This window comes from Rathayibacter sp. AY1E3 (assembly GCF_002932235.1).
Taxonomy (GTDB): Bacteria; Actinomycetota; Actinomycetes; order Actinomycetales; family Microbacteriaceae; genus Rathayibacter.
In genome coordinates this window covers 64,030-119,864 of the sequence record NZ_PSVN01000010.1, presented here as the reverse complement: position 1 = coordinate 119,864, position 55,835 = coordinate 64,030, and the positions used below count along the sequence as shown (strand labels likewise).

Below are 55,835 nucleotides of genomic sequence, written 5' to 3'. Positions count from 1 at the left end.
GGGGCGAGTTCCGGCGGCAGGAGACCCAGCGGCTGACCGGCCGCGACCGCGAGATCCGCGCGGCGGCGCTGACGCACGCCGACGGCGATCCCGTCGAGCGGCACTTCTTCCCGAGCGCGACGCCCTCCTCCTGAGAGAGGGAGCGGCGGCGAGCCGTCCCCGTGGTCGTCGAGACGCCGGCGTGCGAGCGGTGTCTCGGCGGATGTCTCGCCCCGCGTCCCGGGCGCGAGGGCGGAGGTGCGCCGCGGTCAGCCGCCGACGGTGGAGCCGAAGCCGGACTTGCCGGAGGAGCCGAAGCCGCCGGAGAGGGTCGCCTTCGAGCCGACGGTCGAGCCGGCCGGCGCGCGCTGCACGACGTCGGGCTGGGTCGCTCCGCGGGCCGCGAAGCCGCCGGACGCGACGGGCGCCCAGCTGGTCGCCCGCGTCGAGTTCCAGCGCGAGGACGCGAAGATCAGCGGGCCGAGCCAGAAGCCGCCGGCGTAGTGCCCGCGGTACTCGTCGGTGGCCTCGCACAGCTGCTCGGGGTCGTCGCCGACCTCCTCGCCCTGCGCCTGGAGCTGGGCGATCTGCTCCCGCACGTCGGCGAGGCAGTCCTCGCGGCTCGCATAGACGGGGCGCTCGGCGTTCTCGGGGATGACGTAGTCCTGGCCGTCGGCTCCCGTGGCGACGACGCCGTCGGTCGAGGGGCCGCCGTTCGCGAGGGCGACGGCGAGGCCGACCGCGCCGACCGCGACCGCGCCGCCGATGAGCAGGCCGCGACGGTTCTTCGCGATGCCGCTGATGCCGACGCTCCGGGAGCGGTGGGGAGCGGTGCGGGTGGAGCCGTCGCCGCGGCCGGTGCCGCCGCTCGAGCCGCCGCTCGGCGTGCCGGAGCCCGCCGCAGGCTCGCGGCTGCCCCAGTCGTTCCCGGAGCTCGGCGTCCCGGAATCGCCGGGGGTGCGGTCGTCGTCCGTCATCGGGTCTCCTCGTCCTGCGGGCGGGCCGCGCGGGTGTCCTGCGGCCGGTCGTGCTCGGGGGCGCCGTACTCGGGCGCGGGGGTGCCGGGCGCGGGAGCGCCGTAGGCGGGGGTGGCGCCGTGCTCGGGGCGGGAGGCGGCCGACGCGGCGTCCGCGTCCGTCGCGGCCCCGTCGCTCCGTCCGCCCTCGATGTAGTGGGGGACGAACTCCGCCAGGTCGCCGGTGATCAGGCCGCTCGTCTCGCGCACGTCGATGCCGGCCGGGGTCTCGCCGACGATCCAGCTGCCGATGACGACGGTCTTCCCGTCGACCCGGGCCAGCTCGGCGCGCTCCTGGTGGATGAAGCCCTCGGCGCCGTAGCTCCCGCCGTTCTCGGCGACGACCAAGCCGTCGGCGTCGAGGACCGTCACGTTGGCGCCCTCCCGGCCCAGGCGCGGCTTGCGCACCTGGGCGGTGCCGGGCAGCGGATGCACGGAGGCGGGCAGCAGGTTCGGGTGGCCGCGGAACATCTCCCACAGCACCACCAGCAGCTGCTTGTTGCTGAGCAGGAGCTTCCACGCCGGCTCGACCCAGCGGGTGCGCTCGCGCCGGTCGAGGAGGAGGCCGCCGAACTGCTCGCCGAGCATCCACTCCCACGGGTACAGCTTGAAGACGTGGCGGATCGGCTCGCCGTCGCCGTCGAGGAAGCCGGCGCCGTCGAGCTCGTAGCGGATGTCCTCGACGAAGATCAGCTTGGGGTCGAAGCCGGCCTGCGCCGCGGTCTCGGCCATGTAGGCGACGGTGTCGGCGTCCTCGACGATCAGCTCGCCGTCTCCGGAGTCGTGCAGCGACGCGAGGTGCAGCCGGGCGCCCTCGTCGAGGCTCCAGCGCTCGAGGCGGAGGTGGCGCCACTGCTCGACGAGCTGCTCGTGCAGGCTGTTGAACTGGTCGGCGTCGGGACCCTTCGTCTCGACGAGCCACTGCCACTGGGCCGCGGCGGTCTCGACCAGCGAGGTCGGGGTGTCGGCGTTGAACTCGAGCAGCTTCACTGCGCCCGCGCCGTCGTAGGCGAGATCGAAGCGGCCGTAGACCGTGGGGTCGTCCTCGTCCCACGAGGTGCGCACCAGCTCGTGGAAGCGGGGCGGGATGCCGAACTCGGCGAAGCGGCCCTTCCGCACCACGAGCTCGCACGCCTCCATGCAGAGGTCGAACAGCTCCGAGGTCGTGCGCTCGAGCAGGTCGATCTCGGCGGGCTCGAAGGAGTAGGCCGCGGACTCGTTCCAGTAGGGGCGGCCGCCCTCGGAGGGGAGGTCGTAGAAGCTGAAGCCGATCTCGTCGCAGCGGGCTCGCCAGTCCGGTCGCGGAGTGAGGGTGTGTCTGCGCATGATGTCCGGCAAGTGTAGGTCGGGCGTCCGCGTGAGGGCAGGGGGTGGCGCCGTCCTCCGCGCTAGCCTCGACGGGAGCGAAAGGCCGTGCCATGACCGCACCCCTCCCGCTCGCGGGCGTCCGCGTCCTCGAGCTCGGCAACTTCATCGCGGCGCCCACGGCTGGCCGGCTGCTCGCCGACTTCGGCGCCGAGGTGATCAAGGTGGAGCGGCCCGGCACGGGGGACGAGCTGCGCCGCTGGCGGCTGCACGAGGGGTCCGAGACCTCGCTCCTCTTCCACACGATCAACCGCAACAAGCGCTCGATCGCGCTCGACCTGCGCACGGACGAGGGGCGCGACGCCGTCCGCCGCCTGGTCGCCGAGTGCGACGTGGTGCTCGAGAACTTCCGGCCCGGCACGCTCGAGCGCTGGGGGATCGGGCCGGACGTGCTCGACGAGGCCCGGCCCGGCATCGTGATCGGCCGCATCTCCGCGTTCGGGCAGACCGGCCCGCTGTCGGCCCGGCCCGGGTTCGCGGCGGTCGCGGAGGCGATGGGCGGGTTCCGCGAGCTGGTCGGCGACCCGGACCGGCCGCCCGTGCGCGTCGGCGTCTCGATCGGCGACTCGATCGCCGGGCTGTACGCGGGCTACGGAGTGATGATGGCGCTGTTCCAGCGCGAGACCCGCCGCTCCGCGGGGCTGGATCCGGCACCGCTGGCGGAGCGGGTCGTCGACGTGGCGCTGCACGAGGCGATGTTCTCGATGACGGAGTCGCTGATCCCCGACTTCCAGGCGCACGGCATCGTCCGGGAGCGCGTAGGCGGGCGGATGGAGGGCATCGCCCCGACCAACGCCTACACCTGCGCCGACGGGGCGAGCATCGTGATCGCGGGGAACGCGGACGCGATCTTCCAGCGGCTGATGGCGGTGATCGGCCGCGCCGACCTGGGCGAGGACCCGGCGCTCGCCTCGAACGAGCAGCGCTGGGCCCGGCGCGACGAGCTGGACGCGGTGATCGGCGCGTGGACGGCGGGCCGCACCGCCGCCGAGGCGCTCGCGGTCCTCGACGACGAGGGCGTCCCCTCCGGCCCGATCTACACGGCCGCCGACATCAGCGCGAGCGAGCAGTACGCGGCGCGCGACATGATCCAGGCCTTCGACGTCGAGGACGCCGGCGGCACTCTGCGCGGCGTGGGCTTCCCGGGGATCGTGCCGGTGCTCGGCGGCCGCTCCCTCCCCATCCGCTCGCTCGCGCCCGACCTGGGCCAGGACACCGAGGAGGTGCTGGGGATGCTCCGGCGCACCGGTCCCGCTGCTCCCTCCGCCGGCGGGGCTCCTGCCGCTCCCTCCGCCGCCGCTGCCGAGGAGGCCGGCCGGTGACCGCGCTCGCCTCCGCGCGCCTGCGAGACGTCACCCTCCGCGACGGCCTGCAGCTCACCGGCAAGCTCCTGACGACCGAGCGCAAGGTCGACCTCGCGCGCACGCTGCTCGCCGCGGGAGTGCCCGAGCTCGAGATCGGCTCGCTCGCGCGCGGCGACCTCGTCCCTCCGATGGCCGACACCCTCGACGTGATCGCCGCGCTCACTCCCGAGGAGCTGGAGCGGTGCTGGGTGTGGGTCGCGACTCCGCGCCACGTCGAGCGTGCGGCCGCCGCGGGGGCGCGCCGCTTCCAGTACTGCTTCTCGGCGTCCGACTCGCACAACCTCGCCAACGTCGGCAGGCCGACCGAGGCGAGCCTGGCCGCGATGCCGGAGGCGGTCGCGCTCGCCGAGAGCGTCGGCGGGCGGATCCAGCTGTGCATCGCCACCTCGTTCACCTGCCCGTTCGAGGGCCCGGTCGACCCGGAGCGCGTGCTCGCGATCGCGCGTGACCCGCGGGCGGAGGGAGCGGCCGACGTGGTCGTCTGCGACACGCTCGGTCAGGCGCACGCCGGCCAGGTGGCGTCGCTCGTCTCGCGCGTGGCCGCGGAGACCCCGCCCCGCGAGATCGTGTTCCACGGGCACGACACCTGGGGCTCGGGCGTCGCGAACGCGATCGCCGCCGTGCAGGCCGGGGCCGCGGTGGTCGACGGCGCGCTCGGCGGCCTCGGCGGCTGCCCCTTCGCACCGGGCGCCAGCGGCAACACGGCGACCGAGGACCTCCTGTTCGCCCTGCGCCCCGACTGGTTCACGCCCGGCGCGCTCGCGGTCCTCGTCGGCGAGTCGGAGGCGCTGCTCGCCGAGCTCGGCGAGCCCGGCCGCTCGAAGGCCGCGCAGGGCGCCCGCTCGAACGCCCCCGCCTTCCCCTGGGCGCTCTGAGCGGATCGTCCCCCGCTCGTCGGTCCGAAGCGTCACGAACGGCCGCCTCCCGCCGCGGAGGACGACCGTTCGCGACGCCTCGACAGCGTCGTGCGGGTCAGCGCGCGAGCAGCGCGCCGAGGCGTGTGCGCTCGGCGCGGAGGACGTCGACCAGGAGGGACCCCTCTGGCGCGGCGAGCCAGCGCTCCAGGGCGAGGTCGAAGAGGGCGGAGGCCGCGAGGGCGGCGAGGGCCGCGTCCTCCGGCGCGACTCCGGCGTCGACGAGAGCGGCGCGCATGCTCTCGGCGAGGGCGGCCGACTTCAGGAGCTCGCGCTCGCGCAGCTGCGGCTCGGAGCGCACGACGGCACGGCGGGCGGCGATCGGAGCGCGCCAGGTCTGGAGGTCGCCCGAGGCGGCCGCCTCGAGGCCGTGCATCACGAGGTCCATCGGCGCGAGGCCGGCGGGGGCGCCGGCGAGCAGGCGGCCGACGATCTCGGGGAACTCGCGCTCGCGGAGGAAGAGGACGTCGCGCTTGTCGGCGAAGTGGCGGAAGAAGGTGCGGGTGGTGAGCCCGGCGCGCTCCGCGATCGCGGGGACGGTGGTGCCCGCGTAGCCGTGGTCGGCGAAGAGCTCCATCGCCGCCTGCTCGAGGCGGAGGGCGGCGTCGGGGGCCCAGCGTGACATCCGCCCAGGATAGCTGACGACACGACGTGTCATCAGGAGTAGTGTGACGACACGTCCTGCCATCACTTCCGACTGGAGCCGCCCGTGCCCGAGAACGCCGCCGCCCTGCTGACCGCCCCGCGGGCCGACCTCGTCGTCCGCCCCGCTCCGATGCCCGTCCCCGGTCCGGGGGAGATCCTGCTGCGGAACCGCGCCCTGGCCGTGAATCCGGTCGACGAGATGAAGCAGTGGACGGGCGATCTGATGTTCCGGTGGGTGCCGTACCCGGCGGTGCTCGGGGAGGACGTGGCGGGAGTGGTCGAGGCGGTCGGCCCTGGAGCGACGCGCTTCGCCGTCGGCGACCGGGTCGTCGCGTACGCGGTCGGGATGGAGCGCGGGCGGCGGAACCGCGACGAGGGCGCCTTCCAGGAGTACACGGTCGTGCGCGAGGACCTGGCGGCGCCGATCCCCGACCGGCTGGGCTTCGAGGAGGCGGCGGTGCTGCCGCTCGCGGTCTCGACGGCGGCGACGGCGCTGTTCCAGCGGGACCACCTCGCCCTGCCGCACCCGAGCGTGCCGGTCCGGCCGACGGGCAGGACGGTCGTGGTCTGGGGTGGGACGACGAGCGTGGGGAGCAACGCGATCCAGCTCGCCGTCGCCTCCGGGCACCGCGTCGCGACGACCGCGTCGCCTCGCAACCACGATCGGATGCGCGAGCTGGGCGCCGAGATCGTGCTCGACTACCGCAGCCCCTCCGTCGTCGCCGACCTGGTGGCGGCGCTCGCGGGCCACGAGGTCGCGGGGGTGCTCGCGATCGGGACGGGTTCCGGTGCCCCGTCGGTGGCGGTGGCCGCGGGCACCGGAGCGCGACGGGTCGCCCTGGCCAGCCCCTCCGTCTCGTTCGGCTCGCTCCCGCGCCGGCGCGGTGTCAGCGCCGCCTTCGTGCGGACGATGCTGCGCGTGGTCGGCGGCACCGCGGCGCTGCAGATCGCGGCCCGGCGCCGCGGCATCCGCGCCCGCTTCGTCTGGGGCGGCTCGCTGATGACGAACGAGGTGGGGCCGATGCTGTGGCGCGACCACCTGCCCGCGGCGCTCGCCGAAGGCCGTCACGTCTGCGCCCCGGCGCCCGAGGTGGTGGGTGAGGGGCTCGCCGCGCTGCAGCCCGCCCTCGACCGGCTGCACGAGGGTGTGTCGGCGGTGAAGCTGGTCGTCCGGCTCTGAGGGGCGGGTCGCCGCCGCCTGCCCCGCCGGGCCGCGGATCGGCCGCTCCGCCCGCAGCTGCTCCGCCCGAGCCGCGCCGCCGAGTGGCCGTAGCGCCGGAGCCTCGGTATCGTGGCGCGCTCCGACGCGACCCGAGGAGACCCCGTGATCCGCCGCACCGCCCCCGGAGCCGCCGCGCTCCTCCTGCTCGCCCTAGCCGGCTGCTCCGCCGGGTCGTCGCCCGCGGCGTCCCCGGCCTCCACTCCGGAGCCGGTCGGCGGCCTGGGGGTCGCCGTCTCGGCGCTCTGCGAGGCCGGCTCCGATCCGCAGTGCGTCCCGGTCGGCGGGCAGGAGGTCCTCGTCGATCCCGAGGACTTCACCCGCGCGGGCGTCGCCGCGGTCGAGGCCGATCCGAGCACGGGGGTCGTCGACGTCCGGTTCGACGAGGCGGGCGCCGCCCTCCTGCGCCGCGGCTCGCAGGCGGCCATCGACGAGGGGGCCGACGCCCGGCTCCTCCTCCGCGTGGGCGACCGGGTCGAGTCTGCGCTCTCCGTCATGCAGCCGATCGAGGGCGACACCGTGCAGATCGTTCCCGCGGAGGGCGACGCGCAGGGGCTGGTCGACCGGATCCTCGCCGGCTGACGCCCGCCTAGGATCGGCGCATGGCGAAGGGTTTCCGCACGGAGCGCACGCAGGCGCTCCTCCTCGCGCAGCCCTGGGCGCTCTCGCTGGTGAGCGCCGTCTTCGTGGCGGGGATGCTCTGGCTGGCGGCGGACGCGGGCTGGGATCTCGGCGCGGTCGTCGGCGGCGGACGCCGGCACGCGCCGCTGTGGCTGGTGCTCCTGCTCGGCCTGCCGCTGTTCGGCGCCGGAGTGGTGCTCGGCGCGGTCCGGCAGGTGCGGCTCCTGCGGCGGCCGGCGGCGCCGCCCGTCCCGAGTCCGGAGGCGGAGCGGCTGCGGCGCGAGGGCCCGGGCTGGCTCAGCCGGCGCGAGGACGAGCGAGCGGCGCAGGGCGGGACCGGGAGCGCGCAGGGCGGCACCGGCGGCACACCGGACGTGATCGGCAGCGCTCCCGGCGGCACGGACGACCCGCGCGACGAGGCCCGCTGACCGCGACTCAGAGGTGCAGCATCCCCCAGTCGATGATCACGGCCAGCGCCGTGTAGGCCGCGGCCACTGCTCCGACCGCCTTGCCCGCGCGGTCGAGGTCGGCCTGCGGGTCCGGACCGGCGTCGGCGACGACCCGGAGCAGCGCTCCGACCAGCGCGATCAGCGTGATCGCCAGGATCCAGACCTTCAGCGACGCGTGCGGGTCGACGTGCGCGAGCGTCAGCGCGACGACCGGCACCGCCACCACGAGCACCGACGCCAGCACCAGGAGGCAGCCGCGCCGGGTGAGGCCGGTCGGCCCGAAGGAGCCGCCGCGCATCCAGGCGCGCACGCGCTGCCTCCGCGAGGCGGGCGGACCGCCGGCGGAGTCCGCGTCGGTCGAGGGCCCCCAGTCCTGCGCGGTCGTCATCGCGCGGTGCCGGAGCGGTCGGGAGTCGGGCTGGGCCGCATCGGGTCCTCCAGGAGACGAGGGGGCACGTCGGACGGTGGTGCCGACCCCTCAGTCTCGGGAGCGCCTCCGGCAGCGGCAAGCGCCTCTTCCGGACATGTCCGGAAGAGGACGCTCAGGCCCGTCCCTGCAGGATCAGATTCCAGTACACCCACGGCAGGACGCGGCGGTCGGCGAGGTAGGTGAGGCGCCGCTCCTTCGCCAGGCCCGTCCAGAAGGGGACGGTCGGCTTCGGGCGGTAGCGGTCGTCGAACTCGGCGAACACCACGCTCGACCGCGAGACCACGAAGGGGCAGACGGAGTAGCCGTTGTAGACGCGGGGGAGCGGGCGGCCCTTCTGCGCGGCGACGAGGTTCTTCGCGAGCGTGGTGGTCTGCTGGCGCAGCGCTCCTCCGGACTTCGAGTTGACCGTGGCCGCCGCGTCGCCGAGCCCCCAGACGTCGGGGAACCGCGGGTGCCGCAGGGTCAGCGGGTCGACCTCGACGAAGCCGCCCTCGTCGCCCTCGGCGGCCAGTCCGGTGCCGGCCAGCCAGTCGGGGGCCGACTGCGGGGGCACGGCGTGCAGCACGTCGTACGACAGCGTCTCGCGCGGGCCGTCGGTCGAGCGCCGCGCGCGGTCGGGGCCGGGGAGGGCGGTCGCGCGCTCGTCGACGGCGAGGACGACCCTCCGCTCGGCCGCGTCGACCTCGACCAGCTCGCGGCCGTAGCGGACCTCGATCCCGTACTCCGCCACCTTCCGCTCGAGCTCGGAGTCGATCAGCGGCATCCCGAACAGGGTGGGGGTCGGCACGACGAGCACGACGCGGATGCGGTCGAGGACGCCGGTCGCGCGCCAGTAGTCGCAGGCGAGGTACATCGGCTTCTGCGAGGCGCCGGAGCAGGTGCCGGGGCCGCCGGGCTGCGTGAAGACGACGGTGCCGGAGCGGACCTCGCGGAGCACCTGCGACGCCTTGCGGGCGTACTCGTACTCGTAGTTGGACACTCCGAACGGCGAGTCCATCGCCTCCTGGAGCCCGGGGACCGCGGCCCAGTCCTTCTGGATCCCGGGGCAGACGACGAGCTGCCCGTAGCCGACGGTGCGGCCGGAGAGGAGGGTGACCGTGTGCGCGACCGGGTCGATCGTCTCGACGCGGTCCTGGATCCAGACGACCCCCTTCGGCGTCACCGAGCCCTGGGGCCGGGTCGCCGCGGAGGCGGGTGCGGTGCCGCCCGCGACGTGGGAGAGCATCGGCTGGTAGACGTGGGTCGACCGGGGCTCGATCACCGCGACGTCGTTCACTCCGGAGCGCCGCAGCCGTCCCGCGGTCGAGAGTCCGGCGTTGCCGCCGCCGATGATGAGGACGTCGTGGCGGGCCGCGCCGGGATCGGTCATGGCCTCACCCTAGGGGCGCGCCGGGGCGAGCGGACGGGCTTGCGCAGACCCGCGGAAGGGGGTGCGCTCGGAGCGCCCGGGACGGTGATCCCGCACGGCCGCCCGGCTCGCGTCAGGCCGCCTCGAGCGCCTGGATCGCGGTCCTCGCGGTCGCGCAGGGGTAGGAGTCGTACCCGTCGTGGGCGTCGAAGGCGCGGCACTCGGCGCAGCGCAGCCGCACTCCGGCGCCGCCCTCGAGGACGCGCTCCGGGCGGTGCCCGTGCAGGATGACGGCGAGGCTCGCGACGAGGGGGTCGCTGCTCACCAGCGCGCTCCGCAGCGCCTCCGACCGGCGGCGGAGGTAGTCGTCCGCCACGGCGTCGATCGACTGCTCGGGGAGGTCCGGCTCGGGCCAGGAGGCGGGCCGCTCGACGGGCAGGTCGAGCTCGTCGAAGCCCATCGACCAGTCCGGGAACCGGCGCTGCTCGTGCACGCTGGTCCAGACGGTGACCACGCCCTCGTGCCGCGGGTCGGCGAGGATCCGCGCGTAGAGCGAGCGCACGTCCGACTCCTCGCCCTCGAGCAGCTGCATCACGCGGCGGCCGCGGAAGACGAGCATCCCCGAGACGCCGTGCTCGACGTTGTTGCGGCGGCTCGTCTCGAGCAGCCGGCGGATCTCCCCCGAGCCCAGGTCGCGGTCGAGCGTGCTGACGTAGACGACGGTGAAGACGAGGGAGTCGCGCCGCGGCGAGTGCTCGACGAGGTGGAGCGTCGCGGGGGAGTGGGCGCCGGCTTCGGGGTCCATCAGGGCCGCGACCTCCGGGAACTCGAGCCAGATCAGGTCCTCCGGAGCGCTCGGCTCCACGGCGGTGACCGCCGGGACCGCGTCCAGCCACTGCGTCCGCTGGCGGAGGTCGGCGGCGACGGCCTTCTCGTCGAGCCCGGGCAGGAGGCCTGCAGCGCCGGAGACGAAGAGGCTCGTCGCGGAGTTGAGCAGCAGCGTCACGACCGTCGCGTGGCCGTCGCCGCCGAGCACGGGGAGCTCGACACTGTCGGTGCGGCCGTGGGCGGCGAGCCCGGAGGCGTAGGAGACGAGTGCGTCGGCGACCGCGTCCCCCACCTGGAAGGTCGCGCCGGCGTACTGGATCTGCTTCACAGCCCTACGATGCGCCTGCGGCGGATCCACGGGTAGGGGTACCGGTGCCGGGTGGAGCGTGCAGGGGTCGCGGCTGCTCCCGTCCGAGGAGCACGGAGCGGCGGGACCGCGCCCAGTCGGCCGTCGAGCGGGCCGGCGTCCCCGTGATCCGCTCGACCTCGTCGGTGAGCACGTCGACGCCGTCCAGGCCGCGGCGGGCGACGACTCCGAACTGCCGACGGAGCCCCTCCGCCTGCCACGCGGACATGCCGGCGAGGCGCAGGACCCCGGCGAACACGCGGCTGGGCAGGTGCAGGTAGCGGACGCGCCGCCCCAGGCCCGCGGTCAGCTCGCGGGCGGCGCCGGGTCCGTCGAGCAGGGCCGGTCCGGTGAGGACGGGCTCGGCGCCGGTGTGCCCTCCCGCCTCGAGGACGTGCGCGGCGACCCGGGCGATGTCGGCGGTGTCGATCCACGGGATGACGCCGCGCCCCATCGTCTGCGGGAGCAGACCGCGCGAGATCGCGGGCGCCGAGGGCTCGAGGTTCGTCAGGAAGCCCGAGGCGTGGAGGATCGTCGCGGGCAGCCCGGAGGCGCGCACCCGCTCGTCGGTCCGCCAGATCGCGCGGCCCCAGGGGAGCGGCGAGTGCTCGGCCGCGTCGCCGCCGGAGAGCTGCACGAGCGCGCGGACGCCCGCCTCCTGGGCGGCGCGGACGGCGGTGGCGCCGTGCTCGGCCTGGCGCGGGGTGGCGGCGGTGACCAGGAAGAGCTGGTCGGCGCCCCGGAGGGCGGCGGTCAGCGCGGCCCCGTCGCCGAGGTCGGCGATCCGTGCGTCGAGGCCGCGGGCCGCGAGGGCCGCCGCCTGCTCGGGCCGGCGGACGATCGCGCGGACGGGCGCGCCGGCCGCCACGAGCCGCTCGAAGGTCTTGCCGCCGACGTCGCCGGTGACTCCGGTGATCGCGATCACATCGCTCATGATTCCTCCTAGGTATCAACTAACTGATACTCGAAGACTACGCCGCTACGCTCGGTCCATGTCCTCGGAGTTCTCCCTGACCCGCGACGACGTCGACGCGATCGCCGCCTGGACGGTCATCCGCGCCGCCCGCGACCTGGCGAGGCGGGTCGGCGACGCGCTCGCGCCGGTCGGGCTCAGCCCGGTCGAGTTCGGCGTGCTGGCACAGCTCTCGGCGGCCGACGGGCTGACGCAGGCCGACCTCGCCCGCGCCGTCGGCGTCCGCCCGCAGAGCATGACCGCCCTGGTCGCCGGGCTGGCGGAGCGGGGCCTGCTCGACCGGGGCGCCGAGCGCGGCCGCGGCCGTCACTCCCGGATCGCCCTGACCCCGGCGGGGCGCGACCTCCTCGAGGCCGCCTACCCGCTCGTCCGGGCGGGCAACGCCTGGTTCGGCGGCGAGGAGCGCGCGGACGCCGTCGCGACCGCGCTGCGCCCGCTGCTCGGCGGGCAGGCGGGCCGGGGGCACGAGGTCCCCTGAGTGGAGCGGGCGAGGTGGCTCGGCGGCGGGAGGGGCGGCTCCTCCTCCGAGCGCTCGTGCACACCCGGCCCCCTCGCGGGTGCCACCGGTACCCTGGTGCGGTGCCCCTGACCCTCCCTCCGCTGAGCCGCGCCCGCGCGCGCGCCGCCGCGGCGTACCCGACCCGGCAGCTGCTGACCAAGCGCGCCTCGGGCACGAATGGATGGCTCAGCTCGTGGGGGACGAACGCGCACGGCGAGATCGCCGGCTGCCCGCCGCCGCGCGGCTGACCCGCGACCGCCCCTCCTCCGGAGCCCGCGGCCGCGTCCCCGCGCACGCCCACCCCTCCGGACGGAACCCCTCATGCCGCACCAGCCCCTGCCCGCCGATCAGGCCCCCCACTCGATCTGGCGGGGACTCCGCCAGACCCTCCAGAAGGACACGGTCGGCGGAGCGTTCCTGCTCACCGCGACCCTCCTCGCCCTGATCGTCGCCAACAGCCCCGCGTCCGCGCTCTACAGCGCGGTCCGCGACTTCCGCTTCGGCCCCGAGGCCCTGCACCTCGAGCTGAGCGTCGGGTCGTGGGCGGCCGACGGCCTGCTCGCGATCTTCTTCTTCGTCGTCGGGCTCGAGCTCAAGGAGGAGTTCGTCGCCGGCAAGCTCCGCGACCCGAAGACGGCGCTCGTGCCGATCGTCGCGGCCGTCGGCGGCGTGGCCGTCCCCGCCCTGATCTTCACCGCGGTGAACCTGCCCCGCGGAGGAGCCGCGCTGGACGGCTGGGCGATCCCCGCCGCCACCGACATCGCCTTCGCCGTCGCGGTGATCGCCGTGGTCGGCCGCTTCCTCCCGCCGGCGCTGCGGACGTTCCTCCTCACGCTCGCCGTGGTGGACGACCTCATCGCGATCACGATCATCGCCGTCTTCTACACCGCCGGCATCGACGTGCTGATGCTCCTGCTCGCGCTGGTGCCGCTGGCGGTCTTCGCGGTCTGCGTGCAGCGCGGCGTGCGCGCCTGGTGGGTGCTGATCCCGCTCGGAGTGGCGACGTGGGCGCTCGTGCACGCCTCGGGCATCCACGCCACGGTCGCGGGCGTGCTGCTCGGCTTCACCGTGCCGGTCGTCGCGACGAAGCGCGCCCGGGTGCAGGTGGGGTCGGACGCGGAGGGGCGCCCGGTCTACGACGGCCTCGCCGCCCACTTCGCCGATCGCTGGAGCGTCCTCTCGACCGCGGTCGCGGTGCCGGTCTTCGCGTTCTTCTCGGCCGGAGTGACGGTCGGCGGAGTCACGGGCCTGGTCGACTCGTTCCAGGACTCGATCGCCGTGGGCATCATCGCAGGCCTCGTGCTCGGCAAGCCGCTCGGCATCGCCGGGAGCACCTTCCTCCTGACCCGGTTCCGCGGCATCGGCCTGGATCCGTCGCTCCGCTGGGTGGACGTGATCGGCATGGCGTTCGTGGCCGGCATCGGATTCACGGTGTCGCTGCTCGTCGGCGAGCTCTCGTTCGGCGCGGGCAGCGAGTCCGACGACCACGTGAAGGTCGGCGTCCTGGCCGGCTCGTTCCTCGCGGCGGTGATCGGAGGCGCGATCCTCTCGGTTCGCAACCGCCACTACCGCCGCCTGCAGGGCTGACGCCCGGCGGGATCTCGCGGCGCCCGCGGCCCGGGCGGCTCGATCGGCACGCGCCTCCTGCTGGTCGAGCAGCCGCCGCAGGCGCCCTGTCGAGGCCCGCGCGGCTCAGCCGTGCAGGCCGTGGACGACCGCGTGGCCGCGGCCGCGGGAGATGAGCAGGCGGTTCACCGGGGTCGTGACGACGAAGGCCAGGGCCAGGGCGCCGGCGAGCGAGCCCCAGAAGAGGCCGGACGAGAGGCCCGCGTCCATCGCTCCGGGGATCGCGAGCACCACCGTGTTGTCGACGACCTCCATCACGGCGATCGAGACGGTGTCGGCCGCCAGCGCGATGCCGACGGCGGCGCGCCACGTCACTCCGGAGCGGAGCACCCCCCGCAGCGTGAGCGCGTAGCCGAACACGAAGGCGAGGACGATCGAGAGGGCGACCGTCGCCAGGGCGGGCAGCCCCAGGGCGGAGCCGATCACCATGCCGAGGACCTCGCCGATCGCGCAGCCGGTCAGGCAGTGCAGGGTCGCGAGGGCGGCGGCGCGCCAGGTGGTCGGGTGGTGGTGGGCGTGGTCGGTCATGGTGTCTCCTCCGGTTCGGTCCAGGGGAGTGCAACATACCCCCGGGGGGTATATTCCCGACCCGGCCGTCGGAGTCTCCTCCGGCTCCGCAGGCGCGCGAGCCGTTCGCCCGGGCGCGCTACCCTCGCCCCGTGCTCCTCCGAGCACCGCCCCTCGACACCAGGAGCCCCGATGGCCGCCCCCACCGTCCTCTTCGTCTGCATCCACAACGCCGGCCGCTCGCAGATGGCCGCCGGCTACCTCCGCGCCCTCTCCGGCGGCGCCGTCGAGGTCCGCTCCGGCGGCTCCGAGCCCGGCGACAGCATCAACCCGATCGCGATCGAGGCGATGGCGGAGGAGGGCATCGACATCTCGCAGGCCGTCCCGCAGCTGATGACCACCGAGCAGGTCCAGGCCTCCGACGTCGTGATCACGATGGGCTGCGGCGACGTCTGCCCCGTCTTCCCGGGCAAGCGCTATGAGGACTGGGACCTCGCCGACCCGAAGGGCCGACCGCTCGAGGAGGTCCGCTCGATCCGCGACGACATCAGGGCCCGCGTGCAGGCGCTCGTCGCGGAGCTGCTGCCCGCCTGAGCCGTTCGATCCCGTCCGGCCGCGTCAGCGTTCGGCGGGAGGCGGGAACGTCCGCCCGACCGGAGGCGGGCCCGCCGGGAGCGCCGCGCGCGCCCGGTGCAGGAAGACGGCGGTCATGACGACCCGGGCGCGGGCCGGCGACGAGTCGAGCGGGCCGATCAGCTCTTCGATCCGCGCGAGCCGGTCGTAGAGGGTCTGCCGGCCGATGCCGAGCGCGGCCGCCGTCGCCGTCTTGCTCCCCCACAGCGACGCGAAGGCCTCGAGGGTGGCGAGCAGCTCGCCGCGCTGGGCGCGCAGGGGCCCGAGCACCTCCTCGACGAGGTCGTCCGCCTCCGGATCGTCCTGCAGAGAGCTCGCGAACCGCTCCAGGCGGTACTGGCGCGAGTCGACGACTCCGCCTGCGGGCGCCCACTCGCGCGCGCCGCGCACCTCCGCCAGCTCCCGGGGCACCCGCTCCTGCCCGCCGAGCCCGCTGCCGACGCAGAGCAGAGCGTCCGAGTCGAGGGCGGCGCCGAGGCGCAGCAGCTCCGCGCGGCCCTCCTCCATCGCGGCGGCGGTGGCGAACGGCAGCAGCGCCAGCAGCTCGGAGCCGGCCACGCAGAGCACCGGGCCGGGATCCGCTCCTGCGCCCGTCAGGAGGCGGAGCAGAGCGCGGAGCCGCCGGTCGTCGTGACCGGTGTCGGCCCGGACGCCGAGGTAGCGCTCCCGGGAGCCGGCGCCGAGGCGGCCGAGGAAGGCGTCGATCTGGAGGTCGGCCGCCGGGTCCGCGCGTTCGACAGATGCGATCGCGAAGAGCTGGGCGGTCAGCCGCTCGGTGACCGACGGCGGGCGGTGCCGGAGCACGGCGATCGCGAGGACGTCCGGCGCCCGGTCGAGCGCGACGGCGACGGCGTGGAGGTCGGCGTCGGCGTGGGCCCGCAGATGCAGGGTGCCCAGGAGGGAGTCGCCCGCGTGCAGCACGTTCGAGAACGTCCCGGCCGTCGGCTCCGTGTCGACGCCCGGCCCGGGCGAGGCGCGGGCGATCTCGTCGCCCGTGAGCGAGACGAGCGAGGCGGAGGCGCCCGTCGCGGAGGCGACGACCTGCAGGAGCTCGTCGACGCCCGCGTCCCCGGAGGCCGCGTCGGCCAGCAGACCGGACACTCTGTCCGCCAGTCGGATGCTCCGGAACTTCTGCTCGGTGAGGTGGGTGTTGATGCTCTCGCAGACCTGCACGAAGGGGACGCGCCGGGGCAGGGCGAGCACGGGGAGGCCGAGCTCGTCGGCCGCCGCGACGATCGGCGGCGGCACCGCGGGCAGGCGCGGCGAGAGCTCGAGAGCGAGGGCGCCGACTCCCGCGTCGACCAGAGACCGCACGTACTCGCGGCACTCCGCCGGGTCCTGGTCGGTCGAGAGGAGCGCGCCCTCCATCAGGAGCAGCTCGCCTCCGAGGAGGAGGGGCGCGATGTCGAGCTGCTCGCTCGTGTGGGCCCAGCGGATCACGGCGCGCTCGGCGGCCGCGTGCCCGGCGGCCACCACCGGGAGCATGGCGGCGAGGCGCGGATCCCGCATCGCGTCCGACAGCAGGTAGGCCATACAGAACGTCCTCTCGCGTCACGGCGAATTTACACGCGGACGCGCCGCCCGAAACGGGTCCGCACGAGAGTGGAGCCTCACCGGGCGCCCCGCCCTCCCCTTCATCTCCCTCCCCGAGAGGATCCGCCATGAGCACCGACACCCTGCACGGCACCGCCGACGCCGAGGACGCGCTGAGTCCCCTGCCCGACTCCCGGCGCACCGCCCGGCTCGACGGGCAGTTCTGGATCTGGGCCGGCGCCAACATCGCCCCCATCAACTGGGTGCTCGGCGCCCTCGGCGTGAACATGGGCCTCGGCCTGGCGGACACCGTCACCGTCCTCGTGCTCGGCAACGTCGTCGGGATGGCGGTGTTCGGCTTCTTCGTCCTCCTCGGCCAGCGGACGGGGGCGACCGGGATGCTCGTGGGACGGGCGATCTTCGGCCGGCGCGGCAACTACGTCCCGGCCGCGATCCAGGCCGTGGTCGTGATCGGCTGGTGCGCCATCAACACCTGGATCGTCCTCGACCTGGTCATCGCGCTCCTCGGCTCCGTCGGCGTCGTCGACCCGGAGCAGGCGAACGTCGGCTGGAAGATCGCGGTGGCCGCGGTGATCATGGCGGTGCAGGTCGCGATCTCCTTCCTCGGCTACCGCGCGATCGCCGCCTTCGAGCGCTGGACCGTGCCGCCGACCCTCCTGGTGCTGGCGATCATGTCGGTCGTCGCCTGGTTCTTCCTCGACATCGACTGGTCCTACGCCGGCCCCGCGGAGGGCGCGCTCACCGGAGGCGACCGCATCGCGGCCATGTCCATCGTGATGACCGCCATCGGCATCGGCTGGGGCCTCACCTGGCTCGCCTACGCCGGCGACTACTCCCGCTTCGTCGGACCCCGCTCCTCGAAGCGGGGGCTCTACCTCGCCAGCGTCCTCGGCCAGTTCATCCCGGTGGTCTGGCTCGGCGTCCTCGGCGCGACCCTCGCGACGAAGAACGGCTCCGTGGATCCCGGGGAGCTGATCGTCGAGAACTTCGGCGCCCTCGCGATCCCCGTGCTGCTCCTGGTGGTGCATGGTCCGATCGCGACCAACGTCCTCAACATCTACTCGTTCGGCATGGCGACCCAGGCCCTCGACATCAGGCTCGGGCGCCGCGCGCTCAGCCTCATCGTCGGCGTGCTGGCCTTCGCGGCCGCGGTGTTCTTCGTGTTCCAGGACGACCTCGCCACCACGCTCGACGCGTGGCTGGTCGGCCTCGTCGGCTGGGTCGCCCCGTGGGGTGCGATCGTGCTGGTGCACTACACGGTGTTCGAGCCGCGCGTCCGCTCCTTCGGGCACCTGTTCGCCCCCGTCGGCTCGCCGCTGCTGCCGGACGTCCGCTGGCGGGCGCTGCTCTCCTTCGCGATCGGCGCGACCCTGACCTGGCTGTTCATGAACGGCTCGGTGCCCGCCCTGCAGGGTCCGGCCGCGACCGCCCTCGGCGGCGTCGACGTCTCGTGGCTCGCGGGCGGAGTCTCGGCTGGCATCGCCTACCTCCTGCTCGGCCGGGACGCTCCCGCCTGGGTCGAGCGCCGGGAGTCGGCCGCGCCGGTCGCCGCGGAGCCCGAGCCCGTCCGCGGCTGAGCCCGAGCCCCTCCGCGGGCCGGCCCCCTCGCGAGCCGGCCCGCCCCGTCCCACCCCGCACCACGAATGGAACCGCCATGCCCCTCTTCCTCTCCGACGCCGCCGTGATCACCATGGACCCGGTCTCGGGCGCCGTCCCGATCACGGCGAGCATCCGCATCGTCGACGAGCTGATCGTCGCGATCGGCCCGGGCCTCGTTCCCGAGCCGGGCGACGAGGTGATCGACGGGCGCGACCGCCTGGTCGTCCCCGGCTTCGTCAACGCCCACACCCACTCGTGGGAGTACCTCTACAAGGGCCGCTACGACAATCTGCCGCTCGAGCTGTGGATGCTGCTGTCGTACCCGATCCTCGGGAACAGCCGCGTCGCTCCGGATCTGGTGCGGCTGCGCTCGTCGCTCTTCGCCCTCGAATCGCTGAAGGCCGGGGTCACGACCCTGGTCGACGACGTGCTCGAGAACCCGGACCAGGACGCGGAGCAGCTCGCCGCGGTCTTCGACGCGTACGACGAGATCGGAGTCCGCGCCAACATCTCGGGCCACGTGATCAGCAGGCCCTTCCACGAGACGATGCCGTTCCTCGAGGAGTACGTGCCCGCGGAGATCCTCGACCAGGCGCGGTCGGCGTCGCGCCCGACGACGGAGGGCTACCTCGCCTTCAGCCGCGAGGCGTTCGCGACCCAGCACGGGAGGGGAGGCGGGCGGCTGCGCTTCATGGTCGCCCCGTCCGCTCCTCAGCGGTGCGGGCCCGAGCTGCTCGTGGGGGCGACCGAGCTGGCGCTCGAGCACGGGGCGGAGTGCCACATCCACGTCCTCGAGACGAAGACGCAGCTGGTGACCGGCGAGCTGTCCTACGGCTCGACCCTGGTCGAGTACATGGAGCGGATCGGCGCGCTCTCGCCGAACACGACCTTCGCCCACGGGATCTGGCTCACCGACTCCGACATGGAGCGGATCGCCGCCGCCGGCACGTCCGTCTCGCACAACCCGATCTCGAACCTCAAGCTCGGCTCGGGCATCGCCCCGTGGCGCGCGCTGCACGACGCGGGCGTGAACCTCGGCCTCGGCACCGACGGCTGCTCGAGCAGCGACTCGCCGCGCATGCTCGACGTCGTGAAGGCCGCGGCGCTCCTGCACAAGGTCACGGATCCGGACATCGCCACCTGGCCGACCGTGTCCGAGGTGCTCACGGCCGGCACGATCGGAGGCGCGCGCAGCGCCGTGCTCGACGACGTCACCGGCAGCATCGAGGTCGGCAAGCAGGCCGACCTCGTCGTCTACGACCTCGAGACGCTGAACTTCACCCCGCGCCAGCGGCTCGAGAACCAGCTCGTCTACTCCGAGAACGGCTCGTCGATCGACACCGTGATCGTCGCGGGCCGGATCGTCGTCTCGAAGGGCGTCTCGACCACCGTCGACGAGGCGGCCCTTCGCGAGGATCTCGCCGCGCAGCTGGGGGAGATCGTGGCCTGGCAGGACTCGCTGGACCGCACGAACGGCGTGCTCACCGAGCCGTTCCGGCGGATGTACGAGCGGGCGATGCGCCACGACGCCCCCGTCGACCGCTTCAGCGGCCGCCGGCTGGTCTGAGGGCGGGCCGGCTCCCGGCGGACTCCCGGCCCGGCACACGGACGGGCGGGGGTGCGGCTCCAGTAGGTTGCGCACATGAGGTGGCGAGCGGGAGCGGTGGCGGTGCTCGTCCTCGCGCTCGCCGGGTGCACCGCGCCGGCCGACCCCGAGCCGCCGACCGGGCCCACGGCCGCCCCCGTCTCCGGGCCGGTGGTCGGCGGCTACGGCGACCTGCACGTCGCGCCCGACGGGTCGATGATGTTCTGCTACTCCGACCCCGACCCGGGATTCACGGGCGTCTGGCGCGAGTGCCAGGACGGGATCCGCACCGAGGGCGTCGACCCGGCCGCGATCGACGCGACCCTCGGGGAGACGGCGACGGCCGATCCGGGCGGGCACCGCTGGGTCGGCGCGGCGGCCGGGAAGCGCACCACCGAGGACGGCACCGACGTCTACACCGTCCTCCTCGCGGGGACCCGCACGGACGACGCGTTCACCGTGACCGCGGTCGGCGAGGGCTCCTACCGCGTGCCGTCCGAGTACCAGGAGCTGCAGCCGGGAGTGCCGGGCGGGTTCCTGGTGCGGCTCGAGCCGATCGGCTGAGCGGGGGCGCCGGCGCAGGTGGAGGAGCCGAGCGGGGTGCAGCGGCCGGGAGGGGCGGAGCCGGCGGACTCGCGCACCCCCTCCGCCCGACCCTCACAGCGGGCGCGGCCGGTACCGCTCGATCAGCGCGTCGAACAGGCCGTTCATCCGCTCGTCGACCACGCGGCGCGACTCGTCGGCGTCGTACCACTCCACGATCTCGCGGGCGCCGTCGCTGAAGCGCACCGAGGGGGAGTACGCCGGGACGAGGCGGCGGATCTTCGCGTTGTCGAACACCATCGAGTGCGCCTTGTCGCCGATGATCCCGGCACCGAGCTCGGGGTCGGCCGCGGCGATCGCGTCGGAGGCGACGTGCACGAGGCGTGGCTCGACTCCGGCCGCCGCGGCGAGGTCGCGGTGGATCTCGTCCCAGGTCGGCGTCTCGTCGCCGGTGATGTGGAACGCCTCGCCGATCGCGGCGGAGGCGCCGAGAAGACCGACCAGGCCGACAGCGACGTCGTCGGCGTGCGTGAGTGTCCAGAGCGAGGTGCCGTCGCCGAGGACGACCACCTCCTGGCCGCGGCGCATCCGGTCGACGACGGTCCAGCCTCCGTCGACGGGCAGCGCGGTCCGGTCGTAGGTGTGCGAGGGGCGGACGATCGTGACCGGGAAGCCGCTCGCGCGGTACTCGGCCACGAGCAGGTCCTCGCACGCGATCTTGTCGCGGGAGTACTGCCAGTAGGGGTTCCGGAGCGGAGTCGACTCGGTGACCGGGAGGCTGCGCGGCGGCTTCTGGTAGGCCGAGGCCGAGCTGATGAAGACGTACTGGCCCGTGCGGCCGGCGAACAGGTCGATGTCCTGCTGCACGTGCTCGGGCGTGAAGGCGACGAAGTCGATCACGGCGTCGAAGCTCCGGTCGCCGAGAGCGGCGGTGACGGAGTCGCGGTCGCGACCGTCGGCCTGCACCTCGCGGATGCCCTCGGGCAGCGGGCGGAGCGACGTCCGCCCCCGGTTCAGCACGGTCACGTCGTGGCCGAGCCGCAGCGCCTCGCGGACGCAGGCGGCGCTGATGATGCCCGTCCCGCCGATGAACAGCACGCTGAGCGACATGGATCCTCCTCCGGCGGCGCCCGCGGCGGACGCCTCCCGACCCGATTCCCCCACATCGGGGCGCCGCACGCGAGTCCCTTGACCCGGCTACCGCTCGACGGGACGCCGTTGCTCGTCCTCCGGCTCGGGGGCGAGCAGCGCCTCCGGAGCGGCCGCCGCGGTCGGCACGTCGGGTGCCGTCCGCTGCTCGAGGGAGCGCCCCCAGGCCGTGCCCGCGAGGATCAGCGCGATGCCGAGGAAGCCGACCGGCGCGATCGGGTCGCGGGCGAGCGCGACTCCGACGACCGCGGCCCACACCGGCTCGGTGCCCAGCAGGAGGCTGACGCGGGAGGGGGAGGTGCGGCGGACCGCCCACGTCTGCACGAGGAAGCCGAAGACGGTGCAGACCAGGACGAGGTAGAGGAACAGGCCGGTGCCCACGGGGTCGAGCCCCGCGACGTACTCGGGGATCGGCACGCCGACGACGAGCGACGCGGCGCTGAAGACGACGGCGCAGGTGCCGAGCTGCACCGTGGTCAGGCGGAGGGAGTCCATCGGCGCCCGCGCCGAGAGGCGGTGCATCGACGTGACGTGCACGGCCCGCACGACGGCGGCGCCGAGGATCAGCAGGTCGCCGGGGGAGAGCGGGCGGAGGGCGCCGTTGCCCGCGAGCAGCGCGACTCCGATGACCGCGACGAGGCATGCGAGCAGGAAGCGGCCCGGGAGGCGGCGCTTCGAGACGGCGGAGTCGAGCATCGGCGTGATCACGATCGTCAGGCTGATGATGAGGCCCGCGTTGGTGGCGGAGGTGCCGGCGATGCCGTAGGTCTCGAGCGCGAAGATCGTCGCGAGCAGCGCCCCGATGGTCACGCCGACCCGCCACTCCGCCGCGCTGATCCGGTGCCGCCGCGCCGCGACGATCACGGCCAGGCACAGCGCGGCGAGGGTCATCCGCGAGCCGAGCAGCGCCATCACGCTGGAGTCGGTGACGAGCTCCTTCGCCGCGAAGTAGGTCGAGCCCCAGGAGGCGGCGACCACGAGCAGGAGGAGGTCGACCCGGAAGCGGGAGAGGAGAGCGCGCACGGCTCATCGTGGCGGCACGGAGACCCGCAGGACAAGACTGCATCTTCTTCGCCGACGCGTAAGTTGGAACTCATGGAACTCGGACAGCTCAGGGCTCTGCGGGAGCTCGGCGAGCGCGGGAGCATCGCCGCCGTCGCCGCCGCGATGCGGGTGTCCCCCTCCTCCGTCTCGCAGCAGATCAGCGCGCTGCAGCGCCGCACCCCGACGGCGCTGACCTTCCGCGACGGGCGCCGGACCGCGCTGACCCCCGCCGGCCGCGCTCTCGCGGCGGCCGTGGTCGAGGTGGAGGTGGCGCTCGAACGCGCGGCCCGGGCGGTCGCGGACTTCGAGGGGGAGCCGAGCGGCACGGTCTCGGTCGCCGCGTTCCACAGCGCGGGGCTGGCGATGTTCGGTCCGCTGCTGGAGGCGCTGCGCGCACCGGGTCTGCCGGGTGTCGCGCTCGCCGACTTCGACGTGGCGCAGAGCGCCTTCGCCGGGCTGACCGCGGACCACGACCTGGTCGTCGCGCACCGGCTCGCCGGCAGCGCCGAGTGGCCCGGGACCGTGCGGTCGACGCCCCTCCTCTTCGAGCCGCTCGACCTCGCGCTGCGGCGCGACCATCCGCTCGCCGCGAAGGACGTCGTCCGCCCCGCCGACCTCCGCGACGAGGAGTGGGTCGCGGTGCACGAGGGCTTCCCCCTGGAGCGGGCGATCGACGCCATCGCGGTCCTCGCGGGCGGCGACGCGCGCATCCCGCACCGGATCAACGACTTCCTGGTCGCGGCGGCGGTCGTGTCGGCGGGCGACGGCGTGGCGCTGCTGCCGCGGTACACGACCGACCTGCGGCGCACGCCGGAGGTGGTGCTGCGGCCGCTCGGGATCCCGGGGCTCGGCCGCCACATCGACTGCCTCGCCCGGCCCGAGACGCTGGAGCGCTCGGCCGTGCGGGTCGTGCTCGAGCAGCTGACCGGGATCGCCGCGGGGCTCGCCGCCGCGCCGTAGCATCGTGCCGTGCACCGCCTGATCGAGACCACGGCCGGAGACCCGGCAGCCACGGACCTCTTCGCCCTGCAGGAGGCCGACCTCCTCGCCCGCTACGGCGGCGACGACACCGGTCCGCGCCCTCCCGCCGACGCTCCGACCCTGCTGCTCGAGGTCGACGGCGGGCTCGTCGGCTGCGTGGCGCTCGCGGTCGAGGACGGGATCGGCGAGATCAAGCGGATGTTCGTGGTGAGCGCCGCGCGGGGCCGCGGGCTCAGCCGCGTGCTGCTCGCCGGCGTCGAGCGGCTGGCGGCCCGCGAGGGCGTGGAGCTGCTCCGACTGGTCACCGGCACGGAGCAGCCGGAGGCGATGGCGCTCTACGCGAGCGCCGGCTACGACCCGATCGCGGGCTACGGCTACTGGGGCGACGAGCCGAGCGCCCGCTGCTACGCGAAGCGGCTCGACCGCGAGGCGCTGCTCGCCGACGCGGGCTGACACCGGGCTGGCGCTGGGCTGATGCCGGGCTGCCCGTTCGGCCGTCGCGGGCCGGCGCCGGACTGACGTCGGGTTCTGCGCTCGCCCGTCGCGGGCTCTCCGGGCCGCTCGGTCCGGGGTGCTTGCGAGTCGGGCCGCCCGCTCGGAGGGTCCGGATCGGCGAGTCCGACGGGGCATCTGCGACGTCGTCCACGACTGGTCGGCGCTGCGGAGAAGTCGCTGAGGATGAGGCGCGGGAGGCGCGGCGCGCCGCCTCAGGGCAGGTTCGCGCCAGAGCGGCCTCGAGCGGCGTGCCCCGTCGCGGAGCAGGCGACTCTGTCGGAGCGGCACGGGCATCCTCCCGCGCCTCTCACCCGACTCTGCCCCCGATACCCAGGGGTGCACGATGACAGAAGGACTCCGATGCAGAACGAAGACACCAGCACGCCGACCGGCGCCCCCGATCGTCTGACCCAGCGCCGAACCGTGGTGAAGGGCGCCGCATGGGCGATTCCTGTTGTGGCCGCCTCGATCGCCGCTCCGATGGCGTCGGCCTCGACCGCCCCCCAGTGCGCCCTGCAGGACGCGCAGCGCATCGACGCCACCTCGACCACCGCGCTCGCGGCCCGGACGATCCCCGTGCCCGCGGGAACCCAGTGGGTCCGCTTCACGGCGGTCGGCGGAGACGGCGGCGGCGTCCGCACCGGGTCGGACGTCACCAGCGCCGGTGCGCGGGTGACGGGCACCATCCCCGTCGACGCGCTCGGCGGAGCGTCCGAGATCGTCATCACCGCGGGCTCGGGCGGCAGCAACCAGGCCGGCGGCCGGGGGCTCGGCAACGGCGGGGCTCCGGGCACTCCGGGCTACATCGGCTCCGGAGGAGGGGGCGGGGCCAGCGGGATCACCGCCGCGGGCTCCCTGCTCGTCATCGCGGGCGGCGGCGGCGGTAGCGCAGCCGGCTTCACCTCGAACGACTTCACCCGGTCCGCCCGCGTCGGGCCGAACGCGGGGTCCGGCGGTCCCGTCGGCGGCTCCGGCTACGACAGCGCCGTCTCGCGCGCGGACAGCAGCACCGGCTCCACCGAGCAGGCTCCGAGCACCGGCGGAAGCCAGACCGGGCCGGGGCAGCCCGGTGTGACGACGGTGAACGTGACCGAGTCGGTTCTCGGCAGCCCGGGCTCCGGGCGCGACGGCGGTGCCGGCGCACCGAGGACGAACGCGAGCCGCCAGGTGACCTACGCGTCCGGTGGCGGTGGCGGCGGCTACTTCGGCGGTGCCGGCGGCGGCACCTCCTTGTGGGTGCGGGGTGGCGGCTCCTACGCGGCCAACGCGTCGACGGGCGCAGGAGGCAGCAGCTTCGCCGCGTCCGGCGTGACCGTCGAGAACTCCGACGTCGACACCCGTTCGCAGACGATGGGCTACGTGGAGGTCGCCTTCTTCGTCTGCGAGTAGCGCCTGCCCGAAGGCCAGACGAGCCTCCGTGGTCGTCCGCTCCGGCGCGCGACCACGGAGGCTCGTCGTCGTCACCGTCCGCTCCACGTCGTCCCCGTCCTCCTGATGTCCCATCACCATATCAGTATGGGAAGGAAGACACCAGCCCTCACTCCTCCTGCGGCTCCGCGCCGTCGTGCTGCAGGCGCACCAGGACGCGGCGGAGGTGCATCGCCGCGAGGACGCCGGGCCCGAGGGTCCGGGAGGTCGCGGCGGTCCGCTCGTCGACGACCTGCACGAGGTGCCGGATCGCGCGGGCCGCGCCCCCGATCGCCCGGTGCGCGGCGGGGGAGCCGGCGTCGTCGCGGTCGATCGCGTCGGCGACCGCCCGGCAGGCCTCACTCAGCGGCGGCCCGAGCGCCGGATCGAACGGGAGCGCGCCCGGCCGCTCCCAGATGGTGTCCGCGAGGGCGCCGCTCAGATCGCGGACGTGGAAGAGGATCGCGTCGAGCGTCTCGAGGCGGAGGTGGTCGGGTCGGGAGTCGCGCCGGTGCAGCAGCGCGCGCGGGTTGCCCTTGCGGCTCTCGTCCGCGTCCGCGAGGGCCGCGCGGACCTCCTCCGCCGTCCGGGCCAGCTCCTCGCCGTTGCGCGCCCACGCCTCGTGCTCGGGTGGCCACGTCTCCTCGAGCGCGGCGGCCAGCTGGCGCAGGTGCTCCGCGAGCTCGCGCCGGAACGCGTCGACCCGGGCGGAGGCCGCCTCGACGGTGAGCCCGGGGGCGACGACCACGTTCACCAGCAGCCCCACCACCACGCCCACCGCCATCTGCACGAGGTAGCCGAGGGAGTAGTCCTCGGCGTCGGCCCCGCCGATGATGAGCACGAAGAGGGCCGCCATCGGCACGTACTCGCGGCCCGCGCCGAACCACCCCGTCCCCGAGAGGACCACGCCGATCCCGACGACGAGCGGGATCGTCCACCAGGTCGGGCCGACGGTGACCACCACGAGGGCGGCGAGCCCGATCCCCGCCGCCAGGCCGAGCAGGGTCTGCAGTCCGGTGCGGACCGAGCCCATCAGGGTCGGGTACATGCTGACCAGGGCGCCGAGCGGCGCGTAGTACGGGTACTGCTCCGCGACTCCGGGAGCGAGCGGCGCGACGGCCCAGGCGATGCCGACCGCCAGCGCCGTCTTGAGAGCGAGCATCAGGCGCGAGCCGGTGACCGCCTCCCGCCAGGCGAGGGCGGCGCGGGACGTCCGGGTGCGGGGCATCCCGGCACCCTAGGCGAGGGGCGCGGACCGTCTCTCCCCTCTTGACAGCGGCGGCGGAGGCCCGAGCGACGGTGGAGGGCGGAGGGCGGCGGCTCGGGACGGCGGTGCTGATCACGACTCACGACGAACGTCCGATCCGGCCCACGTCGCCTGCGCCGTTCCACGGGGCGCCGCGGATCCTTCCTCCGTGACGAAAGCGACCGCGCGGACCGCAGGCGCCGTGAAGTGATGCCACCCCCGCTCACGGGGGCCGTTGAGTTTGCGCAGACGCCCTGTTACCGTGAACAAACCGTGCAGCTGGCGGCGTCGGAGGCCTCGAGGTGGAGGTCGCGCCGGATCCTGCGAGTCACGGCGAGTTCTTCTCCGAGGTCCACCGGGCCTCTCCCCTTGGCGCCCTCCGGCGCCTCTCCGCAGCCCCCCAGCCCCCGGGGGCGCGCCGCTCACGGTGCGCCTCCGGGCCCCACGCCGCCCCTTGACGATGGAGTCACGATGACGACCGCATCGACGCCCGTCGACGCCGAGCTCCCCCGATCCGCGGGGCTCCGGCGCCACCACACGGCCGGGCTGCTGATCCTCCTCGCCGCGGTGGCTCCGCTGCCCTACACCGCCGCCTCCCCGGCCGTCGCCCTCGGCGAGCCGACCTCCACCGACCCGATCGCGCCGGACACCGCCGACCCCGCGATCGAGTTCCACGACGGCGACTGCTCCATGGTCGCGACAGCCCGGGCAACCCCGTCGTGATGCGGAGGGCGCCCACCCTCGCGGCACTCGGCACCACCGCCCCGACCACCGGGTACACCGACATGAACCCCGGCGGCTGATCCCTCGTGCCGGTCGAGCGGCTGCCCCTCCCTGCCTGTCGAGCAGCCGCCCAGCGGCGTATCGAGCCCCTCGTGCTCCGCACACAGGTTCCGACACGCCCCTGACGGCGCTGCTCGACCGAGCAGGGCTCGGCACCCCGAGATCCTCTCCCCCTCCCCGAACCGCACCACTCCACCGAAGGAGCACCATGCCCCCCACCACCACACCCGCGCGGCGAGCGCCGCTGCGCGCAGCGCTCGCCGCGCTCGGCCTCGGAGCAGTGCTGCTCTCGGGCCTCGTCGCCCCGGCTCCGGCCGCGCAGGCGGCCGATGCCGTGATCCCGCAGCAGGGCCTCCTCGCCGACTACCGGTTCACGCAGACCACCGGCAGCACGGTCCCGAACACCGTGAGCGGAGGCGTGGGAGCCGCCACCGTCCGCAACGCGACCGACGCGCTCTGGACCGGCACGTCGCTCCGCCTCACCGGCGGCCCCAAGAGCAGCACCACCGCCCCCTGGGTGCAGCTGCCCGCGAACCTGCTGACCGGTCGCTCGTCGGCCACCGTCACGATCGAGACCCGCGCCGACGCGTCGATGCTCTCGAACTTCCACTTCCTGTGGAACATCGGCAGCGACAGCACGAACCAGTACTGGTTCGCGTCCGTCCGCGACCGGGTGCGCACCGCGATCACGACCAGCGGAGGGAACGGCGAGAACAACGCCCGCAGCGCCTCCGCCCTGACCGCCGACCGCTGGTACAGCCTCACCTCGGTGATCGACGGCAGCGCCGGCACGATCTCGTTCTTCGTCGACGGCGTCCAGGTCGCCTCGGCGCCCACCGCTCTGCGCCCCTCGTCGGTGGCGGACCAGTCGCTGAACACGATCGGCCGAGCACCGTACCCCGACCCGTTCTACACGGGCGAGGTCTCGGCGTTCCGCGTCTACGACCGCGCGCTCACCGGGGCGGAGGTGGTGGCCGTGTCGAGCGTCGACGCGAAGCCTCACGCCTCCACGTTCTCCCCGATCGCCGCCGCCGTGCTGGCCGGGGTCGCCCCGCTCACCGTCGACGACTCGACCACGAACCTGCCCGACTACGGGGGAGCGGTGACCTGGTCCTCCAGCGACCCGACCCTGCGCGTCTCGGCCGACGGCCGCACCCTCAGCGCCGACCGCCCCGCCGTGGGCCAGGCCGCGCGCGCCTCGACGCTCACCGCGACGGCGTCGATCCGCGGAATCGTGCAGACCCGCTCGATCGCCGTGACGGTCGAGCCGCAGGTCGGCGTCGACACCCCCTACGGCTACATGATGGTCCACTTCGTCGAGGACTCCCAGGGCTACGCCGAGAAGATCTACCTCGACGTCTCCCGCGGCGACGACCCGGAGAAGTGGGACCCGCTCAACGGCGCGAAGCCGATCCTGGCCTCCGACCTCGGCACCACCGGTGTCCGCGACCCGTACCTGACCTACAACCCCGACACGAAGAAGTACTACATCATCGCCACGGACCTCCGCGTCTTCGGCGGCGACCGGGGCCCCAGCACCTGCGACACCTGGTGCTACTGGACCACCAAGGGCAGCACGAAGATGAACGTCTGGGAGTCGAGCGACCTCGTGTCGTGGAGCGACGTCCGCCAGTTCGACGTGGCGCTCGACGCCGCGGGGACGAAGAAGCTCGAGGCCGGCATGATGTGGGCTCCCGAGGCCACGTGGGTGCCGGACTACGCGGGACCCGGCAAGGGCGCGTTCGTCGTCTACTGGTCCTCGACGGTCTACCCGACCGCGGCGCACACGCCGGGCACCGGATCCTCCCGCGTGCTCTGGGGAGCGACCACGGACTTCACGCAGGCCACCTACTCGTACGGCGGCACCTTCATCGACACCGGGGCCGACACGATCGACACCACGCTGATCCAGGACTCCGGCACGACCTACCGGATCTCGAAGGACAACGGCACCGGCAAGGGCATCTACATGGAGTCGACCACCTCGGCGACCTGGTGGCTGCCGACGACCTCGTGGACGCAGATCCAGTCGCGCATCGGCGCGGTGTGGTCCGGCGGCAACCCCGGTGGGGTCGAGGGCCCCGCGGTGTTCAAGGACCACGGCGAGGACACCTGGTACCTGTACGTCGACGTGATCCCCGCGACCGGCTACAAGCCGATGGTGACGAACGACCTCGACACGGGCTGGACCCAGCTCACCGACCCGGGCTTCTCGCTCGCCTCGTCGACCAAGCACGGCGGCATCGTCTCGCTGACCGCGGGGCAGTACGCCGAGGTCCGCTCGGCCGACGCCGCCTCCGCGGTCCGCTCGGACCTCGGCGAGGTGACGGTCGCCTCCGGCACCGACGCCGCGGCGGCTCTGCCCGCCCGCGCCGACGTCGTGCTCGCCTACAACCGGGGCACCGCCTCGCAGCCGGTCACCTGGAACACCTCCGCGGTGGCGACGGCGCCCGGCCGCTACTCCGTCACCGGAGTCGTCCGCACGATCGGTGCGAACGACAACCAGTGGGTGGGCGCGAACGGATCGACGGCCTACAACGCCGCCGACCGTCGGCTCTCGAGCTCCACGGCCGTCACGGTCACCGCGACCGTGGTGGTGACGGCACCGACCTCGACGCTCACCGCGTCCACCCGCTGCGTCGCGGGCAAGGTCGTCCTCACCGGAGTGGTGAAGAACACGGGCACGACGCCCCTCTCGGTCGTCATCCGCTCGCCGTTCGGCGCCTCGCAGACGCTGACCGCCGCCCCCGGCGCCAGCGCCTCGGCCGCCTTCACCACCCGTCAGGCCTCGGTCCCGGCCGCCTCGCTCACCGCGGGCGCCCTGACCGCGGCCTACCCGGCGCGCACCTGCTGACGCACGCGCGCCGCTGACGCCGAGACGGCCCGCCCCCGCCGAGACACCGCCCCACTGCGGTGCCTCGGCCGGGAGCGGGCCGTCTCGGCGTCGAGCGCCTCGGAGCTCCGCGGCGGCCGCCCCACATCCCGGCACGGCAGGCTGTACGGATGAGCGCGCCTGGAACCACCGACCCCCTCGACCACGTCCGCGTGCGCGGCGCCCGCGAGAACAACCTCCGGAGCATCGACGTCGACGTGCCGCGCGACGCCCTCGTCGCCTTCACGGGGGTCTCCGGATCGGGCAAGAGCTCGCTCGCCTTCGGCACGCTCTACGCGGAGGCGCAGCGCCGCTACTTCGAGTCGGTCGCCCCCTACGCGCGGCGGCTGATCGACCAGGTCGGCGTGCCGGACGTCGACTCGATCGAGGGCCTGCCGCCGGCCGTCGCCCTCCCGCAGCGGCGCTCCGGAGGCTCGGCCCGCTCCACGGTCGGCAGTGCGACGACGCTCTCGAGCGTGGTGCGGATGGTGTTCTCGCGCATCGGCGCCTACCCCGAGGGCGCGCCGATGCTGCTCGCAGAGGACTTCTCGGCCAACACCGTGCAGGGCGCGTGCCCCAGCTGCCACGGCATCGGCCGGGTCTACGACGTCCCCGACGAGCTGATGGTGCCGGACGACTCCCTCTCGATCCGCGACGGGGCGCTCGCCGCCTGGCCGACCGCCTGGCACGGCAAGCAACTGCGCGACAGCCTGATCTCGCTCGGACACGACATCGACACTCCGTGGCGCGACCTGCCCGCGGAGGACCGCGACTGGATCCTGCACACTCCTGACTCCCCGCAGGTTCCCGTGTGGACCGACCGCTCTCCCGCGGAGGTGCGCGCGGCCGTGGCCGCCGGTGACGAGCCGCGCTACATGAGCACGTTCCTCGGGGTGCGCCGCTACGTGCTCGACACCTTCGCCGGCTCGAAGAGCGCCCGGATGCGCGAGCGCGCGGCCTCGTTCGTCGTCAGCGTCGCCTGCCCGGTGTGCGGCGGCCGGAGGCTGAAGCCCGACGCGCTCGCCGTCACCTTCGAGGGGCTCGACATCACCGAGCTGTCAGCGCTCCCGCTCGAGGAGCTGGTCGTCGTCGCGCGGCGCGTGCTGGAGCCCGGCTGGACCCCGGCCGACGGCGCTCCGCAGACCCGCCTGGCCGCGCAGCGGCTGGTCGAGGACCTCGTCGCCCGCCTCGCGCCGATCGTCGACCTGGGCCTCGGCCACCTCTCGCTCGACCGCTCCACGCCGACGCTCTCCTCGGGGGAGCTCCAGCGGATGCGCCTCGCGACGCAGGTGCTCTCGCGCCTCTTCGGCGTCGTCTTCGTGCTCGACGAGCCGTCCACGGGCCTGCACCCCGCCGACACGGAGGCGCTGCTCGGCATCCTGCGGACCCTGCGGGCGACCGGCAACACCGTCTTCTTCGTCGAGCACTCCCTCGACGTCATCCGCGAGGCCGACTGGATCGTCGACATCGGCCCGGGCGCGGGGTCGGGGGGCGGCACCGTCGTCTACTCCGGCCCGCTCGACGGCCTGCCGGGCGCCCGCGGCTCCGTCACCCGCCGCTACCTCTTCCCCGAGGGCGACCCGGCGCCGCTGCGCTCCCGCCGCACCGCGGAGCAGTGGATCGAGCTCGCCGGAGTCTCGCGGCACACCCTCGACGACCTCTCCGTCGCGTTCCCGGTCGGGGTGCTCACCGCGGTCACCGGTGTCTCCGGATCGGGCAAGTCGACGCTCGTGAACCAGGCGCTGCCCGATCTGCTGCGCGCCTCGCTCCGCGCCGACGTCGCCGAGGACGCGCCGGCCGAGGAGGGCGGGGAGGCGGACCCGCTGCTCGACGCGGCCGCGGCGGCGACCCGCGGCACCGCGTCCGGGCCCGCGGACCGCCTGCGCCGGGTGGTGCAGGTGACCCAGACCCCGATCGGCCGGACCTCGCGCTCGAACGTCGCGACCTACACGGGTCTGTTCGACCGGGTGCGGACGCTCTTCGCGGCCACCCCGGAGGCGAAGCGCCGCCGCTTCTCGGCGAGCCGCTTCTCCTTCAACCTGCCCAGCGGGCGCTGCCCCGTCTGCAAGGGCGAGGGCTCCGTGGAGGTGGAGCTGCTGTTCCTCCCGACCGTCGAGGCGCCCTGCACGGCGTGCGGCGGCACCCGGTACAACGACGAGACCCTCGAGGTCACCCTCGGCGGCCGGACGATCGCCGACGTCCTCGCGCTGAGCGTCGCCGACGCGCGCGAGGCCTTCGCCGAGGACCGCGAGGTCGCCCGCCACCTCGACGCTCTGGTGGACGTGGGGCTCGGCTACGTCTCGCTCGGCCAGCCGGCGCCCGAGCTGTCCGGGGGAGAGGCGCAGCGGGTGAAGCTCGCCTCGGAGCTGCGTCGCGCCCAGCGCGGGGACACGCTCTACCTGCTCGACGAGCCGACGTCGGGCCTGCACCCCGCCGACGCCGACCGCCTGCTCGAGCACCTGCAGCACCTCGTCGACGCGGGCAACACGGTGATCGTCGTCGAGCACGACATGCGCGTCGTCGCCGACGCGGACTGGGTCGTGGACCTCGGCCCGGGGGCGGGCCGGGCCGGCGGCTCGGTGGTCGCGACGGGCACTCCGGAGGAGGTCGCCGAGGCCGCGGGCAGCCGCACCGCTCCGTACCTCCGGGCGGCTCTGGACCGGCGCCGCTGAGCGCTCGAGGACCCTGTCAGTCCTCTCACCGAAACCTCACCGAAAACTATTGTTAACGGTAACATTCGAGGCGGCCCGCCCCCCTGGGCCGGATTTCTCAACGACGAGAGGCCTCACGAATGAGACGACGACTCCCCCTGGCCACCGTGGCGGTGATGGCGCTGACGGCGGGTCTCCTGTCGGTCGGCCCCACGGCCCAGGCCGCCCCCACCACCTCGCTCGACGCCGCGAAGGTGCTCGAGCTCCCGTTCGACGGGTCGCTCGCCGACACCAGCGGTCGTGGTACTGCCCTCGGGATGCAGAAGGGCACCGCCTCCTACGGCACCGGCCTGAACGGCCGGGCGTTCGAGTTCACCGGATCGAACGCGATCTCGCTCGGCACTGCGGCGGCGCTGCAGCCCGCCGACCTCACCGTCTCGTTCTGGTACAAGCCGACCAGCGCGATGACCGGTGAGCAGGTCTTCACCTGGAACAAGACCGCCTACAACTCCGACGGCTGGTACCTCACCTCCGAGGGCGACGGCACTCCGCTCGCCCTCTCGATCGGCCCGTCCGGCGGTCAGCCCTACAAGGTCGCCGTCGAGACCGCCCGCTCCGGCTTCTTCCCCGCGGGGGAGTGGACGCACGTGGTCGCCACGTACGACAAGAGCACCAAGGCCGTCGCCTTCTACCGCAACGGGGTGAAGCAGACCGCCGTCGTCAAGACCGCGCCGTCCTCCTCCGCATCCGGCGTCCTCGGCTCCGAGAGCACCTCGACGAAGACCCTCGGCTTCAACGGCCCCCAGTACAACGGCGCGCACCTGCGCGGCCTGCTCGACGACTACGCGCTCTACAACGGCGTCGCGACCACCACCGACGTCGTCGCCCTGACGAAGGCCGGCAACCCCTCCTTCGACCCCGCGAGCATCGCACGGGCCGACCTCGAGCTGGTCGCCCCGCCCGCGAGCACCAGCACCGGCTTCACCCTGCCCACCGTCGGCGCGAAGGGGTCCGCCCTCAGCTGGACCTCCTCCGACCCGGCGACCGTCGCGATCAGCGGAGGCACGGCCGCGGTCACGCCGCCCACCGGCTCCGCGACGCAGGTCGTCCTCACCGGCTCCGCCACCTACGGGGGCAGCACCGCGGTCACGAAGACCTACACTCTCCAGGTGCAGCCCCGGGGAGTGAAGACGTCGAACTACCTTCTGGAGGCCGGCCTGTCCGACGTCTCCGTGCAGGACCCCTACCTCGAGAACGGGGAGCAGCAGACCGTCGAGTACCTGCTGAGCCTCGACCCCGAGATGTTCCTCTACTCCTTCTACCGCGAGGCCGGGCTCACGCCGACCACCAGCGGCGGATACGGGGGCTGGGAGCGCGAGAACGGCACCCGGTTCCAGGGCCACTTCTTCGGCCACTACCTCTCGGCGCTCTCGCAGGCCTACGCGACCGAGGAGGACGCGGCCACCAAGGCGGCTCTGCTCGCGAAGCTCACCGCTTCCGTCGACGGTCTGAAGAAGGTCCAGGACGCCTACGCGCTGAAGGACCCCGCGAACGCCGGCTACGTCTCGCCGTTCCCGACCCGCTACCTCCCCTCGGGCGGCGACGGCCTGCTCGTCCCCTTCTACAACCTGCACAAGGTGCTCGCAGGCCTCCTCGACGCCCACGACCAGGCGCCCGACGCCGTCTCGCAGAAGGCGCTCACCGTCGCCGGCGGCTTCGGCAGCTGGATCACCGCCTGGGCGGGCCGTCAGGCGAACCCCGGTCAGCTCCTCAACACCGAGTACGGCGGGATGAACGAGGCGCTCTACCGCCTCTACGAGACCACGCACGACCCGGCGCACAAGCGCGCGGCGGAGTACTTCGACGAGACGGCGCTGTTCCGCAAGCTGGCGAACAACGAGGACGTCCTCAACGGCCTGCACGCGAACACCACGATCCCGAAGCTGATCGGCGCGCTGAAGCGCTACCGCGTCTTCACCGACGACCCGGCGCTCTACGCCACGCTCACCGCCGCGGAGAAGTCGGATCTCGACATGTACCGCCGTGCCGCCGAGAACTTCTGGCGCATGGTCGACGAGACCCACACCTACGCCAACGGCGGCAACAGCCAGTCCGAGCACTTCCACGCACCCGGCACCCTGTACGAGTACGCCACGAACGGCCAGACCACCGGCTACGGCGAGAACTCGACCTCCGAGGGCTGCAACATCTACAACATGCTCAAGCTCACCCGGGCGCTGTTCCAGGTGACCGAGGACGTGAAGTACGCCGACTTCTACGAGGAGACGTTCATCAACGGCGTCCTCTCGGTGCAGAACCCGGACACCGGCATGGTGACCTACTTCCAGCCGCAGACCGCGGGCTACGCCAAGGTCTTCGGGCACGAGCTCGACGAGTTCTGGTGCGACCACGGCTCGGGTATCGAGAGCTTCACCAAGCTCGGCGACTCGATCTACTTCGAGAAGCCGAAGACCGTCTTCGTGAACCAGTTCCGCTCCTCGGTCCTCCGCTCCTCCGCGAACAACCTCCGGCTGACCCAGACGGCGGACATCCCGAGCACGGACACGGCGACCCTGAGGGTCGAAGCGCTGGCCGGAGGAGCCGTGGCCGCGGACACGACCCTCAAGTTGCGCGTGCCGTCCTGGATCGACGGAGCGCCGACGCTCACCGTGAACGGTGCCGTCCGTGCCGTCACGGCCCAGGCCGGATACGTCTCGGTCGCCGTCGCCGCCGGTGACGTGCTGACCTGGAAGCTGCCCGCCGCGGTCAGCGCGGTCGCGGACACGGAGAACCCCGACTGGACCGCGTTCCGCTACGGACCGGTGCTGCTGGCGACCGAGCTCAACCGCTCGAACGTCGAGGCGTCCTACGTCGCCGGCGTCCTGGTGCGCATGGGCACGGCCGACAAGTCCGTGAACTCGAACGTCGTCGTCGCGGACTCCGCGGCCTGGAAGTCCGCGGTCCGCGGCAACCTGGTCCGCCTGCCCGACGGCGCGGACGGCAACGGCCGCACGACGATGCGCTTCGGCATGAAGAACGTCGACGCCGCGTCCGCCGCCCGGGTGTTCACTCCGTACTACAGCCTCTACAACGCCCGCTACGCGACCTACATGACCCTGATCGAGCCCGACTCGGCCGCGGCCCAGGAGCTGATCCGGACGCAGAAGGAGCAGCTGCGCGTCGACGAGACGACGATCGACTCCCTCACCTCCTTCGACAACAACAACAGCGAGGCCGACAAGAACTACAAGACCGCGCGGTCCTCGGTGGGGACCTGGCGCGGCGAGGGGTACCGCGACGGCGAGCGCTCGGCGGAGGCGTACTTCCAGTACGACATGATCGTCGACCCGGCTCTGCCGGCGAACTACCTCGGGGTCCGCTACTACGGCGGCGACGCGGGACGCACCTTCGACGTCTACCTCAACGACGTGAAGCTCAAGACCGAGGTGGTCTCGGGAGCGGCCGGAGCGACGAGCTGGTACGTCCAGTACGACCGGATCCCGGCGTCGATCCTCAGCGGTCTCGCCGCGAAGGACAGCTACAAGCGCGACCAGAGCGGGAAGTACGTGCTCGACGCGAAGGGGCAGAAGATCCCCGTCGTCACAGTGCGCTTCCAGGGCACCGGATCCAGCTACGTCGGCGGTGTCTTCGGGGTCTACACGACCGAGTCGACCACCTACGCTGCGGACCCGGAGCTGACGAAGCTCTCCTCCGACGTCGGGACGCTCTCGCCGGCTCTCGCCGCCGGGGTCAGGGACCACACGCTCACGGTGCCGGCCGGCACGACGAGCGTCTCGCTCGACCTGGACCCGGCCGTGCCCAGCGGCCTGGTGAAGGTCGACGGCGTGCTGATCGACGACACCGTCCGCCGCACCGTGCCGCTCGCGGCCTCGGGGACGACGAGCGTGGTCGTCGAGTCGTCGGCGCAGGACCACACGACGACAGCGACCTACCGCCTCTCCATCGTCCGCGCCTCCGCGGCGACGGTACCGACGACCGTGGCGGCCACCAGCCGCTGCGTGGCGGGCAAGGTCGTGGTGACGGTCACCGCTCGGAACGATGCGAAGGTCCCGGCGGGGATCACCCTCGGCTCCGCCTGGGGCTCGAAGGCGTTCACCGGGATCGCTCCCGGGTCGAGCGCCTCGCACGCCTTCACCACCCGCGCCGCCTCGGTGGCCGCGGGCTCGGCGACGGTGACCGCGACGGCGACCGTGGACGGAGCATCGGTGACCACCACGAAGCAGGCCGCGTACTCCGCTCTCACCTGCAAGTGACGTGACGACGACGGCCGCCGGGGATCGCCCCCGGCGGCCGTCGTCGTCAGTCGGAGGTGCGGTAGAGGCCCTGGAGCAGCCCGATGACGTCGCCCAGGAGGGGCGGCGGGTCGCTCCGGATCCACGCGGCGTGCACGGGGACCGGCGGGGCGTCGCGGACGACCCGGTAGGCGAGGCCCTGCCGTCGGTACTGGCTCACCGTCGATTCCGCGGTCACTCCGCGGGCGGAGCCGCTGCTGATCACCGTGAGCCAGTCGTCGACGTCGGTCGTCGGGACGGTGATCCGCGGCCGGTCGTGCTCGGGCCAGAGGTCGAGCCGGGTGCTCCCGGTCCGGTCGTCGAGCGCGAGCGGAGCGGTCGCCACCTGGGCGAGCGTGACCGTGCGCTTCGCGGCGAGCGGGTCGTCGACGGACAGGGCGCAGTAGCGCTTCTCGGTGCCGATCAGAGCCGACTCGACGTCCGCAGCCGGGGATCCGCGCCGGAGGATCGCGAGGTCGCTGAGGCCCTCCGCGAGCCCCGCGGTGGGCGTGTTGGAGCGGATCAGCCGCAGCTCGTGGCGGGGGAGCGCCGCGGCCCAGCGGCGCTGGAACTCCTGGGTGTGCTCGCCGAGAGCCGACCAGGCGTAGCCGATCCGGATCGTGTCCGTCCCGGCCGCCGCCTCCTCGCGCAGATCGTCGACGACGGCCAGGACGCGGCGGGCGTGCCGCAGCACCCGCTCGCCCGCCGGCGCGAGCTCGACGCTGCGGGTCGTCCGGTGGAGGAGCCTTCGTCCGAGGACGGACTCGAGCGCCGCGACGTTGCGGGAGACCGCCGTCTGGGAGATGCCGAGGTCGATCCCCGCGTCGGTGAAGGTCCCGGCGTCCACGACGCCGACGAACGACCGGAGGTGGCGCAGTTCCAGATCCATGACCGCATCCTATTCATGCGGTTCCCGCATCGATCGGACCGATTATGCATTGTGAGCCGGGGCCGGACGGCTCGCAGACTTCCGGCATGACGAAGCAGCTCCCCGGCGACGGCCGGACCGTCGGCGTCGCGACCGCCCTCGCGAGCGCCCTCTCGAACCAGCTCGGGGCGGCCTCCGGGACTCTGGCCTTCCCGGTCCTGGGATCCGTCGGAGTGGTCGCCGTCCGGCAGATCGTCGCCGCGCTGATCCTCCTCCCGGTCGTGCGGCCGCGGATCCGCGACCTGACCCGCGCGCAGTGGTGGCCCGTCCTGCTCCTCGCCGTGGTGTTCGGAGCGATGAACCTCACGCTCTACGCGGCCATCGACCGCATCGGGCTGGGGCTGGCGGTGACCCTGGAGTTCTGCGGGCCGCTGGCGGTCGCGCTCCTCGGCTCCCGGAGCAGGACCAGCGCGCTCTGCGCCCTCGTCGCCGGAGCGGGCGTCCTCGCGATCGCCGGGCCGAGGCCCTCGTCCGACCAGCTGGGGATCGCGCTCGGTCTCGCGGCCGCGTGCTGCTGGGCCGCGTACATCCTGCTCAACCGGATCATCGGACTCCGGCTGCCCGGAGCGCTAGGGACCGCCACGGCGACCGGGATCTCCGCCGCCGTCTTCCTGCCCGTCGCCGTCTGGACGCTCGTCTCGACGCGCCCCGACGCGGGCACCGTGCTCCTGGCGGTCGGCGCCGGCGTCCTGGCGACGGCCGTCCCGTTCGTGGCCGACGTGATCGCGCTCCGGAGGCTCCCGGCGAGCGTGTTCGGGACGCTCATGAGCGCCAACCCCGTCCTGGCCGCCCTCATCGGCGCGGTCGTGCTCGGGCAGGACGTCGGCGCGGCCGGATGGATCGGCATCGCCCTCATCGTCACCGCGAACGCGGCGGTCCTCCGGCGGGGGCGTCGCGCGCGGTGAGGCCCGGCGGCGGGCCGAGCGAGAGGTGATCCCGTCGAGATGCCGCCGCTGTGCGTTACCTGTTCGTTATGAAAAAGGCACCTACACGACCAAACCAGGGACACCCTGGGAAACGGCAGGTCGCGGGAGAAAACTCTCCTCCATGAACCAGACAGCGGCGCCCGTGCGCGAGCATCGAGCTCTCTACTTCCTGCTCGCCGCCCTCGCGGGCATCGTCACGGGCGGAGTCCTCCTCGCCGTCGCCGAGCTCATCGCCCTCGCGGTCGCCCGCACCGCGAGCCCCGTGCTCGCGCTCGGCGCCTTCATCGTCGACATCGTCCCGCGCCCGCTCAAGGAGTTCGCGATCGAGACGTTCGGCGAGAACGACAAGACCTTCCTGCTCGGCAGCGTGGGCGCCGCGGTCGTCGTCGCCGCCGCGATCGCCGGAGTGCTCCAGCTGGTCCGCCCGCCGCTCGGCCAGGTGCTGCTCGTGATCGCCGGCGGCCTCTCGATCGCCGCCATCGTGACCCGCACCGGAGCGTCGCCGCTCGCTGCGGTGCCCACGCTGGTCGGACTCGTCGTCGCCGTCGTCGTCATGCACCTCCTCTTCACGCGCCTGCGCGGCTGGCGTGCGGCCCGGGCCTCGGAGGCCAGGGGAACATCCTCCGAGGCCCGTCCGGGCGCCCTCGAGCGCCGCGGCTTCTTCCGCATCGCGCTGATCTCCGCCGTCGGCGCGGCCGTCGTCGGCACCGGCGCCCGCCTGGTCAACGCGGCGACCTCCTCCCTCGCCGGCGTCCGCGACGCCCTGCGCCTGCCGTCCCCGCGCAGCACTGTCTCGGTCCCCGCGGGCGCCGAGCTCGACATCGAGGGCATCACCCCGCTTTACACGCCGAACGCCGACTTCTACCGCGTCGACACCGCCCTCACCGTGCCCAACCTGGACCCGTCGGCCTGGTCGCTGAAGATCACCGGCATGGTCGACCGCGAGGTGACGCTGAACCTCCAGCAGATCTTCGACATGGGCCTCGACGAGTACGGCATCACCCTCACCTGCGTCTCGAACCAGGTCGGCGGCAACCTCGTCGGCAACGCCAAGTGGCTCGGCGTCCCCCTCCGCGACGTGCTGAAGATGGCCGGCGTGCAGAGCGGAGCCGACATGCTCCTCTCCACCAGCAGCGACGGCTACACGGCGTCCACCCCGATCACCGCGGTCACGGACGAGAACCTCGACGCGATCCTCGCCGTCGGCATGAACGGCGAGCCCCTCCCGTTCGAGCACGGCTTCCCGGTGCGGATGATCGTGCCCGGCCTCTACGGCTACGTCTCGGCCACCAAGTGGCTCACCGAGCTCAAGGTCACCACCTTCGAGGCCGACCAGGCCTACTGGACCCCGCGCGGCTACTCCGCCGAGGCCCCCATCAAGATGTCCTCGCGGATCGACACCCCGCGGATCGGCGTCCCGGTCACCTCGGGCGCTCTCAAGATCGCTGGCGTCGCCTGGGCGCAGAGCATCGGCATCGAGAAGGTCGAGGTGAGCATCGACAACGGCGACTGGCAGGAGGCGACGCTCTCGACCCCGGTCAACCTCGACACCTGGGTGCAGTGGTTCGTCGACTGGGACGCCCAGCCCGGCTCGCACTACGTCGCGGTCCGCGCGGTCGACAAGAACGGCATGGTCCAGATCGAGGACCGCGCGCCGGTCGCGCCCGACGGATCCTCCGGCTGGCAGCGCACGCTCATCAACGTCACCTGACGCCCTGCGGAGGCACCGATCCCCGTGGGTCGGCGCCTCCGGTGCGTCCGGCGTCCGTCGCGACGACGCCCCCGCAGTGCGGACGGCCCTGACGCGACGTCGCCTCCGCGGCAGGCACCGCGGCACGTCGCGGCCCGGCGCGCAAGCCTCCGCGGCGGCGCGGCCCGCGAGGAGGCGCCGCTCTAGCCTTCGAGGATGCGCTCCCGGCTCCTCCACCTCCGCGAATCCTTCTGGTTCCTCCCGGCCCTGTTCGGCGTCCTCGCCGTCGGGCTGGCGCTGGGGCTGGTCGAGGTCGACCACCTGCTGGTCCGCGCCGGCGTCAGCGACATCCCCCTGATCGAGGACCTGTCGCCGACCGGCGGCCGGGCGATCCTCTCGGCGATCGGCGGGACGATGCTCGGCGTCGCCGCGACCTCGTTCTCGATCACGATCTCGGTGCTGGCGACCACGTCCTCCGCCTACGGGCCCCGGCTGGTCCGCAACTTCATGGCCGACCGCGGCAACCAGATCGTCCTGGCGGTGCTCACCTCCACGTTCCTGTACTCCCTGATCGTGCTGCGCGCGGTGCACACGGAGGAGGACGCGTCGCTGACGTTCGTGCCGGTGGTGGCCGTCTCGTTCTCGGTGCTGCTCGCGGTGGGCGACGTCGCGGTGCTCGTCTACTTCATCCACCACATCGCTCTGTCGGTGCAGGTGACGACGCTGCAGCAGCGGGTGCTCGGCGAGCTCGTCGACGTCATCGAGCGGCTGCACCCGGAGGACGGGGAGGAGCCGACGGATGCGGAGGGGGCACTGCTCGCGGAGGAGGCCCTGCCGCCGGCGGGGCGCGAGCCGGTCGTGCTGCGTGCGGTGCGCGGGGGCTACGTCGAGCAGCTCGAGGTCGAGCGGCTGGTCGCCCTGGCCCGCCGCGGCGACGCGCGGCTCCGGGTGCTCGCGCTGCCCGGCGACCACGTCCTCGTCGGCGACCCGGTGCTCGAGGTCCTGGAGGGGTCCGTCGCCCAGGAGGAGGCGGTCGCCGCGGTTGTCGTCGCCGACGCCCGCACCCCGCACCAGGACCTCCGCTACGCCGTCCAGCAGGTGGTCGAGATCGGAGTCCGCGGGCTCGCGACCGGCACCAACGACCCGTACACCGCGGTCGGCGCCGTCGAGGCCCTGACCAGCGCGCTCGTCGACCTCTGCGGCCGGCCGGAGGCGCGCGGCCGCTACTCCGACTCCGACGGAGTCGTCCGCCTGGTCGTCCCGTGGCCCCGAGCGGGTGAGCTGCTGGCCGACGTGTTCCTCGCGCTGCGCTCGTACGCGATGGAGCAGCCGCTCGTCGTCCGCGCCGGCGTGCGCCTCGCCGAGCGGCTCGCGGTCGTCGCCCGCGGCGGGACCCGCGTCGAGCTGCACCGCCAGGTCCAGGCGTTCGCCGCCGCGCACGCCGCCGCCGACGGCGACGCCCTCGAGGCGCCGGCCCTGCGCGCGTCGCTCACCGCGCTCGAGGCGCGCCTCGCGGCCTGAAGCCGGCCTGCCGGATGCTCCAGGAAGCCGCACCGCCCGTGGAGTGCTCGAATCGATTCGAGTAGGCTCGGCGCATGACAGAGAACACCACTGAGCTGCGCGTCGGGGTCGTCGGCCTCGGCTTCGCCGGCACCACCCACCTCGACGCCTTCCAGTCCCTGGCCGGCGCCCGCGTCGTCGCGCTCGCCGGCCAGGAGGAGGCGCGCCTGCACGAACTCGGCGCGACCCGCGGCGTCCCCGACCTCTACGCCGACTGGGAGGAGCTCGTCGCCCGCGACGACCTCGAAGTCGTCTCCATCGGCGTCCCGAACCACCTGCACCACCCGATCGCCGTGGCCGCGCTCGCGAGCGGCAAGCACGTCTTCTGCGAGAAGCCGCTCGCCACCACCGCCGAGCTGGCGGCCGAGATGGTCGAGGCCGCCCGCACGAACGACCGGGTGCTCGAGATCGCCTACAACCACCGCCGCCGCGCCGACGTCGCCTTCCTCCGCGACTACCTCGACGACGCACCGCTCGGCGACGTCTACCACGCCCGCGCGAGCTGGCAGCGGCGCACCGGCATCCCCGGCATCGGCTCCTGGTTCACCAGCAAGGAGCTCGCCGGCGGCGGCCCGCTGATCGACCTCGGCTCCCACGTGCTCGACATCGCGCTGCACCTGCTCGACGAGCCGCGCGTGACCAGCGTCTCGGCGGTCGCGTACGGCGAGATCGGCCGCTCCGGCCGCGGAGGGCGCCCGCACGGCGTCGCCGCCACCGGCACGCACGCGTTCGAGGTGGAGGACTTCTCGAGCGCCCTGCTGCGCCTCGACAACGGCCGCTCGCTCCAGCTCGACGCCTCCTGGGCCAGCTACTCGAAGGTCGACGAGGACATCGAGGTCGAGCTGCTCGGCTCGGCCGGGGGCGCGCGCCTCCACATCGCCGACTACGCCACGGAGGGGACTCTGACGCTCTACTCCGAGGTCGCCGGAGCGCCGACCGTCTCGCACCCCGACGTGAAGGTCCCCGCCGGGCACCACCGCTCGGTCATCGCCGAGTTCCTGGAGGCGATCGCCTCGGGAGCCGACGCGCCCGCGGGCGGCCCCCGCTACTCCGGCCACTACGGCGAGTACGCGCTGCACCGCAGCCGGGTGGTCGACGCGATCTACCGCTCCGCCGCCGAGAAGCAGGAGGTGACGGTCGCATGAGCGCCCCGATCGAGGTCCTCGTCTGGAACGAGTTCCGCCACGAGACCCGCGGCGACGAGACCGTGCTGCGCCACTACCCGGACGGCATCCACCGCGTCATCGCGGACGGACTCGCGGAGTCGCTCGGCGACGCCGTCTCGGTGCGCACCGCGACGCTCCCCGAGCCCGAGCACGGGCTCACCGAGGAGGCGCTCGCGACGACGGACGTGCTGCTGTGGTGGGGGCACATCGCGCACGAGGAGGTGTCGGACGAGGTCGTCCAGCGCGTCCTGCGGCACGTGCAGGAGGGGATGGGGATCCTGGTCCTGCACTCGGGCCACTACTCGTCGATCTTCAAAGCGCTCATGGGCACGACCTGCTCGCTGAAGTGGCGCAACGACCGCGACCGCGAGCTGGTCTGGACGATCGCGCCCACGCATCCGATCGCCGAGGGCGTGCCCAGCCCGCTGATCATCCCCGAGCAGGAGATGTACGGCGAGTACTTCGACATCCCGGTGCCGGAGGAGACGGTGTTCCTGTCGACGTTCACCGGCGGCGAGGTGTTCCGCTCCGGCGTGACCTACACCCGCGGCCTCGGGAAGGTCTTCTACTTCTCGCCCGGCGACCAGGACTACCCCGTCTACCACCACCCGGACATCCGGCGCGTGCTGGCGAACGCCGTCCGCTGGGCCCGCCCGACCCGGCCGCGCACGCCCCTCACGGCCGACCACCACCCCCGGGGCTGGTTCGAGTCCTGACGCGGTCCCCTCCCTCTCCGCGGGATGCCGCTCCGGTACGGGACACGCCGTGCCGGGCGCACCGACGTGGCGTCTCGCGGGGAGGTACTGGGGGGATGCAGCAGTCGGAGGGGCGCGAGCCGGACGAGGTGCGCCGGTACGGGGAGGCTCCGGAGCAGATCGCGGACGTCTTCCGCGGGGCGCCCGGCGGGGCGCGCCGGCCGATCGTGCTCGTGCACGGCGGGTTCTGGCGCGCGCGGTGGGACCGGCGGCACGCCCGGCCGCTCGCGGCGGCGCTGGCCGACCGCGGGCACGACGTGCTCCTCCCCGAGTACCGGCGCGCGGGCGACACGGGAGGCGGCTGGCCGGGCACCGGCGACGACGTCCTGGCCGTGCTCGCGACGCTCCCGGCGCTGCTGCCCGGCGCCGGACCGGTCACCCTCGTCGGCCACTCCGCCGGCGGCCACCTCGCCGTCTGGTCGCAGGCCGCCCGTCCGTCGCCGCACGTCGCCGCTGTGGTGGCGCTGGCGGGCGTGCTCGACCTGGCCGCCGCCTCCGCCGACCGCCTCAGCGGCGACGCCGTGGGGGAGCTCCTCGGCGGCGACCTCGCGCTGCTCCCGGGCGCCGACCCCGCGCAGCTGCCCGCGCCGCCGCAGCCGACCACGCTGATCCACGGCGTACTCGACGAGGACGTCCCCGTCGCCTACAGCCGCCGATACGCCGACCGGCACCCCGCCGTGCAGCTGCACGAGCTCGCAGACGCCGACCACATGGCGCTCGTCGATCCGACGACGGCAGCCTTCGCGATCCTCCTCGCCGCGCTCGGCTGACGCGCGCCGGGAGCGGGACTGCGACGCTTCCGCCCGCCGAGGCGGGACGGGAACAGGCCCCCTACAGGACCGGCGGGTACAGGAAGAGCGGGATCTGCGCGGTGGGGAAGGTGCGGGTCACGTAGCTGTGCTTGCCGCCGTAGTTGTACTCCTCGAGGAGCACCGTGCCGTCGTCGTTGACCTTCTGCACGTACGAGACGTGGTTGTAGGTCCACCACGCGACGCAGCCGACGATCGGGACGCTGCTGGTCGCCCAGCCCTTCGCGGCCCAGTTGTCCGGCCACTCGTAGGCGCTGCCGCCGAGCGGGGTGATGTTCCCCCACGTGTACTTCCACGGCGCGGAGGTGCGACCGGCGTCGCGGTTGAGGCGCCAGGCCACGAAGTCGACGCACTCGCGGTAGTAGTAGCCGAGGGGCGAGAGTCCGCCGCCGTCGTCGTCGATGGTCTCGTAGGGCCACGGGTAGTCGTCGCCGACCGCGCGGGTCTGCACGGTCGAGAACTCGCCGCCGTTGGATCCGGAGAGCACGGCCGCCTGGCGGCTGGCCTCGTCGAGCTGCGCCTGGGTCGGTGCGGCGAAGGCGTCGCGGACGGCGGTCTGGCCGGCGGCGTCGGAGGAGACGGTGAGGTTCTGGAGGCCGACCCGGTTCGCGGCGGCGCGGCCGGTCGCGGTGGCGGAGGAGCTGCGGGCGCCGTACGCGGGGATCGCGGCCGTGGCGAAGAGGCCGCCGACCACCGAGAACGTCCCGAAGGCCAGGGCGCGGCGGCTGAGGCCACCGGCCCGGGCGGATTCGGCGACGCGGGGAGCGACGGGGCGGGAGGCGGACGCGCGGCGCGGAGAGGCCGGGATCGACCGGGAGGCGGGGGAGGCGACGGCGGGGACCTCGACCGACACGGTCGGAGCGGGCGCCACGGCCGATGCGGCGTCGACGATGAAGTCCGCGGAGTCGCCAGCGCCTGCGGAAGCGGCGGAGTCGTCCGATCCGCTGCCCTCGACCGCGGCACCGGCGGTCGCCGCGCCCGTCTCCGTCTCGGCCCGGGCCGCACGGCGCTCGGCCTCGCGGGCCTCGCGCCGGGTCAGGGGTGCAGTGGTCGGGGTGCCGGCACTCTCCTCAGGGGTGGGAATGCCTGGCTTCGACACGCGTGCGTTCTCCTCGGATGACGGTGGTGACGGGGGGGTCGGGGGCCGGTGGGGATCCGGCGACGAGCCACTCTAGCCCGAGGCCCGCGCATAACGGAACGATCACGACGGATCCGGCACGGATGCTCCGACCGCTCGCGCCCGTGCGGTGCCAGGATGGGGCGCAACCGGGAAGGAGCTCCTCATGACCGCACCCACCCCCACCGGGCCCGTCCTCGTCGGCATCGTCGACGGCCAGCGACCCGAGGTCCTGCGCACCGCCGCCCGCGTCGCCGCCGACGCCGGAGCCGCCCTGCTGCTCGTGTCGGTCTCGGCCGATCCGTACCTCGTCGGCGAGTACGTCGATCCGATGACCGGCGGCATCCCGCTCGGCTTCGTCGGCGCCGCGGCCGACCGCGGCGAGGCCCCGTCCCTCCCGCCCGGGCTCCGCGAGACGGTCGAGCACGAGCTGGACGGCAGCACCGTGCAGTGGTCGCTGCGCGCGGCGCGGGGCGAGCCCGCCCTGGCGCTCGCCGAGGTCGCCGAGGAGGTCGACGCGCGGATGATCGTGGTCGGCACCCGCGACGCGGGCGTGCTCGCGAGCATCGCCGAGTTCCTCAGCGGGAGCGTCGCCGCCCACCTCGCGCACCGCCAGCACCGCCCCGTGCTCGTCGTCCCGCGCGCCGACCGCGACCCGTCGCGCCCGGCGCCCTGGGACCTCGCGGAGTGACGCGACCCCTCCACCTGCGCCCCTCCGCGATCCTCCTCGTCGCGGCGGGCGGAGCCGTCGGCACGGCTGCCCGCGCCGCGATCGGCGCCGCACTGCCCCCGTTGGGCGTCGTGCCGGTCGCGACGCTCGCCGTGAACCTGCCGGGCGCGTTCCTCCTGGGCCTCCTGCTCGAGGCGCTGGCGCGGCGCGGGCCGGACGAGGGCGGGCGCCGCACCCTGCGCCTCCTGCTCGGCACCGGCGTGCTGGGCGGATTCACGACCTACAGCACCTTCTCGCTCGACACGGTCGCGCTGCTCGAGGGCGGCCACGTCGTGGAGTACCTGCTCTACACCGGCGGCACGCTCGTGCTGGGCGTGCTCGCCGCGGCGCTGGGCATCGCTGTCGCGGGGCGGCGGAGGGCGGCGGCGTGACGCCCGGCCTGCTGCTCGCGGTCGCTCTCGCGGGCGGAGTCGGAGCGGCCGCACGGCTCGTCGTCGACGGGGTCGCGCGGTCGCTCGTGCCGGCGCGCTGGCCGGTCGGCACCGCGCTGATCAACGTGAGCGGGTCGCTGCTGCTCGGAGTCGTCACCGGGCTCGTGCTGGCCGGCGTCCTCGACCCGGTATGGCGGGCCGTGCTCGGGACGGGCGTGCTCGGCGGCTTCACCACGTTCAGCACGGCGAGCGTCGAGACCGCGCGGCTCTTGCTCGACCGGCGCTGGGCGGCCGGCCTGGGGTACGGCGTCGGCACGGCGGCGCTCGCCGTCGCGGCGGCCGCCGCGGGCCTCGCCCTGACGGGCGTCCGGCTGTCTTGAGCGGCGCGGTGGGCGCTCCGGAGCGGCGTGCGGCTCCGCTCCTCGCCGCCCTTCCGCGGAGCCCACCCCACGCCCCTCCGCACCCGCCTCATCGACCCCGCCCCGTCACTCCTGATCCCCCCGCTCACGGGGCAGGCGCCCGCCGCCGCCCGCGAGCCGACGCGGATCCTCGCGCGGTGACCCCCGGTCGAGGGACGCCTCGACCTCCGGAGCATGGGTGAAGATGGGCGGATGACATCCGTGGGGGGCGTTCCGGAGCTCAGGCTGGCCGTCGTCGACGACCAGCCCCTCTACCTGCACATGCTGTCGTCGCTGCTGCGCGCGGTGCCGGGCGTGCGGAGCGTCGTGGAGGCCGGATCCGCCACGGAGGCGCGGTCGGTGCTGCGGCCCGCGGAGCTCGACGTGGCGATCCTCGACATCGAGCTCGGCGACGGGGACGGCATCGAGCTCGGGCGCCGGCTGCGGTCCACCGCGCCCGGGCTGGGCATCGTCCTGCTCTCGGCCGTCGACGCGATGCACCGCTTCCTCCGCCTCGACCGCGCCGAGGCCGGCGGCTGGAGCTACCTCTCGAAGACCTCCTCCCTCTCCGCCCCCGCCCTGCTCGCCTCCGTCCGCGCGACGGCGGACGGCCGCACCGTGCTCGATCCGGCGCTGGTCGCCGCCCGCGCGGCCCGCCGCGACTCCCCGGTCGCCGCGCTGAGCCCGCGCCAGTACGAGGTGCTCTCGGGCCTCGCATCGGGGCTGACAAACGCCGCGATCGGCGAGCGCCTCGGCATCGCGGTCCGCTCGGTCGACAACCACGTCAACGCCGTCTACGCGTCCCTCGGCGTCCGGTCGGACGGCGAGCGCAACCCGCGGGTCGACGCGACGCTCCTCTTCCTCGAGCACACCGGATGAGCGCCGGCCCGAGCGATACGCGCGAGGACAACCGCATCGTCCTCGGAGCGATGTCCCTCCTGGGCGGCGTGCTCTCGCTGCTGGCCGCGCTCCAGGCCGTCTTCGCGCTCGGGATGCTGTCGCGGACGCTGCGGGGCGTCGATCCGGGGCCGCTGCTCGACGTGACGACGCGCGTCCTGGTCAACGTGTCGACGATCGGGCTCGCGATCGCCCTGGTCGCGGTGCTGCGTCCCGAGCGCGCGACCGGCGGCGGCCGGGTGGCCCTGACGGCGGTCATCGCCGTGGGGATGGGACTCGTCCGCTGCTGCCTCCAGGTGCTGACCGGCGTCTACCCGCTCTCGGCCCTCCCCGCTCTCGCGGTCGAGCTGGTCGTCGGATCCACGGTGATCGCGCTGATCACGGCCTACGGCTACCTGCTCGTGCGCGCGGCGCGGCGGGTGCGCGAGAAGGAGCGGGAGCACGCCCGCGCCTCCGTGCAGGCGCTCGAGGCGGTGCAGGCCCTGCAGCGGGAGGAGCTGCGGGTGCGGCGCGACGTCGCGCAGAGCCTGCACGGCGGCCTCCAGAACGGACTCGTGGTGCTGACCGCCGAGCTGCACGCGGTCGCGAGCACATCCGACGAGGCGGCCTCGGAGCGGCTGCTCGCCATCGCCGCCCGGCTCGACCGGCTCCGCGAGGACGAGGTGCGCGCGGTCGGTCACGCCCTCTACCCGGTCGAGATCGACCACGGCCTGGTCCCCGCCGTCCGCGACCTCGTCGCGCGCCTCCCTCCCGAGATCGCCGTCGACCTCGACCTCGGCCGCATCCCGGCGCTCGCCGCCGAGGGCGCCGAGCCGCCGCTCGACCAGCGGATGCTCCTGGTCCGGTTCCTGGAGGAGGCGGTCACCAACGCGCTGAAGCACGGCGGCGCCTCCTCGCTGCGGGTGCGCGGCGACGAGGAGGCGGGCGTCGTGGTGCTCACCCTCGACGACGACGGCCGCGGACTCGTCGAGGGGTCGACGCGCTCGGGCCTGGCGCGGCTGGAGCGGCAGCTCGCGGTCTACGGGGGCTCGTTGGAGCTCTCGGACTCGCCCGTGCTGGCGGGGGCGCGGCTGAGGGCGCGGCTCCCGCTGTCCGACGCTGCGCCCGGCGGGGACGGCGGACGGGCGGAGTAGCGGGACGGGCGCTCGCGCCGTCCCTCGCGTCGAGCACAGGGCGGTTCGAGGGACGGATTCATGCCGGACGGCGAGCCGTCTCCTCGTGCCCGCCCCTCACGCCGGGTAGACCAGCAGATCCTCCAGAGCGACGGTGAAGCCTGCCTCGCGGCCTGGCGCGAGGTCGAGGCGCGCCGCGTCGGCCGCCGGGACGTCGGCGGTCAGGAGCGCGCTGCGCACCCGCACCGCGTCTCCCCGCTGCTCCACATCGGTGATCACGGCGCGGAGGCCTCCCTCTCCGAGGGAGACGGCGGAGGGGCGGACCGCGGCGAGCACCGCGGCGCCGACCGCGACCGGCTCGGCCGCCACTCCGGACAGCTCGTGCCCGTCGGCGGTGCGCAGACCCGTCGCGGTGCGGACGCCGTCGAGCAGCTCGAGCCCGGCGAGCTCGGCGGTGAACGCGGTGCGCGGGCGCGTGAGGACCCGGGCGGTCGGCCCCTCCTCGACCACACGGCCGCCGTGCAGCACCAGAACCCGGTCGGCGAGGGTCCAGGCGTCGAGCACGTCGTGGGTGACCACGATCGCCGAGCGGTCGGCGAGCACCTCGCGGAGCATCCGGCGGAGGACCGGGGCGGTCCGGGCGTCGACCGCGGCCAGCGGCTCGTCGAGCAGCAGGAGGCGCGGGTCGGTCGCGAGGGCCCGGGCGAGGGCGACCCGCTGAGCCTGGCCGCCGGAGAGGCTCCCCGGGCGCCGGTCGGCCAGGTCGGCCACGCCCGCGGCGGCCAGCTCGCGCTCGGCCCGCTCGAGGGACCGCGCCCGTCCGGCGCCGGCGCTGCGCGGACCGAACGCCGCGTTCTCGCGCACGCTGAGGTGCGGGAACAGCAGCGGGTCCTGCGCCAGCAGGGCGACGGGGCGGCGGTGCGGAGGAGTCCACCGGCGGTCGTCGAAGAGCAGCTCGCCGCCGGCGGTCGCCCGCCCGGAGTCGGCGCGGACGAGGCCGGCGATCAGCTCGAGCACGGTCGACTTGCCCGCGCCGTTGGGCCCGAGCAGCGCGATCGTCTCGCCCTCGGCCACGTCGATCCGCACGTCGATCCCGCGCGCCGCGAGCCGCGCCTCCAGCAGCAGGCTCACCGCGGCACCCCCCGGGCGGAGCGGCCGTGCGCGAGACCGATCACGAGCACCGCGACCACCACGAGCACCAGCGCGAGGGCGACCGCCGCGTCCGGATCGCTCTCCCGCTGCAGGTAGATCTCGAGCGGGAGGGTGCGCGTCGTGCCCTCGAGGCTGCCGGCGAAGGTCAGCGTCGCCCCGAACTCGCCGAGCGCCCGCGCGAACGAGAGGATCGCGCCCGAGGCGAGGCCCGGCAGGATCAGCGGCAGCGTGATCCGCCGGAGCACCGTCCCGGGGGACGCGCCGAGCGTCGCGGCGACCGACTCGTACCGCGCGCCGGCGCTGCGCAGCGCGCCCTCGAGCGTCAGCACCAGGAACGGCAGGGCCACGAAGGTCTGCGCGATCACGACGGCGGTGGTCGAGAACGCGATGCGGACGCCGAGGGCCTCCAGCGCGCCGCCGAGCAGGCCCATCCGCCCGAAGGTGAAGAGCAGCGCCAGCCCGCCGACCACCGGCGGGAGCACCAGCGGCAGCAGCACCAGCGAGCGGAGCAGGCGCTGGCCGGGGAAGGCCGTGCGGGCGAGCACGAGGGCCATCGGGGTGCCGAGCAGCAGGCACAGCAGGGTCGCGACGGCGGAGGTGCGCAGGCTCAGCAGGAGCGCGGCGACGGAGGAGTCGGAGGTGATCAGCGGCAGGAACTGCGGCCAGTCGACGCGGGCGAGGATCGCGGCGAGCGGGAGCAGCACCAGCAGGGCGCCGAGCGCGGCGACGGCCACGACCCAGCGCGGCAGGCCGGACCCGGTGCGCATCAGCCGCGGGCGAGCGGCGTCTCGACGATGACCGTGGTCGCCTTGACCACCGCCACCGCGGGAGACCCGGGCTCGAGCCCGAGCTCGCGGACCGCCTCGCTGCTCATCAGCGAGACCACGCGGTGCGGACCGCACTGCAGCTCGACCTGCGCCATCACGGTGTCCATCACGATGCCGGTGACGATCCCGACGAAGCGGTTGCGGGCCGAGCGCGCGACCGGGGACGGATCCTCCGGCAGCACGGCGTTCGCGCGGGCGAGCCGGGCGACCTCGAGGCCGTCGACGACGCGTCTCCCGGACGCGTCCTTCGCGCTCTCGAGCGTCCCGTTCTCGATCCAGCGCCGCAGCGTGTCGTCGCTCACGCCGAGCGCGGCGGCGGCGTCCCTGATCCGTATCTGCGGCATGGAGTCGATCCTACGTCCGCGGCTGAGCCTGTGCCGTGCCCGTCTCCTCTCCACGAGATGCCGCTGCGGTGCGCCTCCTGCGGTGTGCCGCGTACCCGCACGGCATCTCGCGGAGAGGGAGGAGAGGACGGCGGAGGGACGGGCGCTGGGGATCCCGGGCCGCGCGCGCAACCCCCTGGAGGACCGGCGGGAGCACGACGCACGCTGAAGAGACGACGACACAGGAGGCGGCATGCGCGCGATGGTCTACCGGGGCCCCTACAAGGTCCGCGTGGAGGAGAAGGACCGGCCGAGGATCGAGCACCCGAACGACGCGATCGTCCGGGTGACGATGGCGGCGATCTGCGGATCCGATCTGCACCTCTACCACGGGCTTCTCCCGGACACCCGGATCGGCCACACCTTCGGCCACGAGTTCATCGGCGTGGTCGACGAGGTCGGCTCGTCGGTGCAGAACCTCAGCGTCGGCGACACGGTGATGGTCCCCTTCACCATCTACTGCGGCTCCTGCTGGTTCTGCTCCCGCGGCCTCTACTCCAACTGCCACAACGTGAATCCGAACGCCACCGCGATCGGCGGCATCTACGGCTACTCGCACTCGGCGGGCGGCTACGACGGCGGGCAGGCGGAGTACGTGCGCGTCCCGTTCGCCGACGTGGGCCCGACGAAGATCCCCGAGTGGCTGCCGCACGAGGACGCCCTGATGCTCACCGACGCCTTCTCGACCGGCTACTTCGGCGCGCAGCTCGGCGACATCGTCGAGGGCGACACGGTCGTGGTGCTCGGAGCCGGACCGGTCGGCCTGGCCGCCGCGCGGTCCGCCTGGCTGATGGGCGCCGGCCGCGTCATCGTCGTCGACCAGATCGACTACCGCCTCGCCAAGGCCCGCGAGTTCGCCTTCGCGGAGACGATCGACTACACCGAGGAGGACGACCTCATCGTCACCCTCAAGAAGACCACCGGCGGTCTCGGCGCCGACGTCGTGATCGACGCGGTCGGCGCGGAGGCCGACGGGAACCTCCTCCAGCACGTCACCGGCGCCAAGCTCAAGCTGCAGGGCGGCTCGCCGATCGCGCTCAACTGGGCGATCGACGGCGTCCGGAAGGGCGGCACCGTCTCGGTGATGGGCGCCTACGGGCCGCTCGCGAGCGCCGTCAAGTTCGGCGACGCCGTCAACAAGGGCCTCACGCTGCGGATGAACCAGGCCCCCGTCACCCGCCAGTGGCCGCGCCTGTTCGAGCACATCCGTGCCGGGCACATCACGCCCAGCGACCTGATCACGCACCGCATCCCGCTCGAGCACATCGCCGAGGGGTACCACCTGTTCTCGTCCAAGCTCGACGGCTGCATCAAGACCGTCGTCGTCCCGTAGGAGGATCCCGTGCCGTACACCGCCGACCGCCCCGTCCGCGTGCCGACCGCCGAGGAGCTGCGTGCCCGCATCCCGGGCTGGGGCGCCGACCTCGACCCCGCCGACCGGCCCGCCTTCCCCCGCGAGCGCAGCGACCTCGTCTCGGGCGCGCACTGGGAGCGCCCGGAGAGGATGCGGACGCACGGCCGTCGCGAGAAGAGCATCGAGCACCTCGAGCTGCCCGCCGTCTTCGGCACGGCGCAGCCCCTCCACGGTGTCTCCGGCGCGATCCGCCGCTACGCCTACGACCGGTTCAGCGAGGGGCGCCACGCGCACTGGCTGCTGCTCGTGCTGGGCGACCGGGTGGAGTCGACCGGGGCGCACCTCCGCTCGCTGCTCACGACACGGCCGGACGATCCGATCACCGAGACCGGTGTGCTGGCCGAGGCGCACGCGCACCCGATCGCCTCGCGCCGTGGCCGGTCCGACGTGCGCCACCAGATCCTCGACCCGCTGCTCGTCGGCGGTCCCTGGGTCCTCGCGGCCCTCGGCGCCGTGGCCGTCGCCCGCCGCCTCCTGCGCTGACGCCCGTTCCCCTCTCGCGAGAGGCCGCTCCGGTACGCCGCCGTCGGCGTGTCGCGGACCGGAGCCGCGTCCCGCGGAGGAGGACGGGGGTCAGCGGCTGCGGGGCGCGGCGCCCGCGGTCGGCGCGGTGCGGGTGTCGACGCTCGCCGTGAGTGCCGCGGAGTAGCCGGACACCGGGCTGCCGGACATCGTCGCGAGCTGCAGGGCTCCGCCGTCGTCGCCGAAGACGGAGTCGGATTCCAGGCCGACCCGGGCGAGGTTCGCGGCCGAGCCCGCATACGACTCGAGGGCGTAGACCGCGGTGCACGCCTCCTCCTGCAGGGCGACCTGCGAGGTCGCGATCGCGTTCGACGCGTCGGTGATCGAGTCCACTCCCGGGTACACCTCGAAGTGGATGTGCGGCCAGCGGCCGGAGTAGCAGGCCGGGACGATCGAGGCGAAGGAGACGACGCCCGACGCGTCGGCGACCTGCACGCCGCGGAGGTACGTCTCGTCCTCGACGCCGCTGGAGTACATCGAGTAGTCCCCGTTCGCGTCGCAGTGCCAGACGTACACGGCGGCTCCGGCGAACGGCACGTCCCCGTTCGCCGCGTCGAGGATCGTCAGAGTGAGGGCCAGGGGGACCCCGTCGGCCGTCGCGCCGCCGCCGATGCTGGTGCGCAGGTCGCTGCGGACGATCCCGGAGCGCTCGAGGACGTCGACCCCGTTCGAGCCGTCGCCCGGGTAGGGGCCGGCCGTCTCGTCGGGGATCTCGCCGGCGACCGCGGTGCCGGCCCCGGCCGTGGCGGTCGCGGTGGGAGTCGCGGTGGCGGTCGCGGCGGCGGAGGAGGCGGATCCCGATCCTCCGGTGGCGCACGCCGCGAGCCCGAGGGTCGCCGCCCCCGCACCGACCAGCGTCAGCACGCCGCGCCGCGAGAAGAGGGTCCCCACGTCGAACGGGAGGCCCTGGTCGACCACCTCCTCCTCGGGGCGGTCGAGCCGGCGGCCCTCGTAGGCCGGTCCGTCGGGCGTGCTGCGGGGCTCCGGGATGCGGGTCATGGTCGTGCTCCTCGTCGATCGTGGTGTCCGTCGCGAGCAACCCTGGCGGCCGGGGCTCTGCGCCTCCGATGACCGTCCTACGACCCTCCTATGACCGACCCGCCGACCGCCCTGCAGGCCTCCTCCGACGCCGCGACGCCTCTCACGGTGCTCCGAACCCGGCCGCCGCGAGCACCGCGCGCCCGGCGTCGGAGGCGACGTACGCGACGAAGGCCGCCGCCGTGGCCGGGTCGCCCGCTCCGGTCAGCGCCGCGATCGGGTACGTGTTCACCGCCTCCGAGGCCTCGGCGAAGGGGATGCCGGTGACCGAGCCCGCGGCCCCGCGGACGTCGGTCGCGTAGACGAGCCCGGCGTCCGCCTCGCCCGAGGACACCTTGCCGAGCACGTCGGTGACCGACGACTCCTCGCTCACGGGAGAGATGTCGACCCCGGCGGCCTGCTCGACCGCGGCGGCCGCCGCTCCGCACGGCACCTGCGGCGCGCAGACGACGGTGGCGGTCCCGGGCCGGGCGAGGTCGGCGAGCGAGGCGACCTGCGCCGGGTTGCCGGGAGGCACGGCGATCTCGAGCGTGTTCGTGGCGATGTCGACCGGGTTCCCGTCGACGAGCCCGGCCTCGGCGACGGTGGACATCGTGCGCTCGTCGGCGGAGGCGAAGACGTCGGCCGGGGCGCCGTTGACGATCTGCGTCGCGAGGTCGGAGGAGCCGGCGAAGGAGAGCTCGACCTGCGCTCCGGGCTCGGCGGCCTCGAACCCCGTGGCGAGCTCGGTGAACGCGCCCTTCAGCGAGGCGGCGGCGAAGACCGTGATGGAGCCGCCGACCGAGGACGTCGCGCCGCCGGGGGCCGCATCGCCGGCGGGGGTCGACGGAGCGGAGCAGCCGGCGAGCAGGAGGAACGCGGCAGCGGCCGGGACGAGGGGGAGCAGGCGACGACGCACGGGGACCTCCGGATCTGGGGTCCGCAGATGCGGCGGACAACTGATCCTAGGACCTCAGGTGCGGAGGCGGGCTGGGAGGAGGGCCTCACGTGCGGCGGAGAGACGATCCGAGGACCGGACCGGCCGGGTGACGCACCTGCGCGGGGACCGACCGCCCGCGCGACGTACAGCGGCGGGCGG

Annotated in this window: 52 protein-coding genes (1 of these 52 running past the window's edge); 33 read left to right on the top strand and 19 right to left on the bottom strand. The window is 74.1% G+C overall.

What is annotated here, in order from left to right; all coding sequences use genetic code 11:
* Positions 1–134 carry the end of an MFS transporter gene (locus C5C53_RS10385; RefSeq protein ID WP_258069456.1) on the top strand. It extends 1,504 nt beyond the left edge of the window, so 134 of the gene's 1,638 nt are visible here — the last part of the coding sequence; its start codon lies off the left edge, out of view; the stop codon is at positions 132–134.
* Positions 135–248: 114 nt separating this feature from the next.
* On the opposite strand, the gene C5C53_RS10380 is transcribed toward C5C53_RS10385, so the two are convergent.
* Together C5C53_RS10380 and C5C53_RS10375 are read right to left on the bottom strand one after the other, a co-directional pair.
* On the bottom strand, positions 249–956 hold the full coding sequence (locus tag C5C53_RS10380) for a hypothetical protein (protein ID WP_104222404.1): 708 nt from the start codon (positions 954–956) through the stop codon (positions 249–251).
* A complete protein-coding gene (locus C5C53_RS10375) occupies positions 953–2,320 on the bottom strand; it encodes a glutathionylspermidine synthase family protein (RefSeq protein ID WP_181127750.1) in 1,368 nt (455 codons plus the stop codon). Before C5C53_RS10375 ends, C5C53_RS10380 begins: the two co-directional genes overlap by 4 nt.
* 92 nt (positions 2,321–2,412) lie before the next feature.
* Between C5C53_RS10375 and C5C53_RS10370 the strand changes: the two genes are divergently transcribed.
* Positions 2,413–3,681: a CaiB/BaiF CoA-transferase family protein gene (locus tag C5C53_RS10370; protein ID WP_104267483.1), complete on the top strand. Its 1,269-nt coding sequence runs from the start codon at positions 2,413–2,415 to the stop codon at positions 3,679–3,681.
* Positions 3,678–4,598: a hydroxymethylglutaryl-CoA lyase gene (locus C5C53_RS10365; protein WP_181127749.1), complete on the top strand. Its 921-nt coding sequence runs from the start codon at positions 3,678–3,680 to the stop codon at positions 4,596–4,598. The genes C5C53_RS10370 and C5C53_RS10365 overlap by 4 nt, the downstream gene beginning before the upstream one ends.
* Before the next feature lie 97 nt (positions 4,599–4,695).
* Here C5C53_RS10365 and C5C53_RS10360 read toward each other — a convergent pair whose 3' ends face one another.
* Entirely contained in the window at positions 4,696–5,262 is a 567-nt protein-coding gene (locus C5C53_RS10360) for a TetR/AcrR family transcriptional regulator (RefSeq protein WP_181127748.1), read from the bottom strand.
* A gap of 84 nt (positions 5,263–5,346) precedes the next feature.
* Between C5C53_RS10360 and C5C53_RS10355 the strand changes: the two genes are divergently transcribed.
* The 3 genes from C5C53_RS10355 to C5C53_RS10345 all read left to right on the top strand — a co-directional run bounded on the left by C5C53_RS10355 (position 5,347) and on the right by C5C53_RS10345 (position 7,550).
* Positions 5,347–6,462, top strand: coding sequence for a zinc-binding alcohol dehydrogenase family protein (locus C5C53_RS10355; protein WP_104267481.1), 1,116 nt, complete (start codon positions 5,347–5,349; stop codon positions 6,460–6,462).
* Positions 6,463–6,606: 144 nt separating this feature from the next.
* Entirely contained in the window at positions 6,607–7,083 is a 477-nt protein-coding gene (locus C5C53_RS10350; protein ID WP_104227001.1) for a hypothetical protein, read from the top strand.
* A gap of 20 nt (positions 7,084–7,103) precedes the next feature.
* The gene (locus C5C53_RS10345) at positions 7,104–7,550 is read left to right on the top strand and encodes a hypothetical protein (RefSeq protein ID WP_104227000.1); all 447 of its coding nucleotides are present in this window, start codon (positions 7,104–7,106) and stop codon (positions 7,548–7,550) included.
* A 7-nt stretch (positions 7,551–7,557) separates the two neighbouring features.
* Here the strand turns inward: C5C53_RS10345 and C5C53_RS10340 are convergent, their stop codons facing one another.
* The 4 genes from C5C53_RS10340 to C5C53_RS10325 all read right to left on the bottom strand — a co-directional run bounded on the left by C5C53_RS10340 (position 7,558) and on the right by C5C53_RS10325 (position 11,457).
* A complete protein-coding gene (locus tag C5C53_RS10340) occupies positions 7,558–7,959 on the bottom strand; it encodes a hypothetical protein (RefSeq protein ID WP_104226999.1) in 402 nt (133 codons plus the stop codon).
* A gap of 154 nt (positions 7,960–8,113) precedes the next feature.
* Complete coding sequence (locus C5C53_RS10335; protein ID WP_104222413.1) at positions 8,114–9,370, bottom strand: NAD(P)/FAD-dependent oxidoreductase; 1,257 nt, start codon at positions 9,368–9,370, stop codon at positions 8,114–8,116.
* 112 nt (positions 9,371–9,482) lie between these two features.
* Complete coding sequence (locus C5C53_RS10330) at positions 9,483–10,505, bottom strand: BLUF domain-containing protein (RefSeq protein ID WP_104250016.1); 1,023 nt, start codon at positions 10,503–10,505, stop codon at positions 9,483–9,485.
* A gap of 4 nt (positions 10,506–10,509) precedes the next feature.
* A complete protein-coding gene (locus C5C53_RS10325; protein WP_104222415.1) occupies positions 10,510–11,457 on the bottom strand; it encodes an NAD(P)H-binding protein in 948 nt (315 codons plus the stop codon).
* 58 nt (positions 11,458–11,515) lie between these two features.
* Here C5C53_RS10325 and C5C53_RS10320 point away from each other — a divergent pair, with 58 nt between their 5' ends.
* The 3 genes from C5C53_RS10320 to nhaA all read left to right on the top strand — a co-directional run bounded on the left by C5C53_RS10320 (position 11,516) and on the right by nhaA (position 13,582).
* On the top strand, positions 11,516–11,974 hold the full coding sequence (locus C5C53_RS10320) for a MarR family winged helix-turn-helix transcriptional regulator (RefSeq protein ID WP_104329220.1): 459 nt from the start codon (positions 11,516–11,518) through the stop codon (positions 11,972–11,974).
* 101 nt (positions 11,975–12,075) lie between these two features.
* Positions 12,076–12,243 carry a hypothetical protein gene (locus C5C53_RS17135; protein WP_181027217.1) on the top strand — a complete coding sequence of 56 codons (168 nt, stop codon included), beginning with the start codon at positions 12,076–12,078 and terminating at the stop codon, positions 12,241–12,243.
* Positions 12,244–12,316: 73 nt separating this feature from the next.
* Complete coding sequence (gene nhaA / locus C5C53_RS10315; RefSeq protein WP_104267479.1) at positions 12,317–13,582, top strand: Na+/H+ antiporter NhaA; 1,266 nt, start codon at positions 12,317–12,319, stop codon at positions 13,580–13,582.
* 105 nt (positions 13,583–13,687) lie between these two features.
* On the opposite strand, the gene C5C53_RS10310 is transcribed toward nhaA, so the two are convergent.
* A complete protein-coding gene (locus tag C5C53_RS10310; protein WP_104234357.1) occupies positions 13,688–14,149 on the bottom strand; it encodes a DUF4396 domain-containing protein in 462 nt (153 codons plus the stop codon).
* A 171-nt stretch (positions 14,150–14,320) separates the two neighbouring features.
* Between C5C53_RS10310 and C5C53_RS10305 the strand changes: the two genes are divergently transcribed.
* Entirely contained in the window at positions 14,321–14,722 is a 402-nt protein-coding gene (locus C5C53_RS10305) for an arsenate reductase ArsC (RefSeq protein WP_104222419.1), read from the top strand.
* A 24-nt stretch (positions 14,723–14,746) separates the two neighbouring features.
* On the opposite strand, the gene C5C53_RS10300 is transcribed toward C5C53_RS10305, so the two are convergent.
* The gene (locus tag C5C53_RS10300) at positions 14,747–16,294 is read right to left on the bottom strand and encodes a PucR family transcriptional regulator (RefSeq protein WP_104267478.1); all 1,548 of its coding nucleotides are present in this window, start codon (positions 16,292–16,294) and stop codon (positions 14,747–14,749) included.
* Between the two features lie 128 nt (positions 16,295–16,422).
* Between C5C53_RS10300 and C5C53_RS10295 the strand changes: the two genes are divergently transcribed.
* From C5C53_RS10295 to C5C53_RS10285, 3 genes are all read left to right on the top strand, one after another.
* Entirely contained in the window at positions 16,423–17,892 is a 1,470-nt protein-coding gene (locus C5C53_RS10295) for a cytosine permease (RefSeq protein WP_104234359.1), read from the top strand.
* A 77-nt stretch (positions 17,893–17,969) separates the two neighbouring features.
* Entirely contained in the window at positions 17,970–19,481 is a 1,512-nt protein-coding gene (locus tag C5C53_RS10290) for an amidohydrolase family protein (RefSeq protein WP_104267477.1), read from the top strand.
* A gap of 75 nt (positions 19,482–19,556) precedes the next feature.
* Positions 19,557–20,063: a hypothetical protein gene (locus tag C5C53_RS10285; RefSeq protein WP_146084665.1), complete on the top strand. Its 507-nt coding sequence runs from the start codon at positions 19,557–19,559 to the stop codon at positions 20,061–20,063.
* Between the two features lie 93 nt (positions 20,064–20,156).
* Here C5C53_RS10285 and C5C53_RS10280 read toward each other — a convergent pair whose 3' ends face one another.
* Both C5C53_RS10280 and C5C53_RS10275 read right to left on the bottom strand, forming a co-directional pair.
* Positions 20,157–21,152, bottom strand: coding sequence for an SDR family oxidoreductase (locus tag C5C53_RS10280; RefSeq protein ID WP_104267475.1), 996 nt, complete (start codon positions 21,150–21,152; stop codon positions 20,157–20,159).
* Positions 21,153–21,239: 87 nt separating this feature from the next.
* On the bottom strand, positions 21,240–22,214 hold the full coding sequence (locus tag C5C53_RS10275; RefSeq protein ID WP_219813972.1) for a DMT family transporter: 975 nt from the start codon (positions 22,212–22,214) through the stop codon (positions 21,240–21,242).
* A gap of 72 nt (positions 22,215–22,286) precedes the next feature.
* On the opposite strand from C5C53_RS10275, the gene C5C53_RS10270 reads away from it, so the two are divergent.
* From C5C53_RS10270 to C5C53_RS10260, 3 genes are all read left to right on the top strand, one after another.
* Entirely contained in the window at positions 22,287–23,195 is a 909-nt protein-coding gene (locus tag C5C53_RS10270; protein WP_104263509.1) for a LysR family transcriptional regulator, read from the top strand.
* A gap of 9 nt (positions 23,196–23,204) precedes the next feature.
* Positions 23,205–23,669: a GNAT family N-acetyltransferase gene (locus C5C53_RS10265; RefSeq protein WP_104226986.1), complete on the top strand. Its 465-nt coding sequence runs from the start codon at positions 23,205–23,207 to the stop codon at positions 23,667–23,669.
* Positions 23,670–24,071: 402 nt separating this feature from the next.
* A complete protein-coding gene (locus C5C53_RS10260) occupies positions 24,072–25,100 on the top strand; it encodes a hypothetical protein (protein WP_104269301.1) in 1,029 nt (342 codons plus the stop codon).
* A gap of 148 nt (positions 25,101–25,248) precedes the next feature.
* Here the strand turns inward: C5C53_RS10260 and C5C53_RS10255 are convergent, their stop codons facing one another.
* Positions 25,249–26,346 (bottom strand): aromatic acid exporter family protein, encoded by a 1,098-nt coding sequence (locus C5C53_RS10255; protein ID WP_104267473.1) that lies wholly within the window; start codon positions 26,344–26,346, stop codon positions 25,249–25,251.
* Between the two features lie 489 nt (positions 26,347–26,835).
* Here C5C53_RS10255 and C5C53_RS10250 point away from each other — a divergent pair, with 489 nt between their 5' ends.
* The 4 genes from C5C53_RS10250 to C5C53_RS10235 all read left to right on the top strand — a co-directional run bounded on the left by C5C53_RS10250 (position 26,836) and on the right by C5C53_RS10235 (position 36,944).
* Positions 26,836–27,087: a hypothetical protein gene (locus C5C53_RS10250; RefSeq protein WP_104263513.1), complete on the top strand. Its 252-nt coding sequence runs from the start codon at positions 26,836–26,838 to the stop codon at positions 27,085–27,087.
* 268 nt (positions 27,088–27,355) lie between these two features.
* Positions 27,356–30,001: a LamG-like jellyroll fold domain-containing protein gene (locus C5C53_RS10245; protein WP_104257749.1), complete on the top strand. Its 2,646-nt coding sequence runs from the start codon at positions 27,356–27,358 to the stop codon at positions 29,999–30,001.
* A gap of 149 nt (positions 30,002–30,150) precedes the next feature.
* On the top strand, positions 30,151–32,691 hold the full coding sequence (locus tag C5C53_RS10240; protein WP_104267472.1) for an excinuclease ABC subunit UvrA: 2,541 nt from the start codon (positions 30,151–30,153) through the stop codon (positions 32,689–32,691).
* A gap of 119 nt (positions 32,692–32,810) precedes the next feature.
* Positions 32,811–36,944, top strand: a complete 4,134-nt coding sequence (locus C5C53_RS10235; RefSeq protein WP_104267471.1) for a beta-L-arabinofuranosidase domain-containing protein — start codon at positions 32,811–32,813, stop codon at positions 36,942–36,944.
* 46 nt (positions 36,945–36,990) lie between these two features.
* On the opposite strand, the gene C5C53_RS10230 is transcribed toward C5C53_RS10235, so the two are convergent.
* On the bottom strand, positions 36,991–37,851 hold the full coding sequence (locus C5C53_RS10230) for a LysR family transcriptional regulator (RefSeq protein WP_104222432.1): 861 nt from the start codon (positions 37,849–37,851) through the stop codon (positions 36,991–36,993).
* Between the two features lie 86 nt (positions 37,852–37,937).
* Here C5C53_RS10230 and C5C53_RS10225 point away from each other — a divergent pair, with 86 nt between their 5' ends.
* From C5C53_RS10225 to C5C53_RS10200, 6 genes are all read left to right on the top strand, one after another.
* Positions 37,938–38,795, top strand: coding sequence for a DMT family transporter (locus tag C5C53_RS10225; RefSeq protein WP_104267470.1), 858 nt, complete (start codon positions 37,938–37,940; stop codon positions 38,793–38,795).
* 142 nt (positions 38,796–38,937) lie between these two features.
* On the top strand, positions 38,938–40,527 hold the full coding sequence (locus C5C53_RS10220) for a molybdopterin-dependent oxidoreductase (protein WP_104226578.1): 1,590 nt from the start codon (positions 38,938–38,940) through the stop codon (positions 40,525–40,527).
* A gap of 195 nt (positions 40,528–40,722) precedes the next feature.
* Positions 40,723–42,027 (top strand): DUF2254 domain-containing protein, encoded by a 1,305-nt coding sequence (locus C5C53_RS10215; RefSeq protein WP_104267469.1) that lies wholly within the window; start codon positions 40,723–40,725, stop codon positions 42,025–42,027.
* Positions 42,028–42,101: 74 nt separating this feature from the next.
* Positions 42,102–43,211, top strand: a complete 1,110-nt coding sequence (locus C5C53_RS10210) for a Gfo/Idh/MocA family protein (RefSeq protein ID WP_104267468.1) — start codon at positions 42,102–42,104, stop codon at positions 43,209–43,211.
* Positions 43,208–43,948, top strand: coding sequence for a ThuA domain-containing protein (locus tag C5C53_RS10205; RefSeq protein ID WP_104226581.1), 741 nt, complete (start codon positions 43,208–43,210; stop codon positions 43,946–43,948). The genes C5C53_RS10210 and C5C53_RS10205 overlap by 4 nt, the downstream gene beginning before the upstream one ends.
* Positions 43,949–44,043: 95 nt before the next feature.
* The gene (locus C5C53_RS10200) at positions 44,044–44,757 is read left to right on the top strand and encodes an alpha/beta fold hydrolase (RefSeq protein ID WP_104267467.1); all 714 of its coding nucleotides are present in this window, start codon (positions 44,044–44,046) and stop codon (positions 44,755–44,757) included.
* Positions 44,758–44,818: 61 nt separating this feature from the next.
* Here the strand turns inward: C5C53_RS10200 and C5C53_RS10195 are convergent, their stop codons facing one another.
* A complete protein-coding gene (locus C5C53_RS10195) occupies positions 44,819–45,895 on the bottom strand; it encodes a CHAP domain-containing protein (protein WP_104267466.1) in 1,077 nt (358 codons plus the stop codon).
* Between the two features lie 184 nt (positions 45,896–46,079).
* On the opposite strand from C5C53_RS10195, the gene C5C53_RS17130 reads away from it, so the two are divergent.
* From C5C53_RS17130 to C5C53_RS10175, 5 genes are all read left to right on the top strand, one after another.
* Entirely contained in the window at positions 46,080–46,604 is a 525-nt protein-coding gene (locus tag C5C53_RS17130) for a universal stress protein (protein WP_181065491.1), read from the top strand.
* The gene (locus C5C53_RS17125) at positions 46,601–47,014 is read left to right on the top strand and encodes a CrcB family protein (protein ID WP_104313543.1); all 414 of its coding nucleotides are present in this window, start codon (positions 46,601–46,603) and stop codon (positions 47,012–47,014) included. Before C5C53_RS17130 ends, C5C53_RS17125 begins: the two co-directional genes overlap by 4 nt.
* Positions 47,011–47,394 carry a CrcB family protein gene (locus tag C5C53_RS10185; protein WP_104226584.1) on the top strand — a complete coding sequence of 128 codons (384 nt, stop codon included), beginning with the start codon at positions 47,011–47,013 and terminating at the stop codon, positions 47,392–47,394. Before C5C53_RS17125 ends, C5C53_RS10185 begins: the two co-directional genes overlap by 4 nt.
* A gap of 231 nt (positions 47,395–47,625) precedes the next feature.
* Positions 47,626–48,291 (top strand): response regulator, encoded by a 666-nt coding sequence (locus C5C53_RS10180; protein ID WP_104267465.1) that lies wholly within the window; start codon positions 47,626–47,628, stop codon positions 48,289–48,291.
* Positions 48,288–49,442: a sensor histidine kinase gene (locus C5C53_RS10175; RefSeq protein WP_104267464.1), complete on the top strand. Its 1,155-nt coding sequence runs from the start codon at positions 48,288–48,290 to the stop codon at positions 49,440–49,442. The genes C5C53_RS10180 and C5C53_RS10175 overlap by 4 nt, the downstream gene beginning before the upstream one ends.
* A gap of 96 nt (positions 49,443–49,538) precedes the next feature.
* Here C5C53_RS10175 and C5C53_RS10170 read toward each other — a convergent pair whose 3' ends face one another.
* From C5C53_RS10170 to C5C53_RS10160, 3 genes are read right to left on the bottom strand one after another with little or no spacing between them, the layout of a single operon-like run.
* Positions 49,539–50,552 (bottom strand): sulfate/molybdate ABC transporter ATP-binding protein, encoded by a 1,014-nt coding sequence (locus C5C53_RS10170; protein ID WP_104267463.1) that lies wholly within the window; start codon positions 50,550–50,552, stop codon positions 49,539–49,541.
* Positions 50,549–51,340, bottom strand: coding sequence for an ABC transporter permease (locus C5C53_RS10165; protein WP_104222446.1), 792 nt, complete (start codon positions 51,338–51,340; stop codon positions 50,549–50,551). Before C5C53_RS10165 ends, C5C53_RS10170 begins: the two co-directional genes overlap by 4 nt.
* Positions 51,340–51,744, bottom strand: a complete 405-nt coding sequence (locus C5C53_RS10160; protein WP_104222447.1) for a molybdopterin-binding protein — start codon at positions 51,742–51,744, stop codon at positions 51,340–51,342. The genes C5C53_RS10165 and C5C53_RS10160 overlap by 1 nt, the downstream gene beginning before the upstream one ends.
* Before the next feature lie 232 nt (positions 51,745–51,976).
* Between C5C53_RS10160 and C5C53_RS10155 the strand changes: the two genes are divergently transcribed.
* Together C5C53_RS10155 and C5C53_RS10150 are read left to right on the top strand one after the other, a co-directional pair.
* The gene (locus C5C53_RS10155; protein WP_104267462.1) at positions 51,977–53,116 is read left to right on the top strand and encodes a zinc-dependent alcohol dehydrogenase; all 1,140 of its coding nucleotides are present in this window, start codon (positions 51,977–51,979) and stop codon (positions 53,114–53,116) included.
* A 9-nt stretch (positions 53,117–53,125) separates the two neighbouring features.
* Positions 53,126–53,680: a hypothetical protein gene (locus C5C53_RS10150; protein WP_104267461.1), complete on the top strand. Its 555-nt coding sequence runs from the start codon at positions 53,126–53,128 to the stop codon at positions 53,678–53,680.
* A 90-nt stretch (positions 53,681–53,770) separates the two neighbouring features.
* Here the strand turns inward: C5C53_RS10150 and C5C53_RS10145 are convergent, their stop codons facing one another.
* Together C5C53_RS10145 and modA are read right to left on the bottom strand one after the other, a co-directional pair.
* The gene (locus C5C53_RS10145) at positions 53,771–54,718 is read right to left on the bottom strand and encodes an intradiol ring-cleavage dioxygenase (RefSeq protein WP_104267460.1); all 948 of its coding nucleotides are present in this window, start codon (positions 54,716–54,718) and stop codon (positions 53,771–53,773) included.
* Between the two features lie 142 nt (positions 54,719–54,860).
* Positions 54,861–55,655 (bottom strand): molybdate ABC transporter substrate-binding protein, encoded by a 795-nt coding sequence (modA, locus tag C5C53_RS10140; protein WP_104267459.1) that lies wholly within the window; start codon positions 55,653–55,655, stop codon positions 54,861–54,863.
* Positions 55,656–55,835 lie beyond the last annotated feature (180 nt).

What these genes read in the sequence shown, in the direction of transcription:
- C5C53_RS10360 (WP_181127748.1), bottom strand. Translation starts at nt 5,262, where the DNA reads ATGTCACGCTGGGCCCCCGACGCCGCCCTCCGCCTCGAGCAGGCGGCG.
- C5C53_RS17130 (WP_181065491.1), top strand. Translation starts at nt 46,080, where the DNA reads ATGACCGCACCCACCCCCACCGGGCCCGTCCTCGTCGGCATCGTCGAC.
- C5C53_RS10335 (WP_104222413.1), bottom strand. Translation starts at nt 9,370, where the DNA reads ATGACCGATCCCGGCGCGGCCCGCCACGACGTCCTCATCATCGGCGGC.
- C5C53_RS10340 (WP_104226999.1), bottom strand. Translation starts at nt 7,959, where the DNA reads ATGACGACCGCGCAGGACTGGGGGCCCTCGACCGACGCGGACTCCGCC.
- C5C53_RS10295 (WP_104234359.1), top strand. Translation starts at nt 16,423, where the DNA reads ATGAGCACCGACACCCTGCACGGCACCGCCGACGCCGAGGACGCGCTG.
- C5C53_RS10375 (WP_181127750.1), bottom strand. Translation starts at nt 2,320, where the DNA reads ATGCGCAGACACACCCTCACTCCGCGACCGGACTGGCGAGCCCGCTGC.
- C5C53_RS10305 (WP_104222419.1), top strand. Translation starts at nt 14,321, where the DNA reads ATGGCCGCCCCCACCGTCCTCTTCGTCTGCATCCACAACGCCGGCCGC.
- C5C53_RS10255 (WP_104267473.1), bottom strand. Translation starts at nt 26,346, where the DNA reads ATGCCCCGCACCCGGACGTCCCGCGCCGCCCTCGCCTGGCGGGAGGCG.
- C5C53_RS10345 (WP_104227000.1), top strand. Translation starts at nt 7,104, where the DNA reads ATGGCGAAGGGTTTCCGCACGGAGCGCACGCAGGCGCTCCTCCTCGCG.
- C5C53_RS10205 (WP_104226581.1), top strand. Translation starts at nt 43,208, where the DNA reads ATGAGCGCCCCGATCGAGGTCCTCGTCTGGAACGAGTTCCGCCACGAG.
- C5C53_RS10165 (WP_104222446.1), bottom strand. Translation starts at nt 51,340, where the DNA reads ATGCGCACCGGGTCCGGCCTGCCGCGCTGGGTCGTGGCCGTCGCCGCG.
- C5C53_RS10270 (WP_104263509.1), top strand. Translation starts at nt 22,287, where the DNA reads ATGGAACTCGGACAGCTCAGGGCTCTGCGGGAGCTCGGCGAGCGCGGG.
- C5C53_RS10225 (WP_104267470.1), top strand. Translation starts at nt 37,938, where the DNA reads ATGACGAAGCAGCTCCCCGGCGACGGCCGGACCGTCGGCGTCGCGACC.
- C5C53_RS10300 (WP_104267478.1), bottom strand. Translation starts at nt 16,294, where the DNA reads ATGGCCTACCTGCTGTCGGACGCGATGCGGGATCCGCGCCTCGCCGCC.
- C5C53_RS10310 (WP_104234357.1), bottom strand. Translation starts at nt 14,149, where the DNA reads ATGACCGACCACGCCCACCACCACCCGACCACCTGGCGCGCCGCCGCC.
- C5C53_RS10260 (WP_104269301.1), top strand. Translation starts at nt 24,072, where the DNA reads ATGCAGAACGAAGACACCAGCACGCCGACCGGCGCCCCCGATCGTCTG.
- C5C53_RS10215 (WP_104267469.1), top strand. Translation starts at nt 40,723, where the DNA reads ATGCGCTCCCGGCTCCTCCACCTCCGCGAATCCTTCTGGTTCCTCCCG.
- C5C53_RS10380 (WP_104222404.1), bottom strand. Translation starts at nt 956, where the DNA reads ATGACGGACGACGACCGCACCCCCGGCGATTCCGGGACGCCGAGCTCC.
- C5C53_RS10280 (WP_104267475.1), bottom strand. Translation starts at nt 21,152, where the DNA reads ATGTCGCTCAGCGTGCTGTTCATCGGCGGGACGGGCATCATCAGCGCC.
- C5C53_RS10245 (WP_104257749.1), top strand. Translation starts at nt 27,356, where the DNA reads ATGCCCCCCACCACCACACCCGCGCGGCGAGCGCCGCTGCGCGCAGCG.
- C5C53_RS10180 (WP_104267465.1), top strand. Translation starts at nt 47,626, where the DNA reads ATGACATCCGTGGGGGGCGTTCCGGAGCTCAGGCTGGCCGTCGTCGAC.
- C5C53_RS10240 (WP_104267472.1), top strand. Translation starts at nt 30,151, where the DNA reads ATGAGCGCGCCTGGAACCACCGACCCCCTCGACCACGTCCGCGTGCGC.
- C5C53_RS10160 (WP_104222447.1), bottom strand. Translation starts at nt 51,744, where the DNA reads ATGCCGCAGATACGGATCAGGGACGCCGCCGCCGCGCTCGGCGTGAGC.
- C5C53_RS10145 (WP_104267460.1), bottom strand. Translation starts at nt 54,718, where the DNA reads ATGACCCGCATCCCGGAGCCCCGCAGCACGCCCGACGGACCGGCCTAC.
- C5C53_RS10250 (WP_104263513.1), top strand. Translation starts at nt 26,836, where the DNA reads ATGACGACCGCATCGACGCCCGTCGACGCCGAGCTCCCCCGATCCGCG.
- C5C53_RS10230 (WP_104222432.1), bottom strand. Translation starts at nt 37,851, where the DNA reads ATGGATCTGGAACTGCGCCACCTCCGGTCGTTCGTCGGCGTCGTGGAC.
- C5C53_RS10175 (WP_104267464.1), top strand. Translation starts at nt 48,288, where the DNA reads ATGAGCGCCGGCCCGAGCGATACGCGCGAGGACAACCGCATCGTCCTC.
- nhaA (WP_104267479.1), top strand. Translation starts at nt 12,317, where the DNA reads ATGCCGCACCAGCCCCTGCCCGCCGATCAGGCCCCCCACTCGATCTGG.
- C5C53_RS10290 (WP_104267477.1), top strand. Translation starts at nt 17,970, where the DNA reads ATGCCCCTCTTCCTCTCCGACGCCGCCGTGATCACCATGGACCCGGTC.
- C5C53_RS10325 (WP_104222415.1), bottom strand. Translation starts at nt 11,457, where the DNA reads ATGAGCGATGTGATCGCGATCACCGGAGTCACCGGCGACGTCGGCGGC.
- C5C53_RS10220 (WP_104226578.1), top strand. Translation starts at nt 38,938, where the DNA reads ATGAACCAGACAGCGGCGCCCGTGCGCGAGCATCGAGCTCTCTACTTC.
- C5C53_RS10210 (WP_104267468.1), top strand. Translation starts at nt 42,102, where the DNA reads ATGACAGAGAACACCACTGAGCTGCGCGTCGGGGTCGTCGGCCTCGGC.
- C5C53_RS10200 (WP_104267467.1), top strand. Translation starts at nt 44,044, where the DNA reads ATGCAGCAGTCGGAGGGGCGCGAGCCGGACGAGGTGCGCCGGTACGGG.
- C5C53_RS10320 (WP_104329220.1), top strand. Translation starts at nt 11,516, where the DNA reads ATGTCCTCGGAGTTCTCCCTGACCCGCGACGACGTCGACGCGATCGCC.
- C5C53_RS10285 (WP_146084665.1), top strand. Translation starts at nt 19,557, where the DNA reads ATGAGGTGGCGAGCGGGAGCGGTGGCGGTGCTCGTCCTCGCGCTCGCC.
- C5C53_RS10370 (WP_104267483.1), top strand. Translation starts at nt 2,413, where the DNA reads ATGACCGCACCCCTCCCGCTCGCGGGCGTCCGCGTCCTCGAGCTCGGC.
- C5C53_RS10155 (WP_104267462.1), top strand. Translation starts at nt 51,977, where the DNA reads ATGCGCGCGATGGTCTACCGGGGCCCCTACAAGGTCCGCGTGGAGGAG.
- C5C53_RS10235 (WP_104267471.1), top strand. Translation starts at nt 32,811, where the DNA reads ATGAGACGACGACTCCCCCTGGCCACCGTGGCGGTGATGGCGCTGACG.